This is a genomic window from Halanaerobium saccharolyticum (genome assembly GCF_003053565.1).
GTDB lineage: Bacteria > Bacillota > Halanaerobiia > Halanaerobiales > Halanaerobiaceae > Halanaerobium > Halanaerobium saccharolyticum_B.
In genome coordinates, this window is record NZ_QAXS01000001.1 from 115,343 (window position 1) to 173,013 (window position 57,671).

General features: G+C 38.6%; 58 protein-coding genes (2 of these 58 running past the window's edge). 56 read left to right on the plus strand and 2 right to left on the minus strand.

Annotated features, from left to right (window positions below; all coding sequences use genetic code 11):
• From C8C76_RS00525 to C8C76_RS00690, 34 genes are all read left to right on the plus strand, one after another.
• Nucleotides 1–1,095, plus strand: the 3' portion of a protein-coding gene (locus C8C76_RS00525) for an aminopeptidase (RefSeq protein ID WP_108137611.1). The gene continues 306 nt to the left of window position 1, outside the view; the window shows 1,095 of its 1,401 coding nt (coding positions 307–1,401); its start codon lies off the left edge, out of view; the stop codon is at nt 1,093–1,095.
• A gap of 205 nt (nt 1,096–1,300) precedes the next feature.
• Nucleotides 1,301–1,960, plus strand: a complete 660-nt coding sequence (gene pdo, locus C8C76_RS00530) for a protein disulfide oxidoreductase (RefSeq protein ID WP_108137613.1) — start codon at nt 1,301–1,303, stop codon at nt 1,958–1,960.
• A gap of 94 nt (nt 1,961–2,054) precedes the next feature.
• Nucleotides 2,055–2,375, plus strand: a complete 321-nt coding sequence (gene trxA / locus C8C76_RS00535) for a thioredoxin (RefSeq protein WP_108137615.1) — start codon at nt 2,055–2,057, stop codon at nt 2,373–2,375.
• A gap of 141 nt (nt 2,376–2,516) precedes the next feature.
• Nucleotides 2,517–2,924: a hypothetical protein gene (locus C8C76_RS00540; RefSeq protein WP_108137617.1), complete on the plus strand. Its 408-nt coding sequence runs from the start codon at nt 2,517–2,519 to the stop codon at nt 2,922–2,924.
• A 74-nt stretch (nt 2,925–2,998) separates the two neighbouring features.
• Complete coding sequence (locus tag C8C76_RS00545; protein WP_108137619.1) at nt 2,999–3,430, plus strand: DUF1934 domain-containing protein; 432 nt, start codon at nt 2,999–3,001, stop codon at nt 3,428–3,430.
• A 22-nt stretch (nt 3,431–3,452) separates the two neighbouring features.
• Nucleotides 3,453–5,114, plus strand: a complete 1,662-nt coding sequence (argS, locus tag C8C76_RS00550) for an arginine--tRNA ligase (protein ID WP_108137621.1) — start codon at nt 3,453–3,455, stop codon at nt 5,112–5,114.
• Nucleotides 5,115–5,252: 138 nt separating this feature from the next.
• Nucleotides 5,253–6,866: a CTP synthase gene (locus tag C8C76_RS00555; protein WP_108137623.1), complete on the plus strand. Its 1,614-nt coding sequence runs from the start codon at nt 5,253–5,255 to the stop codon at nt 6,864–6,866.
• Between the two features lie 19 nt (nt 6,867–6,885).
• A complete protein-coding gene (locus C8C76_RS00560; protein ID WP_108137625.1) occupies nt 6,886–7,659 on the plus strand; it encodes an enoyl-CoA hydratase/isomerase family protein in 774 nt (257 codons plus the stop codon).
• 119 nt (nt 7,660–7,778) lie between these two features.
• Nucleotides 7,779–8,411, plus strand: a complete 633-nt coding sequence (locus C8C76_RS00565; RefSeq protein ID WP_108137627.1) for a hypothetical protein — start codon at nt 7,779–7,781, stop codon at nt 8,409–8,411.
• Nucleotides 8,412–8,450: 39 nt separating this feature from the next.
• The gene (fba, locus tag C8C76_RS00570) at nt 8,451–9,308 is read left to right on the plus strand and encodes a class II fructose-1,6-bisphosphate aldolase (RefSeq protein ID WP_108137629.1); all 858 of its coding nucleotides are present in this window, start codon (nt 8,451–8,453) and stop codon (nt 9,306–9,308) included.
• Between the two features lie 163 nt (nt 9,309–9,471).
• On the plus strand, nt 9,472–10,491 hold the full coding sequence (locus C8C76_RS00575; protein ID WP_108137631.1) for a sodium:calcium antiporter: 1,020 nt from the start codon (nt 9,472–9,474) through the stop codon (nt 10,489–10,491).
• A 498-nt stretch (nt 10,492–10,989) separates the two neighbouring features.
• Entirely contained in the window at nt 10,990–12,249 is a 1,260-nt protein-coding gene (rho, locus tag C8C76_RS00580) for a transcription termination factor Rho (protein ID WP_108137633.1), read from the plus strand.
• 209 nt (nt 12,250–12,458) lie between these two features.
• A complete protein-coding gene (locus C8C76_RS00585; RefSeq protein WP_108137635.1) occupies nt 12,459–14,597 on the plus strand; it encodes a hypothetical protein in 2,139 nt (712 codons plus the stop codon).
• Nucleotides 14,572–15,744: a hypothetical protein gene (locus tag C8C76_RS00590; RefSeq protein WP_146161845.1), complete on the plus strand. Its 1,173-nt coding sequence runs from the start codon at nt 14,572–14,574 to the stop codon at nt 15,742–15,744. The genes C8C76_RS00585 and C8C76_RS00590 overlap by 26 nt, the downstream gene beginning before the upstream one ends.
• Nucleotides 15,745–15,764: 20 nt before the next feature.
• Complete coding sequence (locus C8C76_RS00595; protein ID WP_108137639.1) at nt 15,765–16,940, plus strand: carboxypeptidase-like regulatory domain-containing protein; 1,176 nt, start codon at nt 15,765–15,767, stop codon at nt 16,938–16,940.
• Nucleotides 16,941–17,114: 174 nt separating this feature from the next.
• The gene (rpmE, locus tag C8C76_RS00600; protein ID WP_076544173.1) at nt 17,115–17,342 is read left to right on the plus strand and encodes a 50S ribosomal protein L31; all 228 of its coding nucleotides are present in this window, start codon (nt 17,115–17,117) and stop codon (nt 17,340–17,342) included.
• A 152-nt stretch (nt 17,343–17,494) separates the two neighbouring features.
• Complete coding sequence (locus tag C8C76_RS00605; RefSeq protein WP_108137641.1) at nt 17,495–18,073, plus strand: thymidine kinase; 579 nt, start codon at nt 17,495–17,497, stop codon at nt 18,071–18,073.
• 39 nt (nt 18,074–18,112) lie between these two features.
• Nucleotides 18,113–19,195, plus strand: a complete 1,083-nt coding sequence (prfA, locus tag C8C76_RS00610) for a peptide chain release factor 1 (RefSeq protein ID WP_108137643.1) — start codon at nt 18,113–18,115, stop codon at nt 19,193–19,195.
• Nucleotide 19,196: 1 nt separating this feature from the next.
• Nucleotides 19,197–20,072 (plus strand): peptide chain release factor N(5)-glutamine methyltransferase, encoded by an 876-nt coding sequence (prmC, locus tag C8C76_RS00615; protein WP_108137645.1) that lies wholly within the window; start codon nt 19,197–19,199, stop codon nt 20,070–20,072.
• 39 nt (nt 20,073–20,111) lie between these two features.
• Nucleotides 20,112–21,248 carry an L-threonylcarbamoyladenylate synthase gene (locus C8C76_RS00620; RefSeq protein ID WP_108137647.1) on the plus strand — a complete coding sequence of 379 codons (1,137 nt, stop codon included), beginning with the start codon at nt 20,112–20,114 and terminating at the stop codon, nt 21,246–21,248.
• Entirely contained in the window at nt 21,235–21,732 is a 498-nt protein-coding gene (locus C8C76_RS00625; RefSeq protein WP_108137649.1) for a low molecular weight protein arginine phosphatase, read from the plus strand. Before C8C76_RS00620 ends, C8C76_RS00625 begins: the two co-directional genes overlap by 14 nt.
• A gap of 25 nt (nt 21,733–21,757) precedes the next feature.
• Nucleotides 21,758–22,405: a uracil phosphoribosyltransferase gene (gene upp / locus C8C76_RS00630; protein WP_375135221.1), complete on the plus strand. Its 648-nt coding sequence runs from the start codon at nt 21,758–21,760 to the stop codon at nt 22,403–22,405.
• 105 nt (nt 22,406–22,510) lie between these two features.
• The gene (locus tag C8C76_RS00635; protein WP_108137651.1) at nt 22,511–23,554 is read left to right on the plus strand and encodes a glycosyltransferase family 4 protein; all 1,044 of its coding nucleotides are present in this window, start codon (nt 22,511–22,513) and stop codon (nt 23,552–23,554) included.
• A gap of 139 nt (nt 23,555–23,693) precedes the next feature.
• Nucleotides 23,694–23,915 carry an AtpZ/AtpI family protein gene (locus C8C76_RS00640; RefSeq protein WP_108137653.1) on the plus strand — a complete coding sequence of 74 codons (222 nt, stop codon included), beginning with the start codon at nt 23,694–23,696 and terminating at the stop codon, nt 23,913–23,915.
• A gap of 98 nt (nt 23,916–24,013) precedes the next feature.
• Nucleotides 24,014–24,673 (plus strand): F0F1 ATP synthase subunit A, encoded by a 660-nt coding sequence (atpB, locus tag C8C76_RS00645; RefSeq protein ID WP_108137655.1) that lies wholly within the window; start codon nt 24,014–24,016, stop codon nt 24,671–24,673.
• A 24-nt stretch (nt 24,674–24,697) separates the two neighbouring features.
• The gene (gene atpE, locus C8C76_RS00650) at nt 24,698–24,955 is read left to right on the plus strand and encodes an ATP synthase F0 subunit C (protein WP_108137657.1); all 258 of its coding nucleotides are present in this window, start codon (nt 24,698–24,700) and stop codon (nt 24,953–24,955) included.
• Nucleotides 24,956–25,080: 125 nt separating this feature from the next.
• A complete protein-coding gene (locus C8C76_RS00655; protein WP_108137659.1) occupies nt 25,081–25,488 on the plus strand; it encodes an ATP synthase subunit I in 408 nt (135 codons plus the stop codon).
• A 50-nt stretch (nt 25,489–25,538) separates the two neighbouring features.
• On the plus strand, nt 25,539–25,796 hold the full coding sequence (gene atpE / locus C8C76_RS00660; protein WP_076544182.1) for an ATP synthase F0 subunit C: 258 nt from the start codon (nt 25,539–25,541) through the stop codon (nt 25,794–25,796).
• 115 nt (nt 25,797–25,911) lie between these two features.
• The gene (gene atpF / locus C8C76_RS00665) at nt 25,912–26,412 is read left to right on the plus strand and encodes a F0F1 ATP synthase subunit B (RefSeq protein WP_108137661.1); all 501 of its coding nucleotides are present in this window, start codon (nt 25,912–25,914) and stop codon (nt 26,410–26,412) included.
• Entirely contained in the window at nt 26,409–26,969 is a 561-nt protein-coding gene (atpH, locus tag C8C76_RS00670; protein WP_108137663.1) for an ATP synthase F1 subunit delta, read from the plus strand. The genes atpF and atpH overlap by 4 nt, the downstream gene beginning before the upstream one ends.
• A gap of 1 nt (nt 26,970) precedes the next feature.
• Entirely contained in the window at nt 26,971–28,551 is a 1,581-nt protein-coding gene (gene atpA, locus C8C76_RS00675) for a F0F1 ATP synthase subunit alpha (RefSeq protein ID WP_108137665.1), read from the plus strand.
• Between the two features lie 2 nt (nt 28,552–28,553).
• Nucleotides 28,554–29,465: an ATP synthase F1 subunit gamma gene (atpG, locus tag C8C76_RS00680; RefSeq protein ID WP_108137667.1), complete on the plus strand. Its 912-nt coding sequence runs from the start codon at nt 28,554–28,556 to the stop codon at nt 29,463–29,465.
• A gap of 23 nt (nt 29,466–29,488) precedes the next feature.
• Nucleotides 29,489–30,901 (plus strand): F0F1 ATP synthase subunit beta, encoded by a 1,413-nt coding sequence (gene atpD / locus C8C76_RS00685; protein ID WP_108137669.1) that lies wholly within the window; start codon nt 29,489–29,491, stop codon nt 30,899–30,901.
• 3 nt (nt 30,902–30,904) lie between these two features.
• Nucleotides 30,905–31,336: a F0F1 ATP synthase subunit epsilon gene (locus C8C76_RS00690; RefSeq protein ID WP_108137671.1), complete on the plus strand. Its 432-nt coding sequence runs from the start codon at nt 30,905–30,907 to the stop codon at nt 31,334–31,336.
• A gap of 155 nt (nt 31,337–31,491) precedes the next feature.
• On the opposite strand, the gene C8C76_RS00695 is transcribed toward C8C76_RS00690, so the two are convergent.
• Together C8C76_RS00695 and C8C76_RS00700 are read right to left on the minus strand one after the other, a co-directional pair.
• Nucleotides 31,492–32,361 (minus strand): DUF6920 family protein, encoded by an 870-nt coding sequence (locus C8C76_RS00695; RefSeq protein WP_108137673.1) that lies wholly within the window; start codon nt 32,359–32,361, stop codon nt 31,492–31,494.
• A 10-nt stretch (nt 32,362–32,371) separates the two neighbouring features.
• Nucleotides 32,372–32,986: a TetR/AcrR family transcriptional regulator gene (locus C8C76_RS00700; protein WP_108137675.1), complete on the minus strand. Its 615-nt coding sequence runs from the start codon at nt 32,984–32,986 to the stop codon at nt 32,372–32,374.
• A 238-nt stretch (nt 32,987–33,224) separates the two neighbouring features.
• On the opposite strand from C8C76_RS00700, the gene C8C76_RS00705 reads away from it, so the two are divergent.
• The 22 genes from C8C76_RS00705 to lptB all read left to right on the plus strand — a co-directional run.
• Nucleotides 33,225–33,785, plus strand: coding sequence for a YueI family protein (locus C8C76_RS00705; protein ID WP_108137677.1), 561 nt, complete (start codon nt 33,225–33,227; stop codon nt 33,783–33,785).
• A gap of 77 nt (nt 33,786–33,862) precedes the next feature.
• Nucleotides 33,863–35,113: a UDP-N-acetylglucosamine 1-carboxyvinyltransferase gene (locus C8C76_RS00710; protein WP_108137679.1), complete on the plus strand. Its 1,251-nt coding sequence runs from the start codon at nt 33,863–33,865 to the stop codon at nt 35,111–35,113.
• An 82-nt stretch (nt 35,114–35,195) separates the two neighbouring features.
• Nucleotides 35,196–36,149, plus strand: coding sequence for a 1-phosphofructokinase family hexose kinase (locus C8C76_RS00715; protein ID WP_108137681.1), 954 nt, complete (start codon nt 35,196–35,198; stop codon nt 36,147–36,149).
• Between the two features lie 3 nt (nt 36,150–36,152).
• Nucleotides 36,153–36,614: a CBS domain-containing protein gene (locus tag C8C76_RS00720; RefSeq protein ID WP_108137683.1), complete on the plus strand. Its 462-nt coding sequence runs from the start codon at nt 36,153–36,155 to the stop codon at nt 36,612–36,614.
• Nucleotides 36,615–36,700: 86 nt separating this feature from the next.
• Nucleotides 36,701–37,996, plus strand: a complete 1,296-nt coding sequence (locus C8C76_RS00725; RefSeq protein WP_108137685.1) for a cation:proton antiporter — start codon at nt 36,701–36,703, stop codon at nt 37,994–37,996.
• 58 nt (nt 37,997–38,054) lie between these two features.
• Nucleotides 38,055–39,338, plus strand: a complete 1,284-nt coding sequence (locus C8C76_RS00730; protein ID WP_108137687.1) for a cation:proton antiporter — start codon at nt 38,055–38,057, stop codon at nt 39,336–39,338.
• Between the two features lie 126 nt (nt 39,339–39,464).
• On the plus strand, nt 39,465–40,505 hold the full coding sequence (locus tag C8C76_RS00735; RefSeq protein WP_108137689.1) for a rod shape-determining protein: 1,041 nt from the start codon (nt 39,465–39,467) through the stop codon (nt 40,503–40,505).
• Nucleotides 40,506–40,527: 22 nt separating this feature from the next.
• Nucleotides 40,528–42,435: a SpoIVB peptidase S55 domain-containing protein gene (locus tag C8C76_RS00740; protein ID WP_258222389.1), complete on the plus strand. Its 1,908-nt coding sequence runs from the start codon at nt 40,528–40,530 to the stop codon at nt 42,433–42,435.
• Between the two features lie 40 nt (nt 42,436–42,475).
• Nucleotides 42,476–46,900 (plus strand): translocation/assembly module TamB domain-containing protein, encoded by a 4,425-nt coding sequence (locus tag C8C76_RS00745; RefSeq protein WP_108137691.1) that lies wholly within the window; start codon nt 42,476–42,478, stop codon nt 46,898–46,900.
• A gap of 11 nt (nt 46,901–46,911) precedes the next feature.
• Nucleotides 46,912–48,600: a BamA/OMP85 family outer membrane protein gene (locus tag C8C76_RS00750; RefSeq protein ID WP_108137693.1), complete on the plus strand. Its 1,689-nt coding sequence runs from the start codon at nt 46,912–46,914 to the stop codon at nt 48,598–48,600.
• 89 nt (nt 48,601–48,689) lie between these two features.
• The gene (locus C8C76_RS00755; RefSeq protein ID WP_108137695.1) at nt 48,690–49,142 is read left to right on the plus strand and encodes an OmpH family outer membrane protein; all 453 of its coding nucleotides are present in this window, start codon (nt 48,690–48,692) and stop codon (nt 49,140–49,142) included.
• Nucleotides 49,143–49,200: 58 nt separating this feature from the next.
• Nucleotides 49,201–50,088 carry a hypothetical protein gene (locus C8C76_RS00760; protein ID WP_108137697.1) on the plus strand — a complete coding sequence of 296 codons (888 nt, stop codon included), beginning with the start codon at nt 49,201–49,203 and terminating at the stop codon, nt 50,086–50,088.
• A gap of 18 nt (nt 50,089–50,106) precedes the next feature.
• Complete coding sequence (locus C8C76_RS00765) at nt 50,107–50,451, plus strand: hypothetical protein (protein ID WP_108137699.1); 345 nt, start codon at nt 50,107–50,109, stop codon at nt 50,449–50,451.
• A 30-nt stretch (nt 50,452–50,481) separates the two neighbouring features.
• Nucleotides 50,482–51,537, plus strand: coding sequence for a UDP-3-O-(3-hydroxymyristoyl)glucosamine N-acyltransferase (lpxD, locus tag C8C76_RS00770; protein WP_258222390.1), 1,056 nt, complete (start codon nt 50,482–50,484; stop codon nt 51,535–51,537).
• A gap of 60 nt (nt 51,538–51,597) precedes the next feature.
• The gene (gene lpxC / locus C8C76_RS00775) at nt 51,598–52,464 is read left to right on the plus strand and encodes a UDP-3-O-acyl-N-acetylglucosamine deacetylase (protein ID WP_258222391.1); all 867 of its coding nucleotides are present in this window, start codon (nt 51,598–51,600) and stop codon (nt 52,462–52,464) included.
• 1 nt (nt 52,465) lies between these two features.
• Nucleotides 52,466–52,915: a 3-hydroxyacyl-ACP dehydratase FabZ gene (fabZ, locus tag C8C76_RS00780; protein WP_076545687.1), complete on the plus strand. Its 450-nt coding sequence runs from the start codon at nt 52,466–52,468 to the stop codon at nt 52,913–52,915.
• Nucleotides 52,916–52,936: 21 nt separating this feature from the next.
• On the plus strand, nt 52,937–53,755 hold the full coding sequence (gene lpxA, locus C8C76_RS00785) for an acyl-ACP--UDP-N-acetylglucosamine O-acyltransferase (RefSeq protein WP_108137703.1): 819 nt from the start codon (nt 52,937–52,939) through the stop codon (nt 53,753–53,755).
• 9 nt (nt 53,756–53,764) lie between these two features.
• The gene (locus C8C76_RS00790; protein ID WP_108137705.1) at nt 53,765–54,601 is read left to right on the plus strand and encodes an LpxI family protein; all 837 of its coding nucleotides are present in this window, start codon (nt 53,765–53,767) and stop codon (nt 54,599–54,601) included.
• Nucleotides 54,589–55,734: a lipid-A-disaccharide synthase gene (gene lpxB, locus C8C76_RS00795; RefSeq protein ID WP_108137707.1), complete on the plus strand. Its 1,146-nt coding sequence runs from the start codon at nt 54,589–54,591 to the stop codon at nt 55,732–55,734. The genes C8C76_RS00790 and lpxB overlap by 13 nt, the downstream gene beginning before the upstream one ends.
• Complete coding sequence (gene lptC / locus C8C76_RS00800; protein ID WP_108137709.1) at nt 55,727–56,296, plus strand: LPS export ABC transporter periplasmic protein LptC; 570 nt, start codon at nt 55,727–55,729, stop codon at nt 56,294–56,296. The genes lpxB and lptC overlap by 8 nt, the downstream gene beginning before the upstream one ends.
• Nucleotides 56,297–56,341: 45 nt before the next feature.
• Nucleotides 56,342–56,986 carry an LptA/OstA family protein gene (locus C8C76_RS00805; protein WP_108137711.1) on the plus strand — a complete coding sequence of 215 codons (645 nt, stop codon included), beginning with the start codon at nt 56,342–56,344 and terminating at the stop codon, nt 56,984–56,986.
• Between the two features lie 4 nt (nt 56,987–56,990).
• A protein-coding gene (gene lptB, locus C8C76_RS00810; RefSeq protein ID WP_108137713.1) for an LPS export ABC transporter ATP-binding protein crosses the window boundary here: on the plus strand, nt 56,991–57,671 show its 5' portion. Its footprint extends 39 nt past the window's final position; the window shows 681 of its 720 coding nt (coding positions 1–681); it begins with the start codon at nt 56,991–56,993; the stop codon falls past the right edge of the window.

A 57,671-nucleotide genomic window follows, 5' to 3' on the forward strand; every position in this document is an offset into this window, starting at 1 on the left:
GGCAGCCATATTGATTCACCAAGACTTGACCTAAAACCAAACCCACTTTATGAAGATGGTGAGATGGCAATGTTTAAGACTCACTATTATGGTGGAGTTAAAAAATATCAGTGGGTAACTATGCCGCTGGCTCTGCACGGAGTGGTTGTTAAAGATGATGGAACTCAGATAAATATCAGCATCGGCGAAAAAGAAGATGATCCGGTCTTTTTTATTAGTGATGTCCTGCCTCATCTCGGTAAAGAGCAGATGAAAAAGTCAATGAGTGAGGGTATTAGTGGAGAGCAGCTTAATGTAGTTGTCGGCAGTATTCCTGTGGCTGATGAAGATGCAAAAGAAAAAATTAAGGAAGCTGTTTTAAATCACCTAAAATCCGAATATGATTTTAAAGAAGAAGACTTTATCAGCGCTGATCTGCAGGTAGTTCCTGCTTTTAAGACCAGGGATGCCGGTTTTGACCGCGGCTTACTTGCCGGTTATGGTCATGATGATCGGGTCTGCAGTTATACAGCTTTAGAGGCGATTTTGGATATCAAAGACCCTCAGTACACTTCAGTAGTTTTACTGATGGACCGTGAGGAAGTTGGCAGTATGGGTTCAACAGGTATGCAGTCCCACTTCTTTGAGGATCAGGTGGCCAATCTGGTTGACCTCTATTACAATGAATACAGCGAACTGCTGGTGCGTAAGGTAATGCAGAATTCTAAGGTTTTATCAGCAGATGTTAATGCTGCTTATGATCCTGATTTTGCTGAAGTTTATGCCAAACATAATTCTGCTTATCTCGGTAAAGGAATTGTTGTCTCTAAATATACTGGAGCCCGCGGTAAGGCTGGAGCTTCAGAAGCCAGTGCAGAATTTATGGGAGAAATCAGAGGTCTCTTTAATAATGCAGGTGTGGTCTGGCAGACTGCTGAACTTGGTAAGATTGATGAAGGCGGCGGCGGAACTATCGCTCAGTTCCTGGCCAATTACAATATGGATGTAGTTGACTGTGGTCCGGCTGTGCTTTCTATGCACTCACCTTATGAGGTTGTAAGTAAGGCAGATGTTTATCATTCCTATTTAGCTTATAATGTATTTTTAGAAAAATAGATTAAGCTCAAATAGATTATTTAAACACAGGAGGGGCTGAAAGAAGCTTCTTCTGTGTTTTGAAATTTAATTTAGGAAAATGTTAATTGCTTAACTTTAATTAAATTTATATCGTATATAATAAATGTTGTAAGTCAAAATGAAATTGTAAATCGAAGGCCATAATTAAAGTTAAAAATTAATAATACCCAGGGAGTGATATATAATGGCAAAGATCGATCAGGAAGAAAAAAATAAAATTAAAGAATTGTTCTCAAAAAATTTAAAAGACGATGTTAATTTACTTTTCTTTTCTCAAGAAGAGGGCTGTCAGTACTGTGCAGATACAGAAGAGATTTTATCAGAGGTTACAGCCTTAGATGAAAAAGTAGATTTTGAAAAACATTTATTAGGCAGCGAAAAAGCTGAAGAATTTGGTGTAGATAGAGCACCAGCAATTATCTTCTTAAATAATGAAGGTCAGGATAGTGGAGTTCATTTTTATGGAATTCCTTCAGGCTATGAATTTACTTCATTAATTGAAGATATTTTAGATATGTCTGACCATGAAAGAATAGACCTTTCTGAAGATATCAAAAAAGAAGTAAAAGCTATTGATTCTGATGTACTGCTGCAGGTATTTATTACACCTACCTGTCCATACTGTCCTCGTGCGGTTAGAGTTGCCCATCAGATGGCAATGCTCAACCCTAAGGTCAGAGGAGAAATGGTAGAGGCAATGGAATTTGAAGAACTGTCTTCCAGCTTCAATGTATCCGGAGTACCAAAAACAGTTATTAACTCTGGTGCAGACGAACAGGTTGGAGCAGTACCTGCCAAAACAATTCTGAAAAAGATTCAGGATTTAGCAGTAGCAGCAAGCTAAAATAAAGACTTAGTATTTTTATTCACTTGTACCCGGTCCAAAACGACCGTTTTGGACCGGGTTCAAATAAACACAACACAGGAGGAAATTCAATATGAGTAAACCGGTAAAAGTAACAGATGGAAACTTCAGCAGTGAAGTTTTAAGCGCAGACAAAAAAGTTTTAGTTGATTTTTGGGCAGAATGGTGTGGTCCCTGTAGAATGGTGGCACCTGTAGTAGAAGATATCGCAAACGAATATGGTGACCAGATTAAGGTTGCTAAATTAAATGTTGATGAAAATCAGTCTACTGCTTCCCGCTATGGAATCATGAGTATTCCAACTATGTTAGTAATGGAAGACGGCAAGGTAAAAGATAAGCTTGTTGGTTATATGCCAAAGGATAAACTGGTAAACAAATTGGGTCTAAAATAATAAAATTTTGCTTGATTTGAAAGCCTCTCTTTTTATTTTATTATAAGAAGAGAGGTTTTTTATATTTTCTTGCCGATTACCCTGTAAAAGTTTAATCTTTTATGATAAAATTAAGATTGATTAAAAAAAGGAGGGTTATCAGTGCAGCGTTTACTAATTATACATACACCTGATGCTGATCTTAAAGATATAGCAGAGGGTATAAAAGAAGGGGCAGAATCACAGGGGTTTAGAGTTGATATCAAAAACACAAATGATGTGGGGAATGGAGTCTCCTTTTATCCCTATGACCTTATTTTAGCGGGCAGTCCGACTAAGGGGATTTTTAGAGGGAAAATAGACGAATCTTTAAGTTCATTTCTTTCTGAAGCCAAAAGAACTGTCGGTAAAGATGCTGTTGCCTATGTTAAACCTCGCTTTTTTGCAACGAATAAGGCTTTAAAAAAGGTAATGGCAGCTCTCGAATCTCAGGGCTGTATTGTCAAGAATTTCAAAGCAATTAAGAACCACCAGTCAGCAGTAGAATTTGGTAAAAATATTAAAATATAGAATCTAAAAACCGCAGTTAAAATTTGGGCTGTGGTTTTTTCAAATTATAAAATTTTGGAGTGAATTAATAAAGTATGAGTAAAAATTGTTCTATCAAGTTAGAAAATTTACAGAAACTTACTGATGATCCTGAAAAACAAAAGATCAACAACCAGTATCAGGGAGAGTTTTATATAAAAAATGAAAAGTTATACCTGAGTTATCTTGATGATGCTGAAGGTATTGATGGCTCCCAGACAATCGTTAAAATTGATCCGGAGCGGGAGCGGGTGCTGCTTCTGCGTCAGGAACCTGCAGCTATGAAACAGGATTTTAGGGTCGGCAAAAAGCAGGAAGGTTATTTTAAGACGGCCTATGGTGAAATTAAAATGGCTGTTAAAACTAAGAGATTGGAAATGGAAATCAGTGATAATTCCGGCCTGATTAGAATTAACTATCAGGTCTTTTTGGGTGGAGAGTTAAACGCTGAACACCATTTGAAAATAAATTATAAAATTACAAAGTAAAATTTATAGGAGGTTTTTTGTTTTGCAGAAAAATTTACAGGCCGCTGTGGAAGCTGAATTAATCAGTTTTCTGGTCGAAAGTGTAAAAAAAGCAATTTATGATGGAGACTTGGATTTAGAAAAGGTGCCTGAGGTTTCAATTGAGGTGCCGCGCGAAAAAGGTCACGGAGATTATGCTACTAATCTGGCCATGGTTTTAGCAGGACAGGCAGGGATGAACCCCCGCAAAATTGCCGAAATTATTGTAGAAAATTTTGAAAGTGATATTGTAGAGGATATTAATATTGCTGGCCCGGGCTTTATTAATTTTAAGCTTAAAAATGCCTGGCTCTGGAATAACCTTAAAATCATTACTAAAAGAGCAGCGGATTATGGTAAAATTGATGCCGGTAAAGGCAAAAGGGTGCAGGTGGAATTTGTTTCAGTTAATCCGACCGGACCTTTACATGTAGGCCACAGCCGGGGAGCTGTAGTTGGAGATGTAACTGCTTCAATCATGGAAGCTGCAGGTTATGATGTGGAAAAAGAATACTATATCAATGATGCCGGAAATCAGATGGATATTCTTGGTAAATCAACTCTCTTACGATATCGAGAAATTTTGGGTGAAGATATTGAAATGCCTGAGGATGTTTATGCCGGTGATTATATAAAAGAAATTGCTCAGGATTTATATGATGAGCACGGGGCAGAGCTAATGGAAAAAGACGAGGAGCAGCAGCTTGAAATCTGCCGCGAATATGCCTACCAGGAAATGCTGGCAGATATTGAAGAGGATTTAGAAGAATTCGGAATCGAATTTGATAACTGGTTCAGTGAGCGAACTCTTCATCCCGATAAAATTGAGCAGGCTATTGACCTGCTGCGAGATAAGGGTTATATTTTTGAAAAAGAAGATGCTCTCTGGTTTAAATCAACTGATTTTGGAGATGATAAAGATCGAGTTATTATCAAATCAGACGGCTCACCAACCTATCTGGCAGCAGATATGGCCTATCATTTAGATAAACTGGAGCGAGGTTTTGATAAACTGATTAATGTCTGGGGAGCTGACCACCACGGCTATATTCCGCGAATGAAAGCTGTAATTGAAGCTTTTGGTTATGATAAAGATATTCTGGAAGTAATTGTGGTCCAGATGGTGACTCTGCTTCGTAATGGTAAGAAGGTGCCGATGTCCAAAAGAGCAGGCAGTTTTGTGACTATGAAAGAGGTAAATCAGGAAGTTGGTACAGACGCAGCCCGCTACTACTATGTGATGCGGAGCACTGACAGCCACCTTGACTTTGACCTGGAGCTGGCCAAAGAAGAATCCAGCAATAACCCGGTTTATTATGTGCAGTATGCCCATGCCAGAATTCACAGTATTTTAGATAATGCTGAGCTTAAAGCAGATGCGGAAAACTTAGACTTACTGACACATGAGGCAGAGCTTGAGCTGATGAAAATGCTGGCAAAATTACCGGAAGAGATAAAAATGATTGCTGAATCGAGACAGCCTCATCACCTGACAACTTATGCCTATGACCTTGCAACTGCTTTCCATTCATTCTATAATAACTGTCGGGTAAATACTGACAGTAAGGAACTGGCTCAGGCAAGACTTTATCTGGTAAATGCTGCCCGTCAGGTTCTCAAAAATGTTTTAACCCTGCTTGGAATTAGTGCACCGGAGCAGATGTAGCTATAAATCTGTCAGTTTAGGAAAATAACTAGTAGAGTTTTAAAATAAGGGAGATTTGCTAAAATATTTATGGTAAATCTTCTTCTTACATAAATACTTAAATTAAATTCAAGATTAAAAGTGGAGGAGATAGCAAAAATGACCAAGTATATTTTCGTAACCGGAGGAGTGGTTTCTGCTCTTGGTAAAGGGATAACTGCAGCTTCCCTGGGCCGCCTGCTTAAAAGCAGAGGTCTTAAAATCAGCATTCAGAAATTCGATCCTTATATTAATTATGATCCAGGTACAATGAGCCCCTATCAGCACGGTGAGGTTTTTGTGACTGATGATGGTGCCGAAACTGATCTGGATTTAGGCCATTATGAGCGTTTTATTGACACCAATTTAAGTCAGAGCAACAATGTAACCACCGGTAAAATTTACGGCTCGGTGATTCAAAAAGAACGCCGGGGAGATTATCTGGGAGCAACAGTCCAGGTAATTCCGCATATTACAGATGAGATTAAAGACCGGGTAACCAGAGTTGGGAGAGAAACCAATGCTGATGTGGTTCTGACAGAGATTGGAGGAACAGTTGGTGATATTGAGAGTCTGCCCTTTTTGGAAGCAATTAGACAGCTGAAAAATGATCTGGGCCGGGATAATATTCTCTATTTACACTGTACCCTGGTTCCTTATCTGAAGGCAGCCGGTGAGTTGAAAACCAAGCCCACCCAGCACAGTATTAAGGAAATGCGCAGTATCGGTATTCAGCCGGATATAGTTGTCTGCCGTTCTGAGCGAGAGCTGACTCAGGAAGTTAAGGATAAAATTTCTCTTTTTGGTAACGTGGAAAAAGAGGATGTTATTCAGCTTGTTGATGCAGAACATATTTATGAAGTTCCTCTGATGCTGGAAAAAGAGGGAATGGCTGAAAATGTAATCAACAAATTAAAATTAACTGATCGGGTTAAAAAAGCAGATCTTAAAAACTGGATTGACCTGGTTGATAAGATTAAAGATCGGGACCACAAAGTTAAAATTGGAATAGTTGGTAAATATGTCGAGCTGCCTGATGCCTACATAAGTATAGCAGAATCATTTACTCATGCAGGAATTGCCAACAACTGTAAAGTTGAGATAGAATATGTTTATGCTGAGGATTTAGAAACTCTGGCTGAGGCGGAAAAGGAACTTGCCGATCTCGATGGGATTTTAGTTCCAGGTGGTTTTGGAGACCGCGGCATCGAAGGTAAGCTGAAGGCAGTAGAATATGCCCGCAAAAACAAGGTTCCTTATTTTGGAATCTGTCTCGGAATGCAGTGTGCGGTAATTGAGTATGCCCGCAATGAGCTCAATCTGAAAGATGCAAACAGCAGTGAATTTGACGAAGAGGAAAAAGAGCCGGTAATTGCTCTAATGCCTGATCAGCACGATGTAGAAGATATGGGCGGCACCATGCGTTTAGGCCTCTATCCCTGTAAATTGGAAAAAGAGAGCATCAGTCGTAATGCTTATCAGGAAGAGGTTATCTATGAGCGTCACCGCCACCGCTATGAGTTTAACAATCACTACCGGGAAAAGATTGAAGAAGCCGGTATGATTTTAAGTGGATTGTCACCTGATGAAAGATTGGTCGAGATAGTTGAAGTACCTGACCATCCCTGGTTTGTAGGGGTACAGTTCCACCCGGAATTTAAATCACGTCCAAATAGACCACATCCTTTATTTGTCAGCTTTATTAAAGCAGCACTTGATTACAAAGAAGAGTAAGTAATGAGGGGGAAAAAACATGGCAGGGGATTTAGTCAAATGTGACTTCGATTCTCCGGTAGCAACTGTCAGTATCAACCGGCCGGAAGTTTTAAATGCTTATAATGAAGAACTATTAGACCAGCTGCAAAAGACGCTAGAAAAACTTTTTGCAGCTGAGGAAGCAGCAGCGGTAATTTTAACTTCAGAAGGCAGCAGAGCTTTTTCGGTCGGCGGAGATATTGATTATCTGGAAAAATTGAACTTTGAGCAGGCAAAGAAGCTTTCCCAAAAAGGACAGCAGCTCTGCAGTTTAATCGAGGAAGCTGATCCGGTCGTCATAGCAGCAATCGATGGTTATGCCCTTGGTGGTGGGATGGAGATCAGCTTAGCCTGTGATATTCGGCTTGCTTCAACCCGCTCCCGTTTTGGTCAGCCGGAAGTTAAACTGGGGATTATTCCTGCTTTTGGAGGAACCCAGAGGCTGCCGCGTCTGATCGGTGAGGCAGAAGCAAAAGAATTATTATATACAGGTGATATTATTGATGCAGCTTTAGCTTATGAGCTGGGCTTGATTAATAAAGTTGTTACTCCCCGCAGCCTGCTTTCTGAGGCCAGAGAACTGGCTTTGGAAATCACAGAGCGCTCAACTCAGGCTGTCAAAATGATCAAAAAAGCTGTAAATAAGAAGTATCTGGAAGCTTCTAAAGCCGGTTATGAATATGAAAGTGAAGCATTTGCTGAATGTTTTAAAACTGAAGAGCACAGAGTTCGGATTAAAGAAATTAAGCGAATTGTTAAAGAGGATAATTAGCAGTATTCTAAGCCTTAACCTAATTTTTGAGATTCAAAAAAGGATTTTCACAATCAATGAAGAATAATTAGGTTAAGGAGGTGAAGACCTGGCCTCAAGTTTACAGGCCGGGATATATAATGTTAATCAATCTTTCAACAACAATTGCTTTAAGCTGTCCTGCCTGTGGTCGTCTGGAAAAGGAAAAGGTAAATATCTTTGAACTGCCGGTGGGAGAACTAAAGCAGTTAAGCTGCAGCTGTGGAGCGGAAAAGGCTGCCCTGCTGAGAAAAGAAAATTCTCAGGTGCAGATCAATTATTTCTGTCTGCACTGTGATAAGGCACATAAGGAGATATTTTCTGCCCAGGATTTCTGGCATTCAAATTATCTACAACCTCTTTCCTGCAGGGATACGGGTCTGAACCCGGGATTTTTTGGACCTCCAGCTCTGGTTAATGACGAAATAAAAAAGGAAAAGCAGGATCTGGAGTTAATGGCAGCAGAACTCGGTTTTGATGATTTTAAAAACCCTGAGATTATGCTGCAGGCGCTTGATATTATTCATGACATTGCTGCTGAGGGAGCTCTAAGCTGTGAATGCGGCAGTGATGATATAAATATAGAACTATTTTCTGATAAAATTCAACTAATTTGTAACAACTGCGGCTCGCGTTTAAATATAGAAGCTGTTGATAAAGAAGATTTAAAAAATCTGCGACAGCTAAACAGCGTGCAGCTGCATTCTATTCAGGGAAAACCAAATAATTTTTAAAAGACCCTGGATTAATATTTAATAAGGAGGATATTAATTATGAACTTAGTACCAATGGCAGATATTTTACAGGACGCACACAAGAGAACTTACGCAGTAGGTGGATTTAACATCAACAACATGGAATTCCTGCAGGGAATTATGATGGGAGCAGAAGAACTTAACTCACCTGTTATTTTACAGGCAAGTGAAGGTGCTATCCGCTACATCGGTATGGATTATGTAATGAAGATGGTAGAGGCTGCTACAGCAAATACTGATATTCCTGTGGCTTTACACCTTGATCATGGTAGTGACTTTGAGAGTATTATGAAGTGTATTAGAGCAGGATTTTCTTCTGTAATGATTGATGCTTCTAAAAAGCCTTTTGAAGAAAATATTGCCCTAACTAAAAAAGTTGTAGAAGCAGCTCATAATGTTGGTGTAAGTGTAGAAGCAGAATTAGGAACAATTGGTGGTACAGAAGATGACCATACAGTTGAAGAAAAAGATGCAATGTATACCAATCCTGATCAGGCAAAAGAATTCATCGAAGCCACTGGTGTAGATGCCCTTGCAATCGCAATCGGTACTGCTCACGGTGTTTACGAAGGTGATCCTGAGTTAGATTTTGAAAGACTAAAGACTATTAAGGGCTTAATTGATATGCCTGTTGTTCTTCACGGAGCTTCTGGTATTTCTGCTGCAGACTTAGAAAAGGCAGTAAGCCTTGGTGTAAATAAAGTTAATGTAAATACTGATTTCCAGCAGTCATTTACTGCAAAAGTTAAGGAAATCTTTGCTGAAAAGCCAGAATTATATGATCCACGTAAATACTGTGGACCTGGAAGAGATGCAATTGCAGAAAAAGTAAAAGAAAAAATCAAGATTTTAGGTAGTGACGGAAAAGCTTGGTAAGTTAAGTTATAGGTACCGGGTACTTGTAAAATTTTTCCACAAGTATCCGGTTTTCTATTTTAAACTATTATTAGTACCGGGTACTTGTAAAATATTTCCATATAACAATTATGAGTTTGAAGTATTTTATCAGTATCCGTGTTGAAAGATGAGGAGGGTTTATTTGACACAGCTTTGGTTAGAATTTATTTTAATGGCAGTTTTTATTATAATTTCAGGAACTTATTTATCAAGATTTGGCGATATAATTGCTGATAAAAGTGGACTGGGTCAGGCTTTTATTGGTGGTATCTTGATTGCAATGGCAACTTCTTTACCGGAACTGGTAACCAGTATCAGTTCGGCTCTTGTTGGAGCGCCGGATATTGCAGTCGGTAATGCTTTTGGGAGTAATACTTTTAACCTTGTTATTTTAGCCTTTGCTGATCTGCTGCAGGGCAAAGGTCCACTACTACTTCGAGTTAACTACAGCCACATTCTTTCCGGTCTGGTAGGTGTTTTACTTTCAGCCCTGGTAGTCTTCAGCCTAATTTTATCTCATTTTATGAACTTTAATTTAAGTATTTTTGGAGTTGGAGTAGATAGTATCATTCTGCTGCTTACTTATCTTGTAAGTGTGCGGATGATTTACCGTTATGATAAGAAAAATCCTCTTGATCCCGATGATCCAGTCAAGGAAGAGGATCCAAATCCAGATTACACTCTAAATAAGGCTCTGATGGGCTTTGCTCTCTGTGCAGTTGTAATTGTTTTTAGCGGCTATCGTTTAACTATTACTGCTGATCAGATATCAATGTTGACCGGAATCGATCAAAGTTTTATTGGTTCAATAATGGTGGCAGCGGCAACTTCACTGCCGGAACTCGTGGCAACTATTTCTGCTATTAAGATCGGTGCCTATAATATGGCAGTCGGAAATGTCTTCGGCAGCAATATTTTCAATATGACAGTTATTTTCTTTGCCGATGTTTTTTACCGGCAGGGAGTTTTATTAGAAGATGCCCGCATAGTACATATTTTAACTGCAACGGTAGGTATTGTGATGGCAACAATAATTTTAATTGGTTTGTTTTATCGCTCACGCCGCTCGTTTATGTGGATGGGCTGGGATGCGATTGCAGCCACAGTAGTTTATTTTGCAGGAGTTTATCTGCTTTTTCAGTTAGGATTGAACGTAATTTAATTTCAAATTTTTGTTATTGACTTAAATATTTTGTCTGCAAACCCTAGTCTCGTTCCAAATTTAATTACAAGAAAAAGTAGAATTCTTATTAGAGTTAAAACTGACTTCCTTCTTAATCGGCACATCCTGTGCCGCAGTCAGCTCAGAACCTCGTGTTCTTCGGTCGGTTTTAACTCTGCTAATCATTAACTTTTTCTAAGTAATTTATTAAGTTACATCGACTAGAGTTTGCAGACAAAAATATAAATATCATTCAAAATTTGAAATTAATTACTCGGTTAATATAAATGAGGCAACCTAATCTATTGCCGCCTCCTGCGGCAGGATTAGCAAACAACAATAATATTCTTAAATGACTCAGTGATTGGCCACTAAATTGGTGAGCAAGATCTTCTTTTTTAAATGATTATTACTTTTATAAGATTTACATAAATATTTATTCATTCGAACAATATAATTTTAAATAAAACAGGGAAAATAAAGAAAGGTGGACTTGATGTGCTTAACATCAGTGAGTTAGAAAGAAAAACTATAACAGAATTACACGAAATAGCAAAGGAGATGGATGTCAGCGGTTATTCGCAGATGCGGAAAAAGGATCTAATCTTTGCTATTCTAAAGAAGGGAACAGAAAAAGGAGGGAATATCTTTGCTGAAGGTGTCCTCGAGATTATCCAGAGTGAAGGCTATGGCTTTCTTAGGCCTTCTAAGTATATTCCATCCAGTGATGATATCTATATTTCTGCTTCCCAGATCAGGCGTTTTGATTTAAGGACCGGTGATGTTGTTTCCGGTCAGGTCAGGGAGCCCAAGGATAATGAAAAATATTTTGCTATTTTAAGGATTGAGGCAGTAAACTATCAGGATCCGGAAAAAGCAAGGGAGCGCTCACACTTTGAGGATTTAACTCCTCTTTATCCGGAAGAGAGATATAAGCTGGAGTACCACAAAAATGAAATTTCTTCCCGGATGATAGATCTAATTGCTCCTATCGGCAAGGGGCAGCGTGGACTTTTAGTTTCTCCTCCTAAAGCTGGAAAAACTGTGCTCTTAAAAAAAGTAGCCAACAGTATTCGCTATAATTATCCGGAAAGCAAGATGATGATTCTTTTAATTGATGAGCGGCCGGAAGAGGTAACAGATATGAGGCGCTCGGTTGATGCAGAGGTAATTGCTTCGACTTTTGATGAGCCGCCTGAGGAGCATATTCAGGTAGCTGAGCTGGTGCTGGAGAAGGCCAAACGGCTGGTTGAGCACAAAAATGATGTAGTTATACTTCTTGACAGCATTACCCGGCTTGCCAGAGCTGCGAATGTGACCATTCCACCCAGCGGTAGAACTCTCTCCGGTGGACTTGATCCAACAGCTATGCATTTCCCCAAAAGATTTTTTGGTGCTGCCCGGAATATTGAAGAAGGCGGCAGCTTAACAATTATTGCTACTTCCTTAGTTGATACCGGCAGTAGGATGGATGACGTAATTTATGAGGAGTTTAAGGGTACAGGTAATATGGAGCTGCACTTAAGCCGTCGTCTGGCAGAGAGAAGGCTCTTCCCGGCAATTGATATCAACCGCTCCGGAACCAGAAAAGAAGAAATGCTCTTAGGCGAAAAAGAGCTGGAGATTATCTGGAAGCTTCGTCAGCAGACTCAGGATATGACAGATTATGAGCTGATGAATACTTTCTTAAAACAGCTTAAAAATACTCAGGACAATGAGGAACTGCTGGAGATGCTGGATAAGGTATTTAAGGATTAGCTATATTTTGAAAAAGTAAATAGTTTGATTGTAAGACGCCTGGCTAATATTAGTTGGGTGTCTTTTTTTATATATAAATGTCAAACTTTGTCTTTTTTTATATAATTTAAATAATAAAGAAGGAATATTAATATTTATATAGAAAAAGTAAATAAGTCAATTAAATAATTTGACTTTTTTTATTTTTAAAAACAGGGAGGAATTACAAAATGAAAAAAAGAAAAGTTTTTTATTTTTTAGCAATGGTTTTATTTGTGAGTCTTTTAATTACGGGCTGCTCTAGTGATGGCAGTTTACCGGGAGACGATGATCAAAGCCCAGCAACTCAACAGGTCACCTTAAGTGGAACTGTTCAGCCACCTGGAGGAACTGTGAAGGTTAGTTCGGTTAATAGCTTATCTAATGAGGGTGAATTTATTGGTATTGCAAGAAACTTTGATACTGGTAAAATAATTGCAGAGTCTGTAGAAGTTGGAACCGATAATAGTTATAGCGTTCAGGTGGAAAAAGGATCTAATGTTGTAATTTCATTTACTAGAGATGATGGTCTTTATTTATCAACTTTTGTTCCTGAAGTTGATGGTCTAGACAGCGAGGGGTTAGCAAATGCAAATCCTGAATCCACAATAATTACTCTCTTGATTGAGGAAAAAAAGAAGTCGGGATCAGAGGTTAAGTTGACTTCTAAAGATGTTGGCGAATTAAGAACTAATGTTCTAGATAAAGGTTTAGTGCCTGAAAACGAAGAGGATTTCAAAAAGATTTTTGAAATAAATGAAAATAATGAACGACAAATTTCTGAGGAATCTAAAGCTGTATTCACAGAAATTGATGCTGATTTAGAAAATACAATTGAGACAAATAAATCAGATGCTGTAAAAGCGAAAGAAATGATTTCTTTTGTTAGAAATGCTGGAGTTTTTGCTGATAAATCATTCAAAAAGCAGGATGAAATACTGGCTGAAAATGCTGAAATCATTGGTGAAAATATTGAAGGCTTTACAGCTGAGTTTAATGAGAATATTAAAGGTTTATTTACTACTGATTTTATTTATAACATACCGGGTCAAACAGATCCGAAAGTTTATAAATTATCTGAACTTAAAGATGGCTCTCAAATGACAGATTCAGAAATGAGAGAGCATTTTATTGAAATGATGAATATGGAGAGATGGTACTGGGAAATAACTGATTCAGATGGTAATGAAATTTATATTTTCACTGATTTTCCAGGTAAATATGATGTTGACGAGACTACTGAAATAGATAAAATAGATCTAAATGATATTAAGTTTGAATATGAAATTAATAAGGATAAAAGCACAAATAAATTTATTGGTATGATAGATATTAATCCAGATAATCAAACCCCAGAGAAAGTTATTGATATAATTGATGAAACTACTCAAACAACTACTTTTGAATTAACTATTCCTGAGGATAACTGGATGTTTATTAAAGGTGATTATACTGGAGAAAATTATTCTGCTTACTTAGATATAAGTTTAGAAGAGGACATCAGGCTAAATGATATTAGTAGTGATAATAATGTGATAAATATCGATACAGTATTGGACGGAGAGATTTCTCTGGCAGATTCTTTTAAATTTCATGGTCGACTAGTCGTTGATACAGAAAGAGAATTTGAAGATCAATTCCGTAAACTTTGGAATAGCAATGAGTTAACCAGTTCAGAAATTTATAATAATACAACTGATATCAAATATTTAGAAATAAATGCGAAAGGTAAATTTGATACTCTGTTAGCTTCAAATAATACGACTGTTGCTGCAGATTATATTAATCTAGTATCAAGATACAATAGTCAGAGAGAAGAATTGGTTTTAACTGAAATTAATATGAGAACTTTATTCGAATCTCCTCAAACATGGTGGGATGGAACATTAAATGTTGAACGTTTTAATGGACTTAAAACTGTCGAAGAAACTGATTTTATGGGAGATATAGATTTTGTTGGTAATGTTGGCTATGAAGGATTCGAAAATTTAACAGTTAGTTTGGATTCTAGTGTTAGTTACGACCCTAAAAAAGAAACGAAAGAGATAATTAATGACTACAGTTATAATGAAGTTAATATTAAAAAGGGTGATAAAAGTATCACTGGCTTTATCGAGACAGAGGGTGAAAATGGTAAAGCATTATTGACTAATCAGAATAACATCGAATTCTCTTATGTTTATACTAATGGACAGTTGGATCCTGAAAATAGTTATATTAAAGATGCTGAAGGTAAGACTTTAGCTAAGATAAGAGAAGAAGATGGAATTGTTAAGGTTTATTATTATAAGGATGGTAGCGAAAGTGGCGACTTTGAATCATTATTCTAGATTTAAAATTAAAGACACCCGATTTTTTATCGGGTGTCTTTTTGTTTTAGTTTTGATAGTAATAATTTTTTCGACGAATGTTAAAGCATTTGATAATAAATTATCTTTTCAAAGAGATATTTATAATAACACATTAAATATTAAGGAAATAATATTAATCCAAAATGGATCTCTTTCAGATTTATCTTATGTTTCTTCTTCATCAAAAAAGGATATAGAGCATAGAGATCTGATAAAAGAGGGGATTCAAATTCAAAATCAAGATATAAAATTGAGTTATTATCGCCTCAAAAATCAATTTTATTATATTTCAAACAATGCGATTGAATTAATTAATAGAATTAATAATTATAATAATAAAGATAAATTTAAAGATATAAAAATTAATAATTCAGTAATTGATTTAAATATTTTAGAATTGAAATATAAAACTGATCTAATTCAGAGTAATAAAACCAAACATTCTCTAATTTTCGGTTTTAATTATATTCAAGGTAAAACAATAGAAAATAGAAATTATAAAGTGAATCTTGACATAACAGAACATAGTAATCCCTTTTTTGAGACCCCTTTACTAGTTAAAGGAAATTCAAATAATTATTTTCTTCATAAAGATAGTGAAAATTATGGGATATCCTTAGGTTTAGGTGGAGAAATTAAACTAGAAAACAATTTAGACTTAACTATATACATCAATAATTTATTAGGATTTGTTAAATGGGAGAAAATGCGTTATGAGTATAGCAAAATAGATTCTGATACAGCTTATTTAGATGAAAAAGGTTTTATTAATTATGATGCCAGTATAAAAGGGAAGTGGAAAGAGTTTGACTATGAGATGGATCTGCCTAAAGCCCTTACAATTGATTTAAATAAAAAAATTGGGAGCTGGGTTTTTGTTTCTGAACTTACAGCCAGAGAATATTTTTTAGGTGATTTCTCAAAAAAAAGTTACTGGTCATTTAAAAATAGTATAGTTTATGATTATAAAGGTAACTTGTTTTCAATTGGGTTTGATGTCCCCAATAAATTACATTTATTATCTTATAAAAATAATAACTTAGGTTTTGATTTGACTTTTGATAATATAAATTTAACAAAAATAAATGGCGTAGGCTCCAGATTCTACTATAGTCTAAAATTCTAAATATAAAGGGGAAAAGAGTAATGAAAAAAATAAAATTAGCATTAATTTTATTAATTTCAATCTTCATCTTAAGTGGATGTTTCGGCGGAGATTTTGGTGATGATATGTTTTCTGATATTAATGGAGAAACCTATCAGCTTAGCGGAGAAATTATTGATTTACAGGGGATTCCAGTTGAAAATGTAGAGGTTAGAATTAATGGAAAGGTAACTTATACAGATGCGAATGGACTTTACAATTTAGAAAGTATCGAGGGTGGAAGCTCTTATATAGAATTAGAGTCAGATAGTTATCGGAATTTAGATGCTGATATAAATATTAGTTCTGATACTTCGATGGATTTTGTGATGGTTGAGAACGAAGTAGTCTATGCGGCTCAAACAAGTGGTAATACTTCTGGTTATTTTCAGCTGAAAAGACCTGGTGGAACCGAATGGGACTATGAAATTTATCTTGAAACTTTAGATGGCGAAGCTTTTGATCAAACAATTACATTTACAGGTGGTCATTATAGTATTACTGACGAATATACTTACTTTCTAGCAGAAACTGACAATCCAGAAGTTAAATATCTGATGGGGATTGCAGATCATGAATATATCATAATGTCAGGTTTAACTGAAGCTCAATTTTTAACCTTCAAAGAAGAATATGAAACTCTGGATTCTGGACAGCCGCAAATAGATTTTATAAATGCCAACATTGACCAGGGTAATGTTTATGAAGGAGAGAATGTTTTCTTTGAACGGCTGGATAACGAAGACCTAGAGTATAAATTTATTGCTGAGGGAATTTTGAATGAAAGTGATCTTGGTCAGGTTGAAAATGGAGAATGGACATTGCATCGATTTGGAAATAAAAGATTTGATCCAGATTTTTCATATACATTAGTTCAAGATGATAACAGTCAATCCTATCATTTTGTTAATTACAATGGTGGTGTAAGTAGTAGAAGTGAAACTGAATTTTATTTTGCTTTAGATCTTTTAGAAACCAATTCTAATCAAAACTATTATGTTTATGGTTTTTCGGGCTATAATTATATAAAAATAGCTGTTGTAGAGATTAACATAGGTTCAGAAGAAGATTTTAAAAATATTTATAGTGAAGACCCAAGTGTTACTAAGTCAAATATAATGAATGTCATTGAGAAAAGCAACCATATTATTTATGGAGAAGTCAATAACTTTAACTAATCCTGTCTATTATTATTGTAGTATGCTGCTAAAAACACAGGCTTTTTCCCTTGCAACACTAAAAGGCCTGTGTTATAATAAATCTTAGCGTGAAGATTTATGTCTTCAGCCCGATTTTTGAGACATAAAATAATCGGTGTAACAACAATTATGTATGCAAGAGAGGTGATATAGATGCGTGAAGGAATCCACCCAGACGTAAAAGAAACCACAATAACCTGTGCCTGCGGCGAGGTTTATAAAACTAAGTCAACTAAAGAAGATATCAGGGTAGAAGTTTGTTCTAGCTGTCATCCATTCTATACAGGAAAACAGCGTAAAGCCAAAAAAGGTGGTCGTGTCGAAAGATTTAATAAAAAATATGGGATTTCAGACGAAAGCTCAGAAGAAGATTCTGAGTAGGACGGTAAAGAAATCCTTTTTTCTGCTGCAGGGCTTAATTGCTCTGCTTTTTTTTTAGAAAAATTTTCATAAACTGGCTCTTAAATGAGTTAGTTTTTGATTTAATTTTTATTTAAAACTATGATCAGTAAACTAATGATGAGGTGGAAGAATTGTATAAAATTACAAAAAGCGGCTGGCTTGAGGTCATTACAGGTCCAATGTACTGCGGGAAAAGTGAAGAATTAATCCGCAGATTACGGAGGGTCAAAATTGCCAAACAGAAGGTAAAAGTTTTTAAACCAGTTTTAGATAATCGCTACAGCAAAAAAGATGTTGTTTCTCACAGTGGAGACAGTATAGAAGCAGTTCCGGTTGATCATCCAGAAGAAATTTTGGAGCGGATTGATGATAATGTTGATGTTGTTGGAATTGATGAAGCTCAATTTTTTCATGAAGATTTAGTAGAAATTTGTGAAAATCTGGCTGATAAAGGAATTAGAGTAATTCTGGCCGGTCTGGATAGAGATTTCCGGAGTGAACCCTTTGGTCCCATGCCGGAATTAATGGCCAGAGCTGAATATGTTGATAAACTGCATGCTATCTGTATCCAGTGTGGAGAACCCGCAAGCAGAACCCAGCGTTTAATTGACGGTGAACCGGCGGCAAAAGATGACCCGGTTATTTTAGTTGGTGCCTCCGAGGTTTATGAGGCCCGCTGCAGAAGCTGTCACGCTATCAAAGGGGAATAATCTGCTCTTAATTTTAAGATAATATGAGGTGAAATATAAATGTTTGATTTAGAAAATTTAGAGGAAAAACTGGATAAACTGGTAGATAATTATAAAAAGTTAAATTCAAAACTCAGTGATCCAGAGGTAATTAATGACAGCGATAAGTATCAGAAGCTGTTAAAAAAACATGCCAAGTTAAAAAAGATTGTAGACAAATATAAAGAATATAAAGAAGCAAAAGAGGGGATTCAGGAAGCAGAAGAAATGATGGAGCTTGATGATGATCCAGAAATGCAGGCTCTTTTTGAAGAAGAAATCGCAGAACTGAAGCCCAAAAAAGAAAAATTAGAAGAAAAGCTGCCAATTATGCTGCTGCCTGATGATCCCAATGACGAAAAGAACGTTATCGTGGAAATCAGAGCTGGAGCCGGAGGAGACGAAGCAGCACTTTTCGCCGCTGATCTCTACAGAATGTATACCCGTTACGCCGAAGGCAGAGGCTGGAAGGTAGAAATTATGAGTGCCAACGAATCAGGTTCTGGCGGCTTTAAAGAAATCATCTTTACCATCGAAGGGACAGATATCTTTAAATATCTAAAGTACGAAAGTGGAGTTCACCGGGTTCAGCGGGTGCCTTCAACTGAGTCAAGTGGGCGGATTCATACTTCAACTGCAACCGTAGCTGTTTTACCGGAGGCAGAAGAAGTAGATGTTGAGATTAATACTAATGACCTAACAATAGATACTTTCCGCTCCAGTGGACCTGGTGGTCAGAGTGTAAATACAACTGACTCTGCCATTAGAATTACTCATGAGCCAACAGGTCTAACAGTTTCCTGTCAGGATGAAAAATCCCAGCATAAAAACAAGGCCAAAGCAATGCGGATTTTAAGAGCCCGCCTGCAGGAGAAAAAAGAGCAGGAAAAACAGCAGGAAAGAGCTGAAGCCAGGAAATCTCAGGTAGGAACCGGTGACCGCAGTGAAAAAATCAGAACCTACAACTTCCCACAGGGGAGAGTAAGTGATCACCGCATCAATCTAACTGTTCATCAGCTGGATAAAATCCTTGATGGAGATTTAGATCAGGTAATTGAGCCCTTAATTGAGGAGGATAACATCAAAAGATTGGAGAAGATCTAAAATGAACATTAAAGAACTTCTTAATCGCAGTGATCAGTTTCTGGCAGAAAGAGGAATCGAAAGTTCCCGGCTGGATGCTGAGGTGCTGATGGCAGATCTCCTTGATATGGAGAGAATTAATCTTTATGTAAAATATGATTATCCCTTAAAAAGCACAGAAATCAACAGCTATCGTGAGATGATCAAAAAAAGAGCCCAGCATATTCCTGTTGCCTATATTACTGAAAAAAAGGAATTTATGTCTTTAGAATTTACAGTAAGAGAAGGAATTTTAATTCCTCGTCCGGACACCGAAAATTTGGTGGAAGCAGTTATTGAATACTGCCGCAATAAGGAACTTGATAAACCACAGATTATTGATGTAGGCACCGGCAGTGGTGCTATTGCTGTCAGTCTTGCCCACTATCTTGAAGACTCGAAAGTGGTGGGGGTTGATCTTTCTGCTCAGGCTTTAAAAGTTGCCCGAGAGAATATGGAAAAACATGAATTGAGTGAGCGGATGAGCATTCTCAAAAGTGACCTGCTGGCTGAATTTATCAAAAGGGAAATTAAGGGGATTGACATTATAGTCTCCAACCCACCCTATATTTCTGAGGCAGAGATGGAAGAACTTTCACCTGAGGTCAAAAAAGAACCGGAGACTGCCCTGAAGGCAGGAAAAGATGGTCTGGACTACTACAGGCGTTTAATTCCAGAGGCCGAAAAGGTGCTTAAAGAAGGCGGCAGTTTGTTTTTAGAGATTGGTTATCGGCAGGCTGAAGCAGTCAGCGAGCTCTTTGGTGACCGCTGGAAAGATGTAGAAGTCAAAAAGGACTATTCTGAAAATGATAGGATAGTTTCTGCTGTATTAAAAAAACTGTCTGAAAATGAAGCATAATAAACTTATTCTGCAGGAATCTAAAGTCAGGTGAATGTGATGGAATATAAAACTGAAATTAAAAAAACCAAATACCATAATAAATTTCAGCCTGGCCTGATCAAAAAACTGGCTCTTGATTTTGAACTAAGAGCACAATTAAAACAGGATCCGGCTGTAATTGAGGCAGTCGAACTTTTAAAAAAGGGTGAAATTGTGGCTCTGCCGACCGAAACAGTGTATGGTCTGGCAGCTGATGCTCTGAACTCTGAGGCTGTAAAAAAAATATTTAAAGCCAAGGGCCGTCCCCAGGATAACCCGCTGATTGTTCATATTGCTGACGAATCACAGCTTAAGCAGCTGGCAGCAGGCGAAATATCAGCAAAAGCTAAAAAATTAATGGAAAAATTCTGGCCGGGACCGCTGACAATAATTTTCCCCAAAAAGCAGGATGTTCCGGAGACAACTTCCGCTGGACTGGAGACAATTGCTGTTCGAATGCCAGCTCACCCGCTGATGCTGGCTGTAATTGAACTGGCTGAACTGCCGCTTGCAGCTCCCAGTGCTAATACTTCCGGTTTTCCCAGCCCAACCAGAGCTGAGCATGTATATAATGATTTAAAAACTAAAATACCGCTGATTCTGGATGGGGGTTTTTGCCATTTTGGTGTAGAATCAACTGTTGTTGATTTAAGAGGAGATAGGCTTAAGGTTTTACGGCCGGGCGGAATCAGCCGCGAAGATATTTCCAACTTTTTAGGAGAAGAGGTTATCTTAGCAGCGGAGCTTAAAGATGATCAGGAGGTTCTTTCTCCTGGTACTAAATACCGCCACTATGCCCCCACAAAAAAATTATATACCTTTAATTTTGAAGATAAGATTTCAGTTTTAAACCAGGCTTTAAAAAGGGCAAAAGCTGAGAAAATTGCGATCATTACTGCCAGGGACAGTAAAATCAGCATTAAAAACCTTTCAGAAAAAAATATAAAAATTTTGAGAGTTTTTGATCATGAAGCACCGGAGGAACTGGCACAAAAACTTTTTGATTTATTAAGAAAACTGGATGCCGATCAGAGTATAGAGGAAATTTATATTGAAGAATTGGATAAAGCAGGAATTGGAGAAGCAGTTATGAATAGAATTCACAAAGCTGCGGCTGCTGATCAATATTCTCAGCCGGGAGGTGGAGACAATTAAAAGAATTTTATTTGTTTGCACAGGAAATACATGCCGAAGTCCGATGGCCGAATATCTTTTAAAAGATTTGATTGCAGAAAATGATGAGCTGCAGGCTAAAAATTGGGAAGTTCTTTCTGCCGGTATTTCGGCAGTTAAAGGTGCTGATGCCAATGACAAGGCCAGTGCTGTAATGTCAGAAATTAATATTGATCTGGCCGAACACAGTTCCCACAACATAGAAGAGATTGAATTAACAGAAGAAGATTTGATTATCACCATGACCCGCAGGCACAGTCGGGCTCTGGTACTTAAGCATCCGGATCTTGCAGATAAGATTTTTACTTTAAAAGAATTGAGTGAGCTGGAGGCTGATTCCAGAGATATTCAGGATCCTTTTGGACTTTCTGAAGAAAATTATCGAGATACCAGAGATGAAATTCGTGATAATTTAAGGGCTTTATTGGAAAAATTAAAGAATTTTGAGCTAATTGAGGAGGACTGAGCCTCTTTAAGTAGAATAATAATATATGAAGGGAGTAATAACTTTGAGTGAATTACATGTAATGGATCATCCGTTAATTAGACACAAGATTGCAATTATGAGGGATAAAAATACCGGACCGAAAGAGTTTAGAGAGCTTGCTGACGAGGTGGCAACTCTAATGGCCTATGAGGTCACAAGAGATATGCCCTTAGAAGATGTAGAAATTGAAACCCCAATTACTAAAGGCAAGTTTAAAATGATTGCCGGTAAAAAAATGGGAGTTGTTCCGATTTTAAGAGCTGGCCTGGGAATGCTGGATGGCGTTTTAAAGTTGATTCCGGCTGCTCGAGTTGGTCATATTGGTTTATATAGAGAGCCTGAAACATTAGAAGCTGTAGAATATTACTGTAAGCTGCCAACTGATGTTGAGGAAAGAGATCTGCTGGTTGTTGATCCAATGCTGGCAACAGGGAATACAGCCATGGAAGCAATTAAATTTATTAAGGAAAGAAACCCACGCAGTATTAAACTAATGGTTTTAGTTGCTGCTCCTGAAGGAGTTAAGAAAATTCAGGATGCACATCCGGATATTGATATCTGGGCAGCAGCACTTGATGAAAAATTAAACGATCATGCTTATATTGTTCCTGGTCTCGGTGACGCAGGAGACAGACTTTACGGTACCAAGTAAAAAAATGTAGGCACCGGGTACTTGTAAAAATATTCCTATATTCAGATAAATAATTTTTATGGAATATTTTCACAAGTACCCGGTACCATTAGGGAGGGAAGATAATTGCTTTATCTGGCTGCTTTTATAATTACTTTAATATTATCTCTGGCCATTACGCCGCTTATTATTAAGCTGGCCCACAAATTTAATTTTGTTGATCGGCCTGGAGAGAGAAAAATAAATACAAAGATAATTGCTACAGCAGGTGGAACTGCAATTTATCTTGCTTTTATGATCCCGCTTAGATTCTTTTTACCTGCCAATCAAACAATTACCGGAATTATGCTGGGCGGCAGTTTTATGCTGCTTTTAGGTCTGCTGGATGATAAATTTGAAATTTCTGCACCGATTAAATTTATGGGACAGATAATTGGGGCTTTAATTTTAATTTATTATGGAGTTAAAATTAACTTTATCACCAATCCTTTTGGTGGCTTTATTTATCTTGGTGTTTATGCAGTACCTTTTACGGTTTTCTGGATTGTCAGCATTATCAACACTATCAATTTAATTGATGGTCTTGATGGTCTGGCTGCCGGGGTTTCGATCATCGCTGTTTTGACTTTATTTGCGGTTGCCCTGCAGGAAAATCAGGTCGTAGCTCCAATGCTTGCTGTTCTGCTGGCCGGAAGCTGCCTTGGCTTTCTGAAATATAACTTTAACCCGGCTCGGGTTTTTATGGGAGATACCGGTTCAATGTTTATTGGCTATATCATTGCAGCTGTTTCAATTACTGGTGCTCTTAAAAGTGCAGCGGCGGTAACTATCTTTGTGCCGATGCTGGCTCTGGCTGTACCGATTCTGGATACAACTTTTGCAATTATTCGTCGAATTTTTAATGACCGCCCGATTGGCGAAGCTGACCACGGTCACATTCACCACCGACTGCTGGCAATTGGTATGAACCAGCGGCAGGCAGTTATTTCAGTCTATGTGATCAGCGCCTTTTTAGGTACAATTGCTTTTATTATCAATGGAATTAAATTTGATCACGCTTTAATTATTTTTGTTTCAGTTATTTTAGTAATTGTTTATGGTGCTAAAAAATTAGGTATTTTTTCAGTGGAACTGCCGCAGGAGGGCTGCTCCCTGGAAGACACTAATTAGACCCATTTTTGCTTTTTGGTTTACAAACTTAAGATAATATGAAAAAATTTGTTCTTTTTAAAACTTTGTTGTTTCATTCACAATTAAGCTTGCAACTTGACTTTTTATATAATAAAATATTACAAAGGTAAGATAAAATATGGATAACAGAGATTGGCGTCAGATTATGCGGGCTCTTTCTTTATTAACAGAAGTTGGTTTGATTATCATTGTTTCAGCCGGGATTGGTTTTGGTGCTGGTTATTTAGTTGACAGTTTTTTTGGTTTTGAGCTTTTATTTAAGATTCCTGGTTTAATTGTTGGTCTGGCAGCCGGTTTTTATTCTGTTTATAAGCTTTTGATTTCAACATTTGATGATTAAAATTTTTTTGATTATTTCTTTTATTCGATGTGGTTTGATTTTTCGCATCCTAATGACTAAAATTTGATACTTATTTTTTGCAGAGAGGAGGAAGCATTTTGAATCCAGGTCCACAGATACAATTTTATCTTTTTGGTAAAGACTATCTTCCAGTAACTGATACCCTGCTTGTTGGCTGGCTTTCTGTAATCATCATTTTAATCCTGGCTAAATACTTAACTTCTAGTTTAAGTATTAGACCCAAGGGCAAACAGAATATTGCAGAGATGATTGTAGAATTAATCTACAAACAAATTGAGCCAATGCTGCCGGGAGAGGGATGGAGGTTTCTTCCTTTTATAGCTACTATTTTTATTTATGTAGGTTTTAGCAACCTGATTGGACTTGTACCCGGACTAACCAGTCCAACTGGAGATTTAAATACAACTTTAGGGCTTGCTTTAGTAGTCTTTGTTGTAGTTCAGTATGAGGGTATGAGAGAGTACGGTGTCTGGGGTTATATCAAAGGCTTTGCTGAGCCAGTAATTTTCTTACTGCCGATTAATGTGATTGGTGAGCTGGCCAAACCTATTTCTCACTCTTTCCGTCTTTTTGGAAATGTTGTTGGAGGAGGAATTATAATAACCCTGATTTATCAGGCAGCTCCACCACTGATTCCAGTACCTTTACATGCCTGGTTTGATTTCTTTGTCGGAATGATTCAGGCTTTAATCTTTGGTATGGTAGCAATTGCCTATATTTCTGTTGCTAAGTCTTAGTAGTTTGAGGAAAGGAGGCAAATCATGATTGAATTTTCACCAGAAGTAGCCGAAACAGTTATCACAACTGCCTCTTATATCGCTGCAGGAGCTGCTTTAATTGCTGGAGTTGGCCCGGGGATAGGAATGGGCTTTGCTGCAGGAAAAGCAACATCTGCTGTGAGAAGGCAGCCGCAGGCGAGAGGATCAATTATTACAACAATGCTTTTAGGCCAGGTAATTTCAGGTTCGACGGGTATTTATTCACTTGTAATAGCGATCTTTTTGATTTTTGGAGTTTAATTTAAAATCATTTCATAAAATTACTATTAATTTAAATTAGTTTTTAATTCTTAAAAGAAGCAGTGATTTTCCAGGTGATTTCAGTTTAGAATCTCTAAATAGGAAGATCAGCAGAGGAGTTTTTAATGAAAGATATTAATGATCCCCAGAAAGTTCAGATGAAAATTTTAAAAATGACCTATCTTTTTTCCCTGCTGCCGATAGTTTCGTCACTGCTGGCAGGAGAATATGATATTTTATTTGGTTTTATTTTTGGGCTTGTAATTGCAACTCTTCTTTTAAGATTAAAATATAATAACATAATCAGGGCATTGAGTATGGAAGAAGATTCAGCAGAGAAGTTTATTCGCAACCGTTATTTTATAGAATATGCCCTCTATTTTGCAGTGCTTTTTAGTGCGGCGAGAAATGCCAATCTGGACTTTCTTGCAGCAGCAGTGGGACTATTTATGATAAAATTTGTAGTCATACTGTGGTCAGTTGTTGATTTATTAAGGGATACTTTTCAAAGTAAATTTGATGAGTATAAATAAGGATTTGGAAATTAGTATTTGTTTTTTAATATCGAAAGGAGGAAATTATAATGGTAGAATTTTCACCAGAAGTTATTGACACAGTTATTAGAGCAGCAGCACTTTTAGGAGCAGGTTTTGCAATGATCGCAGGTATTGGTCCTGGTATTGGTCAGGGTTATGCTGCTGGTAAAGCTGTAGAATCTGTAGCTAGAGATCCAGAAGCTAGAGGTAATATTATTACAACTATGCTTTTAGGTCAGGCTGTTGCTGAGTCAACAGGTATCTATTCTCTGGTTATCGCCATTGTTTTAATCTTTACAATATAGTAGAGTTTAAATTAAGTCGGGAGAGCAATCTCCTGACTTAATAGTACTTACTATAGCTGACGAATTTTCTCCCATCTTATGATGGGTAAATATATTTCAGGAGGTGAATGTACTCTTGGTTAATATTAATACTACAATGTTATGGCAGTTAATTAACTTTTTTGTGCTTTTATTTTTACTGCGCAAGTTTCTTTATTCACCGATTAAGGATATGCTTGATCAGAGAGCAGCTCAGATCAATGGTGATTTAGATGATGCAGAAGCCCGCCGCAAAGAGGCAGAAGAATTAAAAGCAAAATATGAGCAGAAATTAAAAGATGCTCGGGGTGAGGCACAGGAAATTGTAGATAATGCAGAAACAAGAGCCAACAAAAAGGCTAAAGATATTATAAATAAAGCAGAAGAACGGGCCGAGAATTTAAAGGCCAAGAAATTAGAAGAGATTGAGCAGGCTAAAAAGGAAGCAGCAGCTGAACTTAGAGACAGCATTGCTGATTACACTGTTTTAGCTGCAAACAAACTTATCCAGGAGCAGTTAGACCAAAAGACACACCAGAAGATGATTATGGACTTTATAGACCAGCTGGACGAAGAGAAACTGGGTGAGCTGCAATGAGAAACGAAGTAGCTTCCAAATACAGCCGAGCACTCTTTGAGCTGGGGAAAGATCATGATAATCTTTTGGAGTTAAAAAGGAATCTGGATGAATTCTGGCAGCTGGTAGAAGATAATGAGGATCTAAATGAACTTCTTTTCCATCAGCGGATTATGCCGGAAGATAAAAAGAGAACTCTGGATAAAATTTTTGCTGAAGAACTTGATCAGGATATTTTACATTTTCTTTTTATTTTAATTGATAAGCGGAGAGAATTTTTTCTGGAATCAATTATCAAGGAATTCAACACCCTTGTTGATGAGGCAGAGAGCATTCTCCATGTAGAAGTTACTTCCGCAGTAGAATTAGATGAATCACAGCTGGAAAAATTAAAATCTAAACTGGATTCACTTTTAGATTATAAAATTCAGATCAAAAATAAAATTGATGAAGACATTATTGCTGGATTAATTCTTAAAGTCGAAGATTATATTATTGACGGCAGTCTGCGTAATGAGCTTAATTCATTACAGCAGAAGTTAAAGATGATTCCGGTAAGTAAGTTAGGGGTGAATTAATTTGAAACTGAGACCTGAAGAAATTAGTTCGATTATTAAAAAAGAAATAGAAAATTACGGACAGAAATTAGAATCCGTGGGTGTCGGTACTGTATTAGATGTAGGTGATGGTATCGCTCATGTTTACGGACTTAAGGATGCTATGTCTGGAGAATTATTGGAATTTCCCAATGAAGTTTTCGGAATGGCTCTAAACTTAGAGGAAGATAATATCGGGGTTGTTTTACTCGGTGATGAAAGACTGATTGAAGAAGGTGACGATGTTAAAAGAACCGGCCGTGTGGTTGAGGTTCCAGTTGGAGATGCACTTTTAGGTAGAGTTGTAAATCCACTTGGACAGCCACTTGACGGTAAAGGTTCAATTGATAGTGATACATATCGTCCTGTAGAATCTGAGGCACCTGGTGTTGTTGAGCGTCAGCCGGTAGAGGTTCCACTGCAGACTGGTTTAAAATCAATTGATGCAATGACTCCAATTGGTAGAGGTCAGCGTGAGTTAATTATTGGTGACCGTCAGACTGGTAAAACAGCAATTGGTATTGATACAATTATCAACCAGAAAGATAATGATGTAATCTGTATTTATGTAGCTATTGGTCAGAAAAACTCAACTGTAGCTCAGCTTACAGAAAGATTAAGAGAAGAAGGAGCAATGGATTACACTATCGTAGTTTCTGCTACAGCAAGTGAGCCCGCTCCAATCAGATATATTGCACCTTATGCCGGCTGTGCTATGGGTGAACATTTTATGTACGAAGATGATAAAGATGTACTGGTTATTTATGATGATCTTTCCAAACATGCGGTAGCCTACCGTTCGATGTCACTTCTTTTAAGAAGACCACCTGGACGTGAAGCTTATCCTGGTGATGTATTCTACTTACACTCACGTTTATTAGAGCGTGCAGCTAAGTTAAATGATGATTTAGGTGGAGGTTCTTTAACTGCTCTGCCAATTATTGAAACTCAGGCTGGAGATGTTTCCGCTTACATTCCTACCAACGTAATTTCAATCACTGATGGTCAGATATACCTGGAGAGTGAACTTTTCAACTCTGGTGTAAGGCCAGCGGTTAATGTTGGTATTTCTGTATCTCGTGTTGGTGGTAACGCTCAGATTAAGGCAATGAAGGATGTTGCAGGTACACTGCGTCTTGACTTATCTCAGTATCGTGAACTTGAGGCTTTCTCTCAGTTTGGATCTGACCTTGATAAGTCAACTCAGCAGAAGCTGGCCCGTGGTGAGAGAATCGTAGAAATTCTAAAACAGAATCAGTATTCGCCAATGCCGGTAGCAGAACAGGTTATCATTATTTATACTGTTACTAATGGTCACTTAGATGATCTTCCTGTTGACAACTTAAGACGCTTTGAAGAGGAATACTTAAACTTTATCGACAGTAATTATGCAGAAATCAAAGAAGAAATTGTTGAATCTGGTAAATTATCTGATGATTTAAGAGATAAACTTGATGAGGTTGTTGCTGAATTTAAAGATATGTTCCAGGTTCAGGAGAATAAAATTGTAGATATGGATTCTGAAGAATCTGATGCCGAAGCAGAGGAAGCTGAGGTGAAATAACAATGCAAAATATGCGTGATATTCAGCGGCGGATAGGGAGTGTTAAAAACACTCAAAAAATTACCAGGGCCATGAAAATGGTTGCTGCCGCTAAGCTGAAAAATGCTCAGGATAGAGCAGAAGATGCCCGACCTTTTTTCAATAAAACAGTGGAGGTTTTAAGAGGAGTTTTTACTCGGACTAAAGAAACAGCCCATCCACTTTTAGCAGAGAGAGAAGGTGGCCGGCATTTAGTTATTGTTATAACAGGTGATAGAGGTCTCTGTGGATCCTATAACCATAAGGTAATTGATCTGGCTGAAGAAATTGTAGAAGCGGAAGAAGAAGTGTCGCTAATGGTTCTCGGCCGTAAGGCAAGAGACTATTTCCGCCGCCGTGGTACAGATATAATGGCTGAATATATTCAGCTTGAAGATTACCCTGGTTATGGTTTTGCCAACAATATTGCTGATGAGATTATTCATCATTTTCAAGCAGAGGATGTTAATAAGGTATCGATGATTTATACTCACTTTAATTCTGCAATCAGCCAATCAGTAAAGAAAATGCAGCTTTTACCGGTGGAGAAATTTGCTGAGGAAGCCGAAAAAACTGACGAGGATGCAGAAAAAATGGATGCTGAAACTCCGGGAGAAGATGGAGCAGCGAAAAATTATGTAGATTACATTTTTGAACCTTCTCCAGCTGAGGTATTCGATAATATTTTACCCCAGTATTTAATTAATGTTATTTATTCAGCTCTTTTGGAGTCCAAGGCGAGTGAGTTCGGTGCCCGGATGACAGCAATGGATTCTGCTACTGAAAATGCAAACGAAATGATAGATAAACTGACGCTTAAGTATAACAGAGCCCGTCAGGCTGAAATTACTACAGAAATTACTGAAATTGTTGGTGGAGCAGAGGCACTTAAATAAAGTTTTATAAAGGAGGAATTTGCGTGAGTGACCAGAACATTGGTAGAGTAGTTCAGGTTATTGGTCCGGTAGTTGACATTGAATTTCCGAATGGAAAACTACCCAAGATTAATGACGCGGTTAAAATAGAGAATGAAGAAAAAGGAATTGACCTAACCTGTGAGGTTATGCAGCAGTTAGGAGACGATAGAGTTCGCTCGGTTGCTATGTCCTCAACTGATGGTTTAGTTAGAGGCATGGAAGCTGTTGGACAGGGAGCTCCAATCAGTGCACCTGTTGGAGAAGCTGTTCTCGGAAGAATTTTTAATGTTTTAGGAGATACAATTGATAATCGGGGTGAAGTAGGAACAGATGAGAGAATGCCTATTCACCGTCCGGCTCCAAAATTTGAGGAGCAGGAATCTTCAACAGAACTTTTTGAAACAGGTATTAAAGTTATTGACCTTTTAGCACCATATACTCGTGGTGGTAAGGTTGGTTTATTTGGTGGTGCTGGTGTAGGTAAAACAGTACTTATCCAGGAGTTAATTAACAATATTGCGACAGAGCACGGTGGTTATTCTGTATTCTCTGGTGTAGGAGAGAGAACCAGAGAGGGTAATGACCTCTGGCTGGAATTCCAGGAAGCTGATATTTTAGATAAAGTTGCCATGGTTTTTGGTCAGATGAACGAGCCACCTGGAGCAAGAATGAGAGTTGCTTTAACAGGACTAACAATGGCTGAATATTTCCGTGATGAAGCCGGTCAGGATGTATTATTATTTATTGATAATATCTTCCGCTTTATTCAGGCTGGTTCTGAGGTATCCGCTCTCTTAGGTAGAATGCCATCTGCGGTAGGTTATCAGCCTACACTTGCTTATGATGTTGGTACTTTACAGGAGAGAATTACTTCAACAAAGAAAGGTTCAATCACATCTGTCCAGGCTGTTTATGTACCTGCAGATGACCTGACTGACCCTGCTCCTGCAACTACATTTGCTCACTTAGATGCGACTACAGTACTCTCCAGAGATATTGTGGAGAAAGGAATTTATCCTGCTGTTGACCCGCTTGACTCATCTTCTAATATTCTTGATCCAAGAATTATTGGCGAGGAGCATTATCAGGTTGCCCGTGAGGTGCAGGAGGTTCTGCAGGAATACAAGGATTTACAGGATATCATCGCTATTTTAGGTATGGATGAATTATCTGAAGAGGATAAAATTGTTGTAAATAGAGCCCGCCGGATTGAGCGTTTCTTATCTCAGCCCTTTAATGTTGCTGAGCAGTTTACAGGAACTCCAGGTCAGTATGTGGAACTGGATGACACAATTCGCGGCTTTAAAGGAATTTTAGAAGGGCGTTATGATGATCTGCCTGAGGAAGCTTTCTATATGGTAGGTACAATTGAAGACGCAGTAGAAAAAGCTAAACAGCTGGAAGAAGGTGAGTAGCCAATGGCTGCTGCACCAAAAATTCAGCTAGAAGTAGTAACACCACAAAAACTGGTTTACAGTGAAGAGGTAGACCTGATCGAAGGACCTGCTATTGACGGTCTGATTGGTATTTTACCTGACCATGCACCTTTAGTGACTGCAATGCAGATTGGAGTTGTCAGGGTTGTTAAAGATGGTGAGGAAATTCAAATAGCTATCAGCGAAGGTTTTATGGAAGTTCAGCCTGATAAGATTAATCTGGTTGTTAGAACAGCTGAGCTGCCTGAAGAAATTGACGTTGATCGTGCTAAATCTGCTCGTGATCGAGCAGAAGAAAAGCTGGAAACAGATCATGATAATATAGATTTTGCTAAGGCAGAAGCTGCCTATGATCGTGCTCTGGCCCGCCTAAAAGCAGCCGGACACCATGATCACGGCTATGATCGTTTGTAAGCGAAAATGTTCGTTTATGTGCACGCACCGTGAACCACCCGCTTTTTGTCGAAAAAAGTCGGGTGGTTTAGGGCAGAAAATTTAATATAAAATTAAAAGGGTCCTAATTAGGGCCCTTTTTTTAAACTATAATTTATTCATAATAAATTCATCTATCAGTATTTAAATGATATCTCCTCAACTTCAACCTTAAACCAGGTAAATTTTTCGCCGTCCAGATACCAGCTGACATCAATTTCCGTCGGAATTTTAATTCCATTAAACTCTTTATAATTTTTTAATTCACCGGTACATTTCAACCTCTCAGCACTTTCATCACTTTCTTTATATCTCATTGCCTCAGTACTTAAAAGATTTCCCTCTTGATCAAAATAAAAGTCTGCAGAGGCCTGAATCCCCTGATAATTCATTGTAACCCTGGCAGTAGTGGCATCAATTTTCTCCCAGCTGAGATAATTATTTAAGGCGGCAGTTGGGTACCAGGGAAGTTCCAGTAAAAATCGATGCAGGGCTGATTCATTAATTTTAGCATTTGCTTTCTGATCAACAACCGGCAGCAGGTAGGCAATTTTAATCAGCATCGAAGCCTCGCCATTTTGAAAGAGATCCCGGCCTTTAGTCTTAATAAATGGCATCATATTCAGGTCAACCTGCCAGAGAAAACCGGGTTCATTGAGAGTGATTAGCTGTTCTGCTTCTGGTTTAAACCATTCTTCCTGACCGGGCTCTAATTTCATCTTTCCGCTCTGCTTTAAATTAACCGTTGAAATTTTATTCTTCCCAATGATACCAGAATTTCTAAGCCATTTATTAACCGGCTCCGGCAGAGCTTCCAGATCTTCTTCTTTAATTTTCTGATGATTAATATCTGCTGCTGCATTATTTGCGCTTAATCTTTCAAGCTCTGAATCAATCTGTTTATTAAACTCCCACTTTCCAATTAAAACTGCAGTAGTTCCTAAAATTATCAAAAGTAAAGCTGCAGTTGCCAGGCTCGGCCAGAATCCAAATTTAAAAATATTCATATTTCCTCCCTTATTTTTTTCTGATCCCACTAAAAACCAACTGAAAATGACTTTCTATTAATTCATTCTGCTTCTTCTGCTCCTCAACTCTCTCGATAATCATTCTGCTGATAAGGCCAAAGGTGGCTGTCCAGATGACTTTTGCTATATTTTCAGCTTTTCCACTTGAAAATTCACCCTGTTTTTGACCCTTTTTAAGTAAATCTATCAGAAGTTGCAGTGCTGACTGATTAGGGCGGAGATCTGTATTCAAAACCGCTGTAAATTGCAGAATATTTTTCTCTTCGCTAAGCATTACAGCTTGATAGTAATATTTATTTTCCAGAGCAGTGTTAATATAGTTTTTTAATTTAAAGCGAATTTCTTCTTCGACAGAATTGAAATTTGAGCGTCCACCCACAATAGATTTAATAATATCTTGATAACCTTCCTCAATTACAGCTTTGACAATTTCGGATTTGCTGTCGTAATATTGATAAATAGCAGCGGGAGAATAGCCCACCTTTTTTGCCAGCTTTCGAATTGAAAGAGCAGCCAGTCCATTATTTTCGATAATTTCTTTTGCTGCTTTGATGATACTGTCTTTGATCAGTTTATTCTTGGCATCTCTTAAATTTTCATTCATAATTTACTCCTTTCTCAGTACTTTATTTGACTGCAAAAATAGCAAAATAAACATTGTTTATAATATTAAACAATGTTTAGTTAAATTTATCACTATTACTGCCGGGTGTCAAGTAGAAATTGCGACAAAAACCGACAGGTTCACGGTGCGTGCACATAAACAAACAAATACAAACACAAACGCACATATCTGTACATCAGCTCCGTAAAGTGATAAAATATTAAGAGGAGGTATTTCTATGAATAACAATGGTGAAAGTAAATTAGAGAAGACCGCCCGCGAAGGAGCTTTTGGTCCAACAGAGCTAAAAAAGGGCGAAAAAAATAGATTTTTAGGTGAGTTTGAGGAGCGGGTTATTGCTTATCTCTCAGAGAGCCAGATTAAGGAAAAGGCATTATACCCTGAAATCAAAGAGGCCCTGCAGAGTAAGGAAGCAAATAAGCTGATTATTAGAGGCGATATTGATAAAAGTCTTATCTCAGATTATATAGAATGGGCCCGTGAGGCAGGAGTCAGTTTTAACAGAAAAAACTCTCCAGAATTCCGGGGAAATGTAGCGCTGGCAGTTGCTGGAAAAGACGCAGTAAAACAGCAGTTTGGCAAGATTCCTGACCGGGAAGAAAAGTTGCAAAAAAAGGGTTTATCTGATAACATTATAAAGAATGCAGGCTCTTTGCTCTGCAGTGATTGCTGGAAGGAATTAATGGAAAAAGCGCCGGAGGAAGAAGTTAATTATAAAAAGGCCGGCATATTTGATAAATTAACAGGTACAGGCTGTACAGGCTGCCAGAAAAAATAACCGTCATTATAATTATAAATGATGATTTTTAACGCGGCCTTTAAAGGCGTGATTTATTTAGAAAGGGGCTTTTAGAGGTGGACAAGTATATTATTGAAGGTTTAAATCCACTTAACGGAGAGATTAAAGTTGGGGGAGCAAAAAATGCGGCTTTACCGATTATAGCTGCATCATTACTTGCTGATTCTCAGGTTGTTTTAGAAGATATTCCGAAACTTAGAGATGTAACAAATTTATGCAGTATTATTGAAGATATGGGTGCAAAAGTTAAAAGAGATCAGAACCGAATTGAAATTGATTCAAGCACAGTTTCCAAGACAGAGGCTGACCATGATCTGGCCAGAAAATTGCGTGCTTCTTATTATATTCTTGGTGTAATGCTCGCCAGGTCCGGTCATGCAAGAACTACTCTGCCTGGAGGCTGCAACATAGGTAATCGTCCGATCGACCTCCATCTTAAGGGCTTTAGGGCTCTGGGAGCAGAGGTTAATCTGGACCACGGGGTGGTAGATGTTAAGGCTGATCAGCTTAAAGGTGCTGAAATTTATCTGGATTATCCAAGTGTAGGAGCAACAATCAACATCATGATTGCTGCCAGCCGGGCTGAAGGAAAAACAGTGATCGAAAATGCTGCCCGGGAACCCGAAATTGTAGATCTGGCTAACTTTTTAACAGTTATGGGAGCTAATATTAAAGGTGTTGGTACAGATATTATTAAAATTGAGGGTGTGGATGAGATGCACGGGGTTGAACACCGCATCATCCCGGATAGGATTGAGGCCGGTACATATATGATAGCATCTGCTATTACCGGTGGAGATGTCTTTGTCCGCAATGTGCTGACAGAGCATGTGAAACCACTGATTGCTAAGATGCATGAGATGGGTATTTCTGTAGAAGAAGATATAGCAGGAGTCAGAGTCAAAGCTGGCAATAAATTAAAAGCTGTGGATGTTAAGACACTGCCTTATCCTGGTTTTCCTACAGATATGCAGTCTCAGATGATGGCTTTACTGACTCAGGCTGATGAGACAAGTTTAATTATCGAAACAGTCTGGGAAAATCGTTTTATGCATGTAGATGAGCTTAAGAGAATGGGAGCGGAAATTAAAATTGATGGACACAGTGCTCTCATCAAACCAGGCCGACTGACAGGTGCCGAAGTAAGGGCTACAGATCTGCGGGCAGGAGCTGCGCTTATTCTGGCCGGGCTGGCTGCTGAAGGTAAAACAGAAGTCAAAGATATCTACCATGTAGAACGAGGATATGAAAATATAGAAGAGAGGCTCCGGGGAGTTGGGGCTTCAATAAATAAAGTATCTGAGTAAATATAACCTGCCGCTGATATTTCAGCGGCTTTCTGTTTTGAAAATTAATTTTGCTTTTCAAAAAAATAGGGTGGTGAAAAAAATGATTACAACAGTAACATTAAATCCGGCGATTGACCGCGAATATTTTGTTGACAAAAATGAGGTTATGAAAAATCAGTTCATTTATAGTCATGAAGATTTAAAAGTTTATCCAGGTGGTAAGGGCCTGATCAGCGCTATTAACTTTAAAAATCTGGGTTATGGTGATGTGCAGAATATTGGTTTTGTTGGTGGTAAACAGGGATTGTTTTTTGAAAAAATGGTTCAAAAACATGACATTATCAGTAATTATATTTATACTGAGAGTGAAATTAGAAATAATGTTAAAATAATTGGTCGGGAACCGGCTACCTATACTCAGTACAATGACTATACATTTAAAGTGGAAAAGGAAGAAGTAGAAGAACTAATTATTCGCTTTAAGCGGTCAATTTCTGAAAGCGGCTGTATTTTAATGTCCGGTTCAGTACCTGAGGGTGTAGATTTTAATATTTATCAGCGGTTGATAAAAATTGCTAAAAAGAAAGGTAAACATGTATTTCTGCAGGCCAGCGGGGAAGCTCTAAAACTGGCTCTAAAATCAGAACCAGATATTGTTACTCCATATTTTAAGCACCATAAAACTATTCTGGACATGGAAATGAATGATAAAGAAGATTATCTAAGAGCAGGTAAAAAAATGCAGGAAATGGGTGCCAAAAGAGTTATGATACCTTTCCACTGTGACCGCCTTCTTTTTGATAAGGATGGCTCAGTTTATCAGCTTTCACCAAAAGGTTACTGTATAATTAACTGGCTGGGAGCAAGTGACGCCTATAATTCTGCTTATTTAGATTATGCCTTCAAAACTGATAAATTTGACTTTTTAGAGGCGAATCGGCGTGGAGGAGCAGCTGCTTTGTGGATCGCAGAAAATAAAGAAATTTATTTAGATGATCGCAAAAACTATAACAGCTGTCTGGATAGACTCGAAATCAATAAGCTGGAGGTGTAAAAAATGAGTAATGTAAAAGATTATATGGTGCGGACTATGAATTCAGTGACTCCTGATGACAGTATCCGCAAGGCGATAATTTTAATGTACAGATCAGAACAGTCTGTACTGCCGGTGGTGGATCATCAGAATCTTTTTGTGGGGACAATCTACAGCAACAATATTTTAAAGAACATAATTCCTGAGAGTTTTGGCTTTTTAGACAGCAGCCACCTTTTTTATGAAGTTAACGAAGCGGTGGAGAATCTAAAATATGTTAAAGACGAAAAAGTGGAAAAATATATGGCCCGCAATCGTGATGCTGTCAAAGAAAACAGTGATATGAAAAAGATCGCGGATATTATGCTGAATAATAAGGAGTCACTGCTATTTGTAATTAATGACGAGGGTTATTTGAGAGGCTTTATTGAAAGGTCCAATCTGCTGCATTATTTATTAGATGAAGCTGAGGGAGATGGAGAATAGTTGAGTCAGTATTATATTTGACTTAATAAGCTATTTAATAATTTTTATAATTTTATAAGAAAATAGTATAAAATGAGGTGTGATTAATGAATGAATTAATTAATTTCTCTGCACATGAGGTTGAAAATTGGCTTGTTTTTAATAATATTGCTGATAAAGAGCTGTATTTAATTTCTTTTTTCCTGTTATTTGCATTTTTAGTAGTATTACTGGCAAAAAAATATAGAATACCAATTGTTGTTGGTTATGTATTTTTGGGGATTTTACTGAGTCCGGATATTATTTCTATCTTTCCCAGGATAGATCAGGAAATGTCGAATATGTATACCTTTGTCCTGGCTAATTTAGATTATGTTACAAATATTGCCCTGGCTTTTATTGCCTTTACAATTGGTAGTGAGCTGTCAATAAAAACTATAAAAAGACTGGGTAAAAGCATCTTTTCGATTGCAATTATGGAATCTGCAGCTGCTTTTTTAGTAGTTACTGCAGCAGTATATATGATTGGTCGGCCGCTTTATATGGCCCTTTTATTTGGTGCAATAGCTTCGGCAACAGCACCGGCGGCTACAGTTATGGTTCTAAAAGAATATAATGCTGAAGGGCCACTGACTTCAACAATCATGGCTGTTGTAGGGCTTGATGATGCCTTCGCCTTAATTATTTTTTCTTTGATTAGTCCGATTGCTTATTCACAGTATAAGGGGGAAGGGGCAATTAACTTCTCAGAAGTTCTGGTTCTGCCTCTGATAGAAATTTTTGGTGCTATAATTTTGGGCCTGTTATTTGGTTATGCCGCCCAATATTTACTGATCAAATTTAACGAAAAAACCCGCAAAATACTGACCATAGTTACTACAATTACTTTGAGTTCTTCTGTTTCTATTTTCTTTGGTTTTTCAGCCCTGATAGCAAATATGTCTGTTGGCTTTGCTGTGCGTAACTTTGCCAAAAAGAATCTACAGATTTCAGAAGAAATAGACACATTGACAATTCCATTATATGCAATGTTTTTTATAATTGCAGGTACAGAAATTAGATTTTCAGAGATGGGTTCCCTTAGTTTTCTGCTGATAGCATTTATTTATTTAACTGCGCGTATCATCGGTAAGGTGGGGGGATCTACCCTGGCAGCTAGAATCTCCGGGGCCCCGGAAGCTGTTAAAAAATATATTGGTTTAGGACTTTTACCACAAAGTGGTGTAGCAATTGCCCTGGCTTATTCAGTCCAGCAGCAATATGCCCAGGATCCAGAAGTAGGGCTTTTAATCTTTAATACTCTACTGCTTACAGCAGCAATGACGGAAGTTTTTGGTCCTTTATTAACTAAATATGCTGTGGTAAACGCAGGTGAATCACAAATGGATACTAATCATCACTAAAAGTATTATCGCTTTTTAATTTTATTTTAAGATTGATAGTCTATAATGAGGTGTAAGAATGGAAAATAGTTTCGAATCAGCATTTGAGCTGCATAATTTGCAGGAGTGGTTTCATGTCTATGATCTGCAGACAAAGGAGATTTATTTATTAGCCTTCTTTTTGGTGCTGGCAATGCTGGCGATAATTGTTTCTAAAAAATATAACCTGCCGATTGTTGTAGGCTATGTATTATTTGGTATAGTAATCAGTCCGGATATTTTAAACTTAATTCCCTTTTTAGAAAGTGAATTTCACAGCTGGTATGAGTTCTTGATTATCAAACTGGATTATATAACTCAAATTGCACTGGCTTTTATTGTTTTCACGATCGGGAGTGAACTCTCGCTGAGAACATTCAGGCGGCTGGGAAAGAGTATTTATCTAATAACTATTCTGGAAGCTCTGGGAGGAGCTGTTATTTCAGCGCTGGCAGTTTATCTGGTTGGAGCTCCAATTTATATGGCACTTCTTTTAGGTGCTATTGCTGCAGCTTCCGCCCCGGCCTCAACGATTATGGTTTTAAAGGAATATAATGCTGAAGGGCCTCTGAGTTCAACTCTGATGGCGGTCGTTGGTCTGGATAATACTCTGGCTTTAATACTTTTTGCGCTAATTAGTCCGGTTGCAATGATGTTTATTGGAACGGGAGAAGCGCTGTCTTTTCAGCTTTTATTGACTCCTGTTGTAGAAATTTCAGCAGCTATTTTAATTGGTCTGGTAATTGGATATTTAACCCAGCATTATATCAGTATGGTTGATGATAAAACTAAAAAGGTAGTTGCAATGTTGACTTCAGTAGTTCTCAGTTCAGCACTCAGCCTGGTTTTTGGGCTGTCATCACTGATTGCTAACCTGGCACTTGGATTTGCCATCAGAAACTTTGCTGAAAAGAATCTGGAAATTTCAGAATATCTCGATACACTGACAATTCCACTGTATGCAATGTTTTTCATCTTTGCTGGTGCTGAAATTAGATTTTCACAGATGGGATCAACGGTTTTTTTAATTACAGCTCTGGTTTTTTTGATTTCCCGAATTATTGGTAAGTACGGGGGAGCAATTTTAGCAGGTCGTTTTTCAGATGCGGCTCCAGTAGTTAAAAAATATATTGGTCTCGGTTTGTTTCCACAGGGAGGGGTTGCCATTGCTCTTGCCTTTTCTGTCCAGAAACAGTTTACCCAGATTCCGGATGCATCGCTGATGATTTTTAACATGGTGATTCTGACAGCAGCATTGACTGAGATTTTTGGTCCTTTATTCACTAAGGAAGCGGTAATTAGATCGGGAGAAGCGGAGGAATAAATGATCAATTAAAACAGCAGGAATCATTGTCTTTTTAGAGAAATTATATTGTAGAGCGAATGTGTTTTAAAGTACTGTTATGTAAATGCTTATTCAATACAGACAGTGTTATTATAAGGAAGGAGTATGCTATTGAATCTTTTGAATAAATTTAGTAAGAAAATTGCGATTGACTTAGGAACGGCTACTGTTATTATTTACGAAAGTGACAAAGGGATAGTTCTGCAGGAACCATCTTTTGTGGCTATTGACTCCAAATCAAATAAAGTGATTGCAGTTGGAGAAGAAGCAAGGAGAATGCTTGGACGGACTCCAGCTAATATTGATGTTGTCAGACCATTAAAAGATGGTGTGATAGCAAATTTTGAGGTAGCGGAGATGATGCTCAAAAGCTTTTTGAAAAAAGTTGGAGTTAAGAGCAGGTTTATTAAACCACTAATTATGGTCTGTATTCCGGTAGGTGTGACAGGAGTAGAGAGTCGGGCAGTTCTTGAGGCAGCAGTACAGGTGGGTGCCCGTAAGGCATTTTTGATCGAAGAACCGGTGGCAGCTGCGATTGGAGCCGGCCTCAGAATCGAGAAAGCAGAAGGAAATATGGTTATTGATATAGGTGGGGGAACAACAGAAATAGCAGTTCTTTCACTTGGAGGAATAGTAGTTGGTGAGTCAATTAGAGTCGGTGGTGACAAATTTGATGAAGCTCTGGTACGCTATGTTCGAGAAAATTATAACTTAGTTATTGGAGAATCTACTGCCGAAGAGATTAAAATTAACATTGGTAGTGCAGATCCTAATTATTCTGCTAAATTTGAAGTCAAAGGAAGGGATCTGATGTCAGGTCTGCCCCGCCATATAGAGTTGTCAGCAGAAGAAACCAACAAAGCATTTAAGGAACTGCTGGATAATATTGGTCAGGCTGCCAGAAGGGTTCTGGAAAAAACTCCCCCAGAATTATCAGCTGATATAGTTGAAAAGGGAATTATCCTAACAGGTGGTGGCTCACTGCTTGAAGGCCTGGATAAGTTTATCAGCAGTCAGACAGAGGTTGGTGCTTTTGTAACTGATGATCCACTGGTTTGTGTGGCAGAAGGGACAGGTCAGGCTTTAAGCGAACTGGACAAGATATCCAATGTTTTAAGCACAGGTGAGCAGGGCATGTTATCGTAAAAGTAACTGGAGAGTGATTTAATTGAAAAAAAAGACAGCTAAAATTTTATTTCATATTTTAATAGTTCTTATTCTTATCAATACCCCAGTACTTGCAGCAGAAGAGATAATGCCTTTAGATGAAGTAAAAGCTGGAATGACAGGTTATGGAAAGACTGTTTTTTCTGGCAGTGAAATAGAAAAATTTGAAATTGAAATTATTGATGTATTGGATAACCGCAGTTTAGATGAAGATTTAATTTTAATTAAATTGACGGGGGATAAGGTAGAGGAATACGGAGGTATTGCTGCCGGAATGAGCGGCAGCCCTATCTATCTTGATGACCAACTAATTGGTGCCATTGGTTACGGCTGGAATAACAGTGACCACCGCTATGGTCTGGTTACCCCAATCGAGAGAATGTTAAAACTTCTGGATAATAATGAAGTTGAAAAAAGCAGTGGTAATATTAGTGATCTTGAGTTTGAGCTGGAAGAATTTAATCCAGGGGAGAATATTATTAGGTCAGAGAGTCCGATTATGGTCAGCGGTATTAATGGGAGAGCTTTAGAGAGGCTGGAAAAAAATCTGGCTGAATTAAATCTGGATGTGGTTCCAGGTTCCGGGATTGAAGAGGCAGATAAAAGTAACGCGAGGCCGGAACCAGGAGAGGCAATCGCAGTTCAGCTGGTAAGGGGAGATATAAGTGTCGCTTCTATTGGGACTTTGACTTATGTCGACCGGGGTCAGTTTTTGGCTTTTGGTCATCCGTTTACCAACCGGGGTGAGGTTAATTATCTTTTAAGTAGAGCTAACATTAATGCAGTAATTCCCAGCACAGAGCAGCCTTTTAAACTTGGATCACCATATAACAGGCTTTTAGGTTCTGTAACTCAGGACAGAGGTGCTGGAGTTGCCGGAAGAATAGACACTTATCCCAGAATTACCCCTCTGTACATTTCCATTTCTGAAAACGGCAGACTGCTTAAAGAAGTAAGTCTGCAGATTATAAATGATGAATATTTTTTCTCTTCGCTGGCTAATAGTGCAGCTTTACAGGCGGTTGACTCCGCGCTGGACAGGATTGGACCGGGTTCAGCTGAATCGAAACTTAAAATTATGGGAAGAGGCCTGCCACAGCTGCAGGTAGAATCAAGCAATATGTATTACAGCCAGAATGATATCGGCAGTATGGCCCTTTATGATTTTTCTCAGCTTTTAGATTTGATTTTAACCAATCCTTTTGAAGAGATCAATTTAATCGATATTCGACTGGAGCTGGACTTTAATAAAAGTGACAGTGTGGCTTTGATTCAGGAAGCAAAAGTTTTAAATGATGAGATTTATCCTGGAGATGAGCTGGATGTAGAAGTGACTTTACACCGCTATCGGAATGGAACTGAGACCAAGAATCTATCACTGAAAGTGCCTGAAGATGTAGAACCAGGTATTGCGACACTTTTTGTTGATGGCGGCTACACCGGTGAGACTATGAGGCCGGATGAAACTTCAGCTCAGATGCAGAGTAGTGGCGGTTTAAACGAAGCAGAGATTTCAGGTCACAAAAGTTTTGAGTCAATGCTTGATTCATACCTGGATTCTCCTGACAATAATGATGTTATTTTACAGTTATATCCTTCTTATGCTGCGCCTATCTATCAGGAAAGCAGTGAGGAGGCTCCCAGACATGATTATGAGGAAGATGCCGCTGCAGGTGATGCAGCAGAAACTAATCCAACAGAAAAAAGCCCGGAAGGGACTGATGAATTAGAGAATCTGGATGAAGAGATCAAAGAACGTTTTTCCACTGATTATGTTCTGGAGGGGAGTCTAAATCTTGATCTGGAAATTATGGACCCGGCAAACAGGGACAGTTCAGAGGCAGGTGAAGGAAATTCTGCGGCAGTAGAAAAATCCGCAGGAGAGGTAAATAACAGAGAAAATCAGTAAAGATTAGATTTTACTGAGAGCTTTCTATGGAGGTTTTTAAATGGATAAGCAAATAAAATATCTTTTGGGGGTTTTAATCTTACTGTTTATTTCAGCCTATTTTTTGAGCCTGCTGAGTGGGCTCCCCCAATATTTTAAAGATGATATTATTGCTTTTCTGGAAGAAAGATTTAATGGTGAAATTTCTTTCAGCTCTGTCTCTTTATGGCCTCTAAATCGAATTCGACTCAAGCAGTTTGAATTTACAGCCGGTGATGGTAGTTCTTTTAAAGCTGAAGCTCTGAATTTAGACTACAGTCTTAATTTCAGAGATGATGAAATAATAGAAATTGAGTTCATTGAACTTTTGGGAGCTGAAATCAAAGTCCAGGATCAGTTTGAGCAGCTTCTTAGTTTAAGTAATAATTTAGATGATTCGCAAAATCAGAGAACTGACCTGAAAAATGCTGATTTTATAGCTGAACTTAATTTACCTGATTTTTTGTCAGATTTAAAGGTCAACATTAGAGATTCCAGTTTGAATTTGGACTCTGGAGAAATTGATCTGGAATTAACTGATCTTCAGCTCGGCCTGGCCGCAGAAGCAGGCAGTGTTTATAGCCTAAACATCACTACAGCTCTGCAGCTCAATCAACTGCAGCTGGCTGAGGGGCAGAATATAAATAATTTTAGTTTAAGTAGCCTGGACCTGCAGTTTGACCGGGATAATTCCGAGGCAGAACTCTATTTTAATGCCAGAGATTTCAGCCTGGCAGAGATAGTAGATAATGCCGCTCTTTCTGATCTTAATTATCAGGGGTTTAAGCTTGATCTGCAGAGCTTAAAAGGTCTCAGCTCAGCCAGAGGAGAGCTCAAATTTAAGGACTTTAGGCTGCAGAATTATAAAGGCCAGCTTGATCTTGAAAACTTAGAGCTTGCGAGCAGCTATAGTTCTCAAGCTGAAGCGGGAGAAAAAATAAATTTAACTGCTCCTGCCTTAAATATTAAGCTTGCAGGTCCTGAAATGAAACTTTCAATTGCTGAAAGTAGAATTTTTCTGGATCAAAATCCAGTTGATTTTAGTTTTAACTGGAATCAGACTCAGGATTATGAGCTGAAAGTGGCGGCTCAGGAATTTAACTTTGATTATAATTTTTTAAGTCCTTATTTAACTGAAGCTAATTTTGATTTTGACCTTCAGCTGGCTGCAGAGTCGAATCAGATTCAAACAGCCACCGCAGAAGTTTCAGCCTCCGAATTGAGCAGTGATTATTCTGATTTGCAGCGGGCTGAGCTTTCTTTAATGCTTGATCAAAAAGAGCTTTTTGTCAGAAAAGCAGAATTTATCATGGCAGAGGAAAATCGGCTTAATTTAAGAGGAAGCTATAATTTGGCCGAAAAAAACTATCTGTTGAGCGCTGAAGCAGAAGATTTTATTATTTCTGATGAGATACTTTCTCAGCTCAGTCAGCTAGAATACCTTAAAAATAATAATTACCTCAGTCAGATAGACAGAATAAAAGATAGAAATTTAAACTTTAGAATTGATACAGCTGGAATCTATAATGGAATCGAAGCTATTTCAGCAAATGGGGATTTTAATTTAGCTTTTAAAACAGCTGCTTCAAACTCAGATTTTGAAGTGGACAGTTCTTTCTGGTATACCGATAATAAGCTTTTTCTCAATTCTTTAAAAGTTAATTCTGATTTTGGTCGGCTGGATTTAATGGGAGAGCTGGATTTCGATACAGAATCAGTACAGCTTCGATATGCAGCCCAAAATCTGGAAGCTGATCTACTTAATGAGTTTACAGCTGATAATTCAGAACTTTTAAAGGAACTTGATTCTGATATAGATCATTTAGAGGGGTCAATTTCTAATTCTTTTAGCAGTCCATCAGCCAGCATTCATCTTAAAATGTCAGAGCTGAATTACGATAGTTACCAGCTTAAGGATTTAAACTTATCGGCAGCCTATGAAAATGATAATTTGAAAATCAATAATTTTCAGGCAGGGATTGCTCAGGCAGAAATTTCTGCTTCAGGTGAGATCAGAAAAATTTCCAGTCTGGATCAGGCGGAGCTTGAGCTTGAGCTCAACAGCCAGGATCTTTACTTTCAGGATCTAGCGGATTTTAGTTCGCAAAATATTCCTTTAAATGGTGAGGTTCAGCTGCAGGCAGAAATTAGCGGCAGTCTGGCTGATTATGATCTTGATTTGAAGTTTGCAGCCGGCAGCAGCATTCTGCAGTTAGATGGACAGGAGATCGAGTTTTCTAAATTGGAAGCTGAAATCAGCAGAACTAATGGTGATTTTATAGTTGAAAATTTAACTGCTGAGCAGCAGAATTTAAGTCTCAAGGCAGCGGGCAGCTTTAACTTTGAAGAAGGTTTTGATATTGGTTTAAGCCTCAGTGGTTTTGAAGCTGCAGATTATCTGACAAACTATCAGTATGCTGCTGATATTGAGGGCAGCCTCTCTCTGGAGGGACGGCTGAGTGGTGAGCTGGAAGCTCCGGTCTTTGATTTTCAGCTTGAATCTCAAAACTTGAGTTTTGCCGAGCTGGATCTGGAAATTGCTGATAATTCTCTCAGCTTTAGAGTTAATGAAAATAAAATTTTAATTGAGCGGTTTGATTTTACTGCTGATTCAGGCAGCTATAATTTAACCGGTCAAATATTTGATATAAATAGTAATTTAAAAAGTGATTTAAAGCTTGAATTGATCGAGGTTCCTACCAGAGAGTTAACACTTAAATTTATTGATTTTTATCCTCTGGTCTCTGAACTCATTTTTGTAGGAAATGTAGACTTTAATTCTCAGGGAACAGATTATCAGGCCGAGCTGGATCTAAGCGCCAGTTCGCAATCAACTCAGGGAAGTCTAAATTTAAAAGGAACAGTTAACGATAATCTTGCTCTCGACTTTGAGGGTTCAGATATTGAAGTTGATTTTAATTCCAGACAGTATGACTTTAATCTTAATTTAAAAAGTTTAGTTGATTTTAGTGGTACAGTAGAAGGAAGTGTTAGTTCTCCGGTTCTTAGAGTAGATCATAACCTGCGGGAACTGAGTGTCAACAATAATCTGCTGGATGAGGTCAGAGGAGAAGTCATAGTTGAGGGCAGCAGAAGGTTTTCAATCTCCGAAAGTATTAATTACCGTGGGGGAGGAAGCCTCAACCTGGATGGCAGTTATTCACTGGTTGATCAGGAACTAAATCTGAGCACAAATCTGGAGTCACTGCCGCTTGGTTTTCTGGTGTCTTTTCTGGGAGAAGGATATTCTGCTTCCGGTAGAATTAATGGTTCTTTTAGAGCCGAAGGCAGTCTGGAATCTCCAACATTAAGTGGTGAGCTTGATCTGGAAGCTGAGACACTGGAGCTTGGACTTACAGACCCAATTGAAGATCTGGATTTAAAAGTTAATCTTCAGGATAGAAGTGCGGTTATTGATAATCTAAACGGCCGTTTTGCTGAAGGTGATTTCAGGATTGAGGGAGCTTTAAATCTATCTGATCTGGAAAATGCCTGGGATTTATCACTGAGTGGTCAGAAGCTTTATTTTGAACAGGGTTCACTTGCAGGTGACTTTGACGCAGAGCTTAACTTTACCGGTCCCCTGGCTAATCCTCTACTTAAGGGAGATCTGCTCGTCTATGATTTTGTGATTGGAATCCCTTTTGAATGGCCAGAAAACGAGGTTGATCCCGATGCTTTTGTTCCGAAAATCAATCTGAACATCAGACCGGGTGAAAATGTCAGGGTTGAGGATGAAAATATGGAAATTCTGGTGGAAACAGGGAGCTTAAATCTTCAGTTTAACAATCAGCTTGAGGATCCACTGACAATGGAAGGCCGCCTGCGTAGTGAGGAAGGTACTTTTACTTATTACAATTCTCGCTTCAATCTGGTAAGTGCAGAAGCAGTCTTTACTCCGGTTGATGAGGGTGATATTCCAACTCTTAATGTTAATGCGGTGACCTATGCTGGTGGAAATGAAATCAACATCAATTTAACCGGACCTGCAGATGATATGCGGATAAATTTAACTTCTGATTCTGATCTAACAGAAGAAGAGATTTTAAATCTACTTTCTACCCGCGGCGCCCTGGGCTCTGCTATAATCGGGGGAGAGGATATAGGGATTCAAAATATTATCTGGCAGGAGCTAATGCGGGTTGTCAACTCATTTCTGCAGCGGGGAGTAATTTCTGATCTGGAGTCAGATGTTGCTACGATTTTCTCCCTTGATAGAGCAGAGATTGATGCTTTTCAGTATGGTCTGGAGAGAGAATTTGCTATTTATTTAGGGAAAAATATTACAGATAAACTTTATTTAGAGTATGCTTCCTTCTTTGATGAAGAAGGACGCCGGGGAGAAATATCTTTTCAATATAAATTGACAGAACCCACAGTTTTAAAGGGTACTTATTTTGGAGATGAGGAATATCAGATTAGTATAGAAACAGAAATTGAATTTTAGGAGGCAGAGAAATGAGAAAAGTTTTATTAACAGCATTTTTAATTTTGACTTTAACAGTTACTTTTGCCGGTTCAACTGCAGCTCAAAATATTCCAATTGATGAGATCACAAAAATTACAGTTGAAGGAAATGAGTATGTTAGTGATTTTGAAATTTTAAATGCAGTCAAAACTGAGGTTGGCGATCAGACTGACCAGGAAGCCCTGCGTTCAGATATGCAGTCGGTTTTTGATCTTGGTTATTTTTCTGATGTGAATATTGTTTTTGAAAATTTTGAGGGTGGTCTGAATGTAATTTTTGAAGTTGTAGAAAACCCTGTCTTAAGAGAAATTAAGATTTCAGGAAACGAAGATTTATATTCTGAGGCAGAAATTAAGGAAGCGCTTGGTCTCAAAGTGGAGACAGTTTTAAATGTAAAAAAGATGAATGATAATTTGAAGTCTTTTCAGGAAAAGATGCAGGATGACGGCTACATACTGGCCCGTTATAAGAATGTGAATATTTCTGAGGAAGGTGTGCTGACAGTTGAAATCAGCCCCGGATATCTTGATTCAGTAGAGATCAGTGGTAATACAAAAACTAAAGATGATGTTATCTTAAGAGAAATGCCAATAGAAGCAGGAGATATTGTTAACATAAAAAGAATTCAGCGGGGCTATCAGAATTTACACCGCCTCGAATTTTTCGAAAACATCAACCCTGAACTGCAGCGGGTAGACAGTGAGGATAATCTTGCTAAACTGGTAATTAATCTCGATGAAGCTAAGACAGGAAGGCTCAATTTTGGTGGAGGTTACAGTTCTACTGACGGCTGGCTTGGTTTTGTTGATGTTAGTGAGAAAAACCTTTTTGGTAACGGCCAGGATATTAGTGCTAAGTGGCAGTTTGGTGATACAACAACCTATTCTTTAAACTTTTATGAACCATATCTCTGGCAGAGTGATTTTTCATTCAATTTCAGCATTTATGACCGCGAAAGTGAAAGAACTAATTCTGAGGGAGCTGATTATACCAGAGAGAGCAGGGGTGGAAGTTTAACTTTTGGTCATCCACTGCCCAGAGACTGGAGAACTTCACTGAGATACAGAGTTCAGGATACAAAAGAATTCTGGAGTGATGACAGTGGAGTGATTTATGATAACAGCCTTCGCTCACTAACTCTTGGTTTCAGCAGAGATAGTTCTAATAATAGATTCCATCCCACCTCTGGCTCAATTAATAGATTTGAAATTGAGCATGCAGGAGATTTCATCGGAGGAGAAATGGACTTTACTAAATTCAACTGGGACAGCCGCCGCTACTTTTCCGGCTTTAAAAATCATGCCTGGGCAGTCCGGATGAAGCTCGGTCTGAGTGAACCCAGAACACCGCTTGAAGGAGAGGAATATGATCTTGGAGGTTCAGACAGCCTGCGCGGTTATGAGCGGAGTGATTTTGACTTTGAAGATCGGGCAAACAACAATCTTCTCTTATTCAACTTAGAATACAGAATTCCCTTTAATGAGAGTTTTACCGGGGTACTCTTTACAGATGCCGGTAATGTCTGGGAAGAAAGAGACAGTATTTCACTAAATGATTTAAACTACGGTTATGGACTTGGAGTTAGAATGAATACTCCTGTCGGCCAGCTTCGTTTGGACTACGGCTGGGATGAGGACCAGGATGGTCAGCTGCACTTCAGTATCGGAAATACATTTTAAAATACTTGAAGCAGGATAACTACTAAATATATACGTATAACAATCAATCTCGATAAAAGATAATAGATTCTACCTGGAGGAATTAGGAAATGAATTTGAGTGAGCGCAAGTTTCAACTGGCAGTTGTACTCTTACTGGCGGCCATTCTGGCTGCAGTACTTCTGCTTGGAATACTGACAGAAGATCAGGCCGTTGATAAAGTTGCCTATGTAAATCTGCAGCGGGTCTTTGAGGAACACCCGGCTCGAACAGCGGCCGAAGAAACTTTAAACCAAAAAGCTGCCGAATATCAGCAGCAGCTGGAAAATAAGGCTGAAGACCTTTCCGGTACTGAACAGAAAGAACTGCTGGCAAAATATCAAAAACAGCTGCAGAACCTGGAAGCTGAGCTTTTGAACTCCGTCACTGCAGAAGTTGAGGAATTAATTAAAATTACTGCTGAGGAGAAAAAGGTCAAATTTGTGCTGGAGTCAGAGCAGGTCCTGGCCGGGGGTTATAATCTAACTGATGATGTACTTAAGAAAATAAATGAAGAGTGGTAAGTAATTGATTTTTCAGCTTAAAGCAAATTAATACTTAAATAGAAAGGAGAAAGGCAAAATGGATAAATATGACTATCATTTTATCTCAATAAAATTTTTGACTGCTATTTTATTGGCTCTAATTTTTGCTTTTCTCCTTATTTATGTTTTTACCCCTCAAGAGCGGGAGGACTATCCGGTTTACAAGCTTGAGCGGCAGGAATTATTTTTTTCAGAGCTGAGCCAGATTTCTGCTTCTAGAACAACTGCAGCAGAGGAATCCCGACTCCAGGAAAAACTGGATTTTGAAGAGTCCCTAAGAGAGCGAAGTTTTGAGCTGATGAAGCAGAGTAAAAGCAGGATGCTGGCAGTGATCAGTGCCAATCATTTGGAAAAAATGAACGGTTTAAGGGAAGAAAAGATGCTTGCTTTAGAGGCTGAACAGAGAACTTTAAATCAGCGGGAGGAAAATCTGCTGCAGGAAAGAAGGCAGGAGCTGGAGGCTGAGCTTTCACAAAAACTTCAGCAGCTGCGGCAGGAAGTTAGAAATAAATATTCCGACTTTAATCAGCAAGAAATTCGGGCTAATTATTTGAGAATGATTAATCTCGAGCTGAAAATTGAATTTGTTGCCCGGACTGAAAGCGAAAAAGAAAAATATCGAAATGAGTTGGAAAAAGTCCGCTCAGAACAGCAGACTTTGATGGCCGAAAAAAATTCTCAGTTAAATGAAGATATTTCGACGCAAACCAGTGCTTTGATTATGGAATTCAACCAGCAGTATTCAGCTTACAGAGATCAGATCCGCAGCGAGCACCAGCAGCTGATTTCTGAGCAGAGGCAGGAAATTGAAGCTGAGCTGGCAGCAGCCAGGGAAGAAATAAAAGGTGATTTAGCTTCAGCAAGAGCAGAAAAATCTACAGAATTAGACGATTTAATCGAAAAGAGCAAAAAACTCTACTATTAATTCAGGAGGTTTATTTAGATGCATCATTATCGCAAGGCTACTGCAGTATTTATAATTGTGCTGACCTTAATGCTGCCTCTTTTTTTAGAAAAGAAAGAGGAAACGGCAGTTGTTAATTTAGATGAGGTGCTTACTGCCAGCAGACACTTACAGGAGCTCAGAAAAGAGAGTAGAGCTGAATCAGGGGAAGATGATTCTCTTCAGACAGTAGAAGCAGAAATAATGGAAATTTTGCGCCGAGAAGCAGAAAATCTGGCTGCAGAAAATAGTTACAGCAGTATTATAATTGATCAGGCAGTTTATCAGGGAGGAAAAAATGTCAGCCAGGAAATTGCTGATAAAATAGATAATAAATATAAATAATTATTTTTGTTTAAGGGGGATAAGATCAAATTGACACCAGCAAAAAGTTATAAAGTCGAAGAACTAGCAGAAATTACAGATTCCGAAATCAAAGGGGATAATGATTTAAAAATAACTAATGCACGCGGTATAGAAGAAAGTGGAGGCGGCTCGGTCACCTTTGCTGACCAAAAAGAATATTTAGAACTGGCTTTAAAATCAGAGGCGGCAGTAATTGTCAGCAGCCAGCAGATATGTAAAGAGCTGGACTCAAATTTAAAAGAGAAAAAAACCTTTCTGCTGACTGATAATCCTAGGAGAGTTTATGCTCAGATCGCTGATCTTCTAACACCGCGACCCTATGAGAGTGGAGAAATTTCTGATAAGTCTGTGCTTGCTGATACAGTTAAACTGGCAGAAAATATTTCTATTCATCCCGGGGTTGTAATTGCTGAAAATGTGGAGATTGGTAAAAATACAGTCCTGGCACCAGGAGTGATTATAGGACCGGATGTAAAAATTGGCGCAAATTGTTTGCTGCATCCAGGGGTTATTATTGAAAGAGAAACGATAATTCAGGATGAGGTTATCATTCAATCCGGTGCTGTAATTGGTTCTGACGGCTTCGGTTTTGCTACAGACGAAAACGGCCACCACAAAATTCCTCAGCAGGGTAATGTAATTATCGAATCTGAGGTCGAGATTGGGGCCAATGTCACAATTGACAGAGGCGCCAGCGGACCAACAGTTATCAGGCAGGGAAGCAAACTTGATAACCTGATTCAGATTGGTCATAATGTTGAAATCGGAGAAGAGTCACTGCTGGTAGCGCATTCTGCAGTCGCCGGAAGTACCAAACTGGGCCGCCGGGTAACTCTGGGGGGACAGGCTGGTGTTGTCGGCCACATCAAGCTGGCAGATAATACAACCGCAGCTGCCAGAGCAATGGTTACCTCACCGACAAATGAGGGAGATTTTATTTCTGGAGCTCCTGCCCAGATTCACCGGGAAGCTCTTAAGGAACAGGCCTATCTGAGGCGCCTGCCGAAATATATTGATAAAATAAAGAAATTAGAAAAGAGACTGGCGGAGCTGGAAAATAAATAATCCTTGAATTATAAAGTCAATAAATATATAATAAACTATTGAAAGGCTTTTAATGAAAGGATGACAACCTTGTATATAGAAAATGGCAAGCAGAAGACATTAAATGAAGAGATTATAATTGAAGGAATTGCCCTCCATTCAGGTAAGGATGCAGAAATCAAACTAAAACCGGCAGCTGCAGGAACCGGAATAGTTTTCTTTCGCTCTGATTTGAAACAGCAGTTGAAGCTGAAGGCAGTTCCGGAGTCAGTAGTTAATCTGGTTAGAAATACAACCATCGGCAGTAGAGAAGTTAAAGAGGCTAAAATTAGTACTATAGAACATTTGATGGCTGCAGTCTGGGGCAGTGGAATTGACAATCTAGAGATTGAGGTTTCTGGACCAGAGATTCCGGTCATAGATGGAAGTGCCTATCCTTATTATCAAAAAATAATGAATGTCGGGCTGCAGGAACAGCAGGAGCAGCGGCAAATTTATAAAGTCGAATCTCCAGTTTATGCCCGTCAGGATGATTCATATATTACTATCCTGCCCTATGATGGTTTTAAAATATCTTATACTCTCGATTATCAGCATCCTGTAATTGGAAGCAGTTATTTCGAATTTGATGCTGAAAAAATAGATTTTGCAGAAGAGATTGCCAGGGCCAGAACTTTTGGTTTTGCAGCCGAGGTGGAAAAGCTCCATGCTCAGGGGCTGGCACTGGGAGGCAGTCTGGACAATGCGGTTTTAATAGAAGAGGAAAAAACAGTTAATCCGCTCAGATTTGAGAACGAGTTTGTCAGACATAAAATTTTAGATGTTATTGGAGATATGTTTTTAAATGGTAGAATTATGGGGCATATAATAGCAGTCAAATCCGGTCACCGACTTCATGTCAGACTGGCAGAAAAGATTAGAGAAAAAATGCTTGAGGAGGAAAATTAATTTGAGTGAGATAAATGAAATTATTGATATTGGTGTAATCAGGTCAATTTTACCCCACCGTTATCCTTTATTATTAGTAGATAGAATTGAAGAAGTCCATAAAAAGGAATCAATTGTTGGGATTAAAAATGTAACAATCAACGAGGAGTTTTTCTTAGGTCACTACCCTGATCACCCAATTATGCCGGGTGTTCTGATAGTTGAGGCGATGGCCCAGGTAGCAGGAATTTTAATTTACTACAGTTTTGAAGATATGGAAGACAAGCTTCCTATTTTTACCAGTATTGATAAAGCTAAGTTTAGGACACCTGTTAAACCGGGTGACCAGTTAAGAATTAAGGTTGAAATTGTAAGACTGCGCAAAAGAGTTTCTAAAGTACGGGGAGAAGCTTATGTGGGCGATAATCTTGCTGCAGAAGCGGAAATGATGTTTACTTTTGAGGAGAAATAGATAGAGAATTCTGGAAGGGGAATGATAGTCTTGGCAGCTGAAAAAAAAGGAAAGGTGCTCCACATGAGCAATATCCATGAAACAGCAATTGTTGCTCCAGGAGCTAAAATTGGGAAAAATGTTGAAATAGGGCCCTATGCCATCATCGGTGAAAATGTTGAAATCGGTGAGGGAACAGTAATTGGACCTCATGTGGTAGTTAAGGGCTGGACTCAGATTGGTAAAAATAATGAAATATTCCACGGGGCTTCTATAGGTTTTGAGCCCCAGGATTTAAAATTTGATGGAGAAAAGAGTTATCTTTTTATTGGAGACAATAACACCATCAGAGAAAATGTAACTATTCACCGGGGGACCGCCGATGGCGGAGGGGAGACAAGAATTGGAAATGATAATTTATTAATGGCCTACTGTCATGTAGCACATGACTGTCAGCTGGGCAGCCATATTGTAATGTCCAACGCGACAAACCTAGCAGGCCATGTAGCAATCGAAGATTATGCCGTAATTGCGGGTATGGTTGGAGTCCATCAGTTTGTCCGCATTGGTAAGATGAGTATGGTTGGTGCCCATTCTAAGGTAGTTAAGGATGTACCTCCCTATATTTTAGTCGATGGTCATCCAGCAGGAGTCAACGGGATCAATGTTATTGGTTTAAGGCGCAATGGGGTCAGCCCCGAAATGCGCAGAGAAATAAAAAGAGCCTACAAAACTCTCTACCGCTCCAAGCTGAATATTGACGAGGCGATAGAAAAGATGGACCAGGAACTCGATGCTAGTGAGGAAATCGAGCACTTTCTGCGTTTTCTGCGCAATGCCAGCCGCGGAATCTGCCGGTAGGTGGCAGCAATGACTAAAAAAGCTCTAATCGCAGGCTGGGGTCAGCTGCCCCGCCTCTGGGCTGAAAAGGCTGCAGCTCAGGCTGAGGACTTTATTGTAATTAAAATTGCCGAAGAGATCACAGCTGAATTCTCTGATTTAGACTGTGCAGAATATACGGTTAATTTAACTCAGCTGGGAGAAATCCTGCAGCTTCTAAAAGAAGAAGAAATCGAAGAGGCTATCTGGCTCGGTAAGATCCAGAAGGCAAATCTTTTTAATGACTTCAATCCGGACCAGAAACTAAAGCAGCTGCTTCAACAGCTGCCGGACTTAAATGATGACACAATTCTAATGGCTCTGGCCCTGGAATTTATAAATTCTGGTGTTAAAATCCTGCCCCAGACCTATCTTTTAGAAGATCAGCTGGCAGAGCCGGGAATTCTGGCTGGTGAAGTCGATTCTGAACTAAAAAGAGATTTGATTTTTGCCTTTGAGACAGCCTATAACCTCGGCCGTTTTGATATCGGTCAGACTGCTTTAGTTAAAGATGGGGCGGTTATGGCCCTGGAAGCAATCGAAGGAACAGATGAAGCAATTAAGCGGGCAGCTAAATTTGGAGGCCCGGGAGTTGTAATGGCTAAATGCAGCAAAAAAAATCAGGATATTCGTTTTGACCTGCCCACTGTTGGTTTAAAAACTTTAGAGAATTTAATTGAGGCAGAAGCAGGAGCTTTAATAATTGAGGCAGATAAAACATTTATTTTAAACAAAGAAGAATTCTGCCGCCGGGCAGCTGCAGAAGGAATTGTAATTGCTGCTGCGGAATATAATAAAGAGGAGTTAATTCTACCTTGGCAAAAATAATGGTTTCAGCAGGCGAAGTATCTGGTGATATGCACGCCGCTGCCGTCCTAAAAAAAGTAAAAGAAAAAAATGATAGTATCCAAATTTTTGGCATGGGCTCGAGTGCTCTCCAGGAAATAGGAGCGGAGATTTTAATCGACCCCACCAAAATCAGTACTATTGGTTATATAGAAGCTTTAAAAAATTTGAAAGAGCATTTTAAACATCTCAAAGAGATGAAAAAACTCCTGCGGGAGCGAAAGCCGGACCTGGTTTTTCTGGTTGATTATTCAGCCTTTAATATGAAGCTGGCCAAAGCCTGCAGTCAGGAAGGAATTAAAGCGGTCAATTATTTTCCGCCTTCAGCCTGGGTTTACAATAAGCGCCGGGCTGATAAAATGGCTTCCTATGGAACTCACATTGCAGCAGTTTTTCCAATGGAAAGAGATGTCTACCGAGAGGCTGGAGCAGAAGTTACTTTTGTCGGTCACCCGCTGGTAGATATTGTCGAAGTTGAAAAAACAGCAGCAGAAATTAAAAAAGATTTAAATTTAGATCAGCAGAAACAGGTGATTTCACTTTTTCCGGGCAGCCGCCGGGGAGAAATCCAGTCACTGCTGCCGGAGATGCTCCGGGCAGCCTGCAGAATAAAGGCAGAAAAACCGGAGATTGAATTTCTGCTGGCAGCTGCAGAAGGAATTGAGCTCGAGTATTTAAAATCATTTACCGAAAAGGTTGAGCTTGATTTAAAGATTATTCAAAAGAAGAATTACCAGCTGATGCAGATTTCCGAATTTATAATTTCTGCTTCGGGAACCACAACTCTGGAGGCGGCGATTCTGGATACACCGCAGATTATCTGTTATCAGGCGGCTCTGACTACCTACCTGCTGGCAAAGTATGTTTTTAAGGTCGAATTTGTCGGCCTGCCCAATATCATTGCCGGCGAAGAGGTTGTACCCGAGCTGCTGCAGCAGGATTTTGAAGCAGAAAAAATTACAGAAACTGCCCTGAACTGGCTGAATGATAAAAAAGAATTGAATAAAATAAAAGAGAAGCTGCAGACCGTGCGCCACAAACTTGGTGGTGGAGGTGCAGTGGAAAAAACAGCAGACTTACTGCTTAGAGAAGGAGGGCTAAAAAATAGTGGATAGAAAAAGCATTTTTTTAGCGCTCTTTATTTTTATTATAATTATTTTTTCACTATATTTTACCCTGGAAGAAAATCCTATTGCTCCACCTGAGCCGCCAGTGGAAAATGAAGAGCTGCCGGAAGAGGAGCTGGAGGATGTAAATTTCAGTATTTTTAACAACCAGCAGCAAGAGCTGCAGTTGGAGAGTGAGCTGCTTAAAAATTTCAAAGAGGATCAGCGGATGGAATTGAGGCCACTTAAGGCAGATGTCTATTCTTTAAACAGTGATCAGCTCTTATACACCTTAAAAGGTGATTTTGCAGTCTATTACAGCAATGATCAATACCTTGAGATCAGAGGTAATGTCCTAATTGAGAGTGACCGCTATCAGATTGAAGCAGAAGAGCTCGACTATTATTTAAACCGCAATTATCTCGAAGGAAGAGGCTCGGTTAAAATTACGGGCAGCGAATTCAATTCCCGAGCAGCAAGCTTTAATTCAGATCTTGACTTAAGGAACCTAAAACTCAAGGGTGATAATGGGCAGGCTGCAGTAGATTTTGGTGAGCTGTCGGAGGACTAAAAAGACTTTCAAAAACCATTATATTTGAATGAGGAGTCATTAAAGATGCAGAAAAAAATTTTATTTTTTTTATTAATATTTATCCTGGCGCTGACAGCTAATGCAGCTGCAGTCAGGGAATTGAACGGAGATAATCTTGACCTGGAACAGACTGAAGCCGGTCAGGTATTTAAAGCCACCGGTAATGTGGAGCTGATCTATGATGAGCTCAGAATTACAGCTGAAGATGAGGGTATTTACCGCCGCTATAACGGAGAAATTGAATTTAGAAATAATGTAAAACTTTTTTACCAGGAATTTGAAGCAGAGGCTGTTGAGCTGACCGGAAACCTTGAGACTCAGGTTTTTCAGCTGATCAAAGAGGCTGAAGTCAGAGGCGAAAATTCTATGCTGCAGGCAGATCAGATCGATATTTACCGGGCCGAAGATAGAATAGAGGTTAAGGGGAATGCCTACCTGGAATATAATAATTTTTGGGCAGAAGCTGATCAGATAACTTATAATCTTAATAGTGAAATAATAACTCTGGAAGGAAATGTTCAGGGTGAGCGAAATGGAGAGTCCTTTAGCTCCCAGTCAGCAGAGGTTAATCAGCAGACTGAAGAAGTTAAGCTGCGCGGAAGGGCAACTCTCCGCTTTAGTGAAGAGGAAGCTGCTGCAGATACTAATAGTGAGACAGTGGAGGAATAATTAGATGACAATTAAAGCTCAGGGCTTAATTAAAGAATATAATAAGGAAAGAGTTGTTAACGAAGTTGATTTAAAAGTTGACCGCGGCCAGATTGTTGGTCTTTTAGGCCCCAATGGAGCCGGCAAAACCACTACTTTCTATATGATCTTAGGTTTAATCAATCCTGATGGAGGCCAGATATTTTTTGATGAGCATAATATTTCAAACCTCCCTGTTTACAAGAGAGCCAGACTGGGAATCGGTTATCTACCTCAGGAGGCCTCAATTTTCCGCAAAATGACAGTGGGGGAAAACCTGAAGGCTATTTTAGAGTACAGAGATTTAAGCAGTCCGGAGATTGAAGCAAATATTAAAGAACTGCTGCAGGAGTTTCACATTGAAGGATTGAGAAACCGCAAGGGTTTTCAGCTCTCCGGTGGTGAGCGGCGCCGGGTGGAAATCGCCAGAGCCCTGGCTGCTGATCCGGCCTTTATTCTCTTAGATGAACCTTTTGCCGGAGTTGACCCGATTGCAGTTAATGATATTCAGGAGATTATCCGCTACCTTAAAAAGCGGGGGCTGGGAGTCTTAATTACCGACCACAGTGTGCGGGAGACGCTTTCGATTACAGACCGAGCCTATATTATGCATGAGGGTAAAATTCTGCTCTCTGGAACTTCCGAAGAGATAGCAGATAATGAACAG

What these genes read in the sequence shown, in the direction of transcription:
- pdo (WP_108137613.1), top strand. Translation starts at nt 1,301, where the DNA reads ATGGCAAAGATCGATCAGGAAGAAAAAAATAAAATTAAAGAATTGTTC.
- trxA (WP_108137615.1), top strand. Translation starts at nt 2,055, where the DNA reads ATGAGTAAACCGGTAAAAGTAACAGATGGAAACTTCAGCAGTGAAGTT.
- C8C76_RS00545 (WP_108137619.1), top strand. Translation starts at nt 2,999, where the DNA reads ATGAGTAAAAATTGTTCTATCAAGTTAGAAAATTTACAGAAACTTACT.
- C8C76_RS00555 (WP_108137623.1), top strand. Translation starts at nt 5,253, where the DNA reads ATGACCAAGTATATTTTCGTAACCGGAGGAGTGGTTTCTGCTCTTGGT.
- C8C76_RS00560 (WP_108137625.1), top strand. Translation starts at nt 6,886, where the DNA reads ATGGCAGGGGATTTAGTCAAATGTGACTTCGATTCTCCGGTAGCAACT.
- C8C76_RS00565 (WP_108137627.1), top strand. Translation starts at nt 7,779, where the DNA reads ATGTTAATCAATCTTTCAACAACAATTGCTTTAAGCTGTCCTGCCTGT.
- fba (WP_108137629.1), top strand. Translation starts at nt 8,451, where the DNA reads ATGAACTTAGTACCAATGGCAGATATTTTACAGGACGCACACAAGAGA.
- C8C76_RS00585 (WP_108137635.1), top strand. Translation starts at nt 12,459, where the DNA reads ATGAAAAAAAGAAAAGTTTTTTATTTTTTAGCAATGGTTTTATTTGTG.
- C8C76_RS00595 (WP_108137639.1), top strand. Translation starts at nt 15,765, where the DNA reads ATGAAAAAAATAAAATTAGCATTAATTTTATTAATTTCAATCTTCATC.
- rpmE (WP_076544173.1), top strand. Translation starts at nt 17,115, where the DNA reads ATGCGTGAAGGAATCCACCCAGACGTAAAAGAAACCACAATAACCTGT.
- prfA (WP_108137643.1), top strand. Translation starts at nt 18,113, where the DNA reads ATGTTTGATTTAGAAAATTTAGAGGAAAAACTGGATAAACTGGTAGAT.
- prmC (WP_108137645.1), top strand. Translation starts at nt 19,197, where the DNA reads ATGAACATTAAAGAACTTCTTAATCGCAGTGATCAGTTTCTGGCAGAA.
- C8C76_RS00620 (WP_108137647.1), top strand. Translation starts at nt 20,112, where the DNA reads ATGGAATATAAAACTGAAATTAAAAAAACCAAATACCATAATAAATTT.
- upp (WP_375135221.1), top strand. Translation starts at nt 21,758, where the DNA reads ATGAAGGGAGTAATAACTTTGAGTGAATTACATGTAATGGATCATCCG.
- C8C76_RS00640 (WP_108137653.1), top strand. Translation starts at nt 23,694, where the DNA reads ATGGATAACAGAGATTGGCGTCAGATTATGCGGGCTCTTTCTTTATTA.
- atpE (WP_108137657.1), top strand. Translation starts at nt 24,698, where the DNA reads ATGATTGAATTTTCACCAGAAGTAGCCGAAACAGTTATCACAACTGCC.
- C8C76_RS00655 (WP_108137659.1), top strand. Translation starts at nt 25,081, where the DNA reads ATGAAAGATATTAATGATCCCCAGAAAGTTCAGATGAAAATTTTAAAA.
- atpE (WP_076544182.1), top strand. Translation starts at nt 25,539, where the DNA reads ATGGTAGAATTTTCACCAGAAGTTATTGACACAGTTATTAGAGCAGCA.
- atpH (WP_108137663.1), top strand. Translation starts at nt 26,409, where the DNA reads ATGAGAAACGAAGTAGCTTCCAAATACAGCCGAGCACTCTTTGAGCTG.
- atpG (WP_108137667.1), top strand. Translation starts at nt 28,554, where the DNA reads ATGCAAAATATGCGTGATATTCAGCGGCGGATAGGGAGTGTTAAAAAC.
- C8C76_RS00690 (WP_108137671.1), top strand. Translation starts at nt 30,905, where the DNA reads ATGGCTGCTGCACCAAAAATTCAGCTAGAAGTAGTAACACCACAAAAA.
- C8C76_RS00695 (WP_108137673.1), bottom strand. Translation starts at nt 32,361, where the DNA reads ATGAATATTTTTAAATTTGGATTCTGGCCGAGCCTGGCAACTGCAGCT.
- C8C76_RS00700 (WP_108137675.1), bottom strand. Translation starts at nt 32,986, where the DNA reads ATGAATGAAAATTTAAGAGATGCCAAGAATAAACTGATCAAAGACAGT.
- C8C76_RS00705 (WP_108137677.1), top strand. Translation starts at nt 33,225, where the DNA reads ATGAATAACAATGGTGAAAGTAAATTAGAGAAGACCGCCCGCGAAGGA.
- C8C76_RS00715 (WP_108137681.1), top strand. Translation starts at nt 35,196, where the DNA reads ATGATTACAACAGTAACATTAAATCCGGCGATTGACCGCGAATATTTT.
- C8C76_RS00720 (WP_108137683.1), top strand. Translation starts at nt 36,153, where the DNA reads ATGAGTAATGTAAAAGATTATATGGTGCGGACTATGAATTCAGTGACT.
- C8C76_RS00725 (WP_108137685.1), top strand. Translation starts at nt 36,701, where the DNA reads ATGAATGAATTAATTAATTTCTCTGCACATGAGGTTGAAAATTGGCTT.
- C8C76_RS00730 (WP_108137687.1), top strand. Translation starts at nt 38,055, where the DNA reads ATGGAAAATAGTTTCGAATCAGCATTTGAGCTGCATAATTTGCAGGAG.
- C8C76_RS00735 (WP_108137689.1), top strand. Translation starts at nt 39,465, where the DNA reads ATGCTATTGAATCTTTTGAATAAATTTAGTAAGAAAATTGCGATTGAC.
- C8C76_RS00745 (WP_108137691.1), top strand. Translation starts at nt 42,476, where the DNA reads ATGGATAAGCAAATAAAATATCTTTTGGGGGTTTTAATCTTACTGTTT.
- C8C76_RS00750 (WP_108137693.1), top strand. Translation starts at nt 46,912, where the DNA reads ATGAGAAAAGTTTTATTAACAGCATTTTTAATTTTGACTTTAACAGTT.
- C8C76_RS00755 (WP_108137695.1), top strand. Translation starts at nt 48,690, where the DNA reads ATGAATTTGAGTGAGCGCAAGTTTCAACTGGCAGTTGTACTCTTACTG.
- C8C76_RS00760 (WP_108137697.1), top strand. Translation starts at nt 49,201, where the DNA reads ATGGATAAATATGACTATCATTTTATCTCAATAAAATTTTTGACTGCT.
- C8C76_RS00765 (WP_108137699.1), top strand. Translation starts at nt 50,107, where the DNA reads ATGCATCATTATCGCAAGGCTACTGCAGTATTTATAATTGTGCTGACC.
- lpxC (WP_258222391.1), top strand. Translation starts at nt 51,598, where the DNA reads ATGACAACCTTGTATATAGAAAATGGCAAGCAGAAGACATTAAATGAA.
- lpxA (WP_108137703.1), top strand. Translation starts at nt 52,937, where the DNA reads ATGATAGTCTTGGCAGCTGAAAAAAAAGGAAAGGTGCTCCACATGAGC.
- C8C76_RS00790 (WP_108137705.1), top strand. Translation starts at nt 53,765, where the DNA reads ATGACTAAAAAAGCTCTAATCGCAGGCTGGGGTCAGCTGCCCCGCCTC.
- C8C76_RS00805 (WP_108137711.1), top strand. Translation starts at nt 56,342, where the DNA reads ATGCAGAAAAAAATTTTATTTTTTTTATTAATATTTATCCTGGCGCTG.